This is a genomic window from Streptomyces sp. NPDC001941 (assembly GCF_040296945.1).
GTDB lineage: Bacteria > Actinomycetota > Actinomycetes > Streptomycetales > Streptomycetaceae > Streptomyces.
This window is the reverse complement of record NZ_JBEOYE010000028.1, coordinates 1-55,722: the sequence shown is the minus strand read 5'-3', so window position 1 is coordinate 55,722 and position 55,722 is coordinate 1. Positions and strand designations below refer to the sequence as shown.

Here is a 55,722-nt window from a genome sequence, read left to right as displayed (position 1 = left end):
CCGGCCTCCGTGAGCCAGTGGCCGTACTCCGCGTACGTGTAGTTGTTGCCCGACCGGGTCTCCAGCAGCATGTTGAGGCCCATCAGCGCGGCCGGCGCGGGTCCCGTCTCGTCGTCGTCCAGGACCAGTTCGCAGATGATGACGGCGCCGCCCTCGGGCAGGGCCTCCCAGCACTTCGCCAGGAGCGCGCGACCGGTCCGCTCGTCCCAGTCGTGCAGGATCATGCTGAGCAGGATGACGTCGTGCCCGGAGGGCAGTTCGGCGTCGCGCAGGAAGTCGCCGTCCGTGGCCGCGATCACCTCGCCCATGCCGAGCTCGGTGATCCTCGCCCGGGCCTTCGCCGCGATGTGCGGCAGGTCGAGCACGGTCGCCCGCAGGTGCGGGTGGCGGCGGCACAGGCCGACGGGGAACGCCCCCATCCCGCCCCCGACGTCGAGCAGTCGGCGGTGGGCCGTGAAGTCGAAGGCCTCCGCCAGGGCCGCTGCCGTGAACGACGACAGCGTGAACATCGCCTCCCAGAACCGCTCCAGGATCTCCGGGTCGGTCGTGACGAACGCCGACTCCAGGGCGTCCGGGTCCCAGGTGGTCGGCCGGTTGCGCACCAGGGCCTCCTGGAGGCGTCCCCACGCCGGGTAGCCGTGGCGGTCCGAGTACTGCACGAAGCCGCCGAAGTAGTGCTCCTTGCCGTCGACCAGGAACTCCTGCGCCAGCGGGGAGTTGCGGTAGCGGCCGTCCTCGCGCACCAGCAGGTCCATGGAGGCGCAGGAGGCCAGGAGCATCCGGGTGGGCCGGGCGTCGAGGCCGAGGGCGGCGGCCAGCTCGGGTGCCTCCGCCGAGCCCAGCCGGGCCAGGGCCGAGAAGAGCCCGAGGTCCACGGCCGCGGCGAGCGCCTTGAACCGCCAGAACCCGGTGGTGAGTTCCATCAGCGGAATCGGTGAGCGTGTGGCACCGGATGAGGCGCCCGGTACCGCGCCCGGAAGGGCTCCCGGTGCGGCCCCCGGCGCGCGGACGGTGGCGCACGCCGCCGCGGAAACGTTCCCGCCGGTCGTCGGGCCCGTGGTCCGGGCCGTCAACTCCGTGATCTCGGTCATGGGCTAACTCCTGCACGTTTGTTCGTGATCGTCCCGGCGTTGGCACTCCCGGCGAGCGCCTACAGTATGCGATCAGTTGCTCTGCGTGACGACCAAAGGAAACCCATGGCCCCGGCGTCCACCCCCGCGCCCGCTCCCGCCCCGCCCCCGGCGTCCCCCCTCGCGTCGCCCTTCAGCGCCATGGCGTCGCTGCTCCTCCCGCTGCCCGCGGAGCTGCCCGACGACGTGGCCCTGGTGGGTGCCCGGCTGGGCGACGTGCGGCGGGACTTCCCCGCCGCCTTCGCCGCCGCCACCGGCTTCGCGGCGACGCCGTCCGCCCGGGCGCTGCTCGGCTGGGCCGGCGAGCACCTGGGGCAGGGGCTTCTCGTCGATGCGGAGCCGCCCTCGGGCAGCTGTGTGCATGATCGTTTCTTCGGGGTGCGCCGTGCCACCGGTGACGGCGCGGCCCTGCTCGCCGCCGCGCTGGTCACCAGTGACGTCCTCGTGCGGGACGACCTCGACCGCAACGGCAGCACCCTGGCCGAGGACCCGGACGACCTGCTGCTCGGGGTGACCGCGTTCCTGACCCGTGAGCTGCCCGCCCCCCGCAAGCACGTGGTGTGGGAGCCGGACGACCAGGACGCGGCCGCGCAGGAACGTTGGCTCGTCGGCCACCAGCGGTTCTTCGTGATGATGCAGCTCCTGGTGGTGGCCCTCGGGCAGCTCGCCAGGCCCGCCGCGAGCGCGGAGGAGGAGGCCGACGCCGTGCGCACGTTCGGCTGGCTGTGCCGCAGCGCGGCGGTCTCCATGCGGTACGCGGCCGACTTCCCGCCCGAGTTGTACGGCGGGGTTCGGGCGACGATGACCCCGCCCGACGTCAACGCCGGTTTCAGCGGCTTGCAGACGCGCGACCACCACGCCCTGGTCACCCTCATGCGCCAGGCCGGCCGGGACGGCGTCTTCGACCGGTTGGATCCCGCCTCGGTGGCGGCGGTCCAGGCCGCGGTGCAGTCGATGTACGAGGCCCACGGCTGGGTGTGCTCGCGGTTCGGGGGAGCCGTGGAACCGAGCCTGCTCATGGCCCAGGCGGCCCAGGCGGCGGGCTCGCCGCCGCCGGAGAGCGGGCTCGCCGCGGCGGAGCGCCTGGCCCGGCAGCGGATGGGCTACCTGAAGCCGAGGGCGTCGAGTTGACCCGTACGTCCCCGCTGTAGAGGAATCGATTCAGCAACCGCTTTCCCGGCCGTACGGGTCCGATTCCAAGCCGAACGCCTCCGGCCCGCGCGGCCCGGAGAGCCGTACGCCCGGCCCGTACGGCCTGCCCGTACGCCGCCCGCCCATCCGGCGACCACCCCGAGGACACGATGACCACCCGATCCGAGGCGTCCGCGACCACGCCCCCTCCGCACCGCACCCCGCCCGAATCGGGACGCTTCCGCGCCCGCCTCCTCACCGGAGTGCTGCGGCCGCGCACCCCCGGCGAGGTCGCCGACGAGGTCAGGGCGGCGGCCGCGCACGGAGGGCCGCCGCTGCACCCCGTGAGCACCGGGCGCAACTGGGGCCTCGGCTCCCGCAGTCCGGTGCGCGACGACACCACCCTGCTCGACCTCGCCGCCCTGGACCGCGTGCGCGACGTCGACACCGAGCGGGGGTACGCGGTGATCGAGCCCGGCGTCACCCAGGGGGCGCTCGCCGCCCTCCTGCAGGGCACCGCGCGCATCCTCAACCCCACCGGCGCCTCCCAGCACACCAGCGTCATCGGAAACCTGCTGGAGCGCGGCGTCGGACTGCACCGCGGTCGCGCCGACGACCTCGCGGGACTCGAGGCGGTGCTCGCGGACGGGACGGTCGTGCGGACCGGATGGTGGCCCGACGGCGGCGGTGCCGCCGTCGTGCAGCCGCACGGCCGCGGTCCCTCGCTCAACCACCTGCTCACCCAGTCGCACCTGGCCGCCGTCACCGCCGCCGTGGTGCGCCTGCTGCCGCGCCCCGCGACGGTCCGCGTCCTGCCCCTGACCTTCGCCCCGCACCGGCTCGCGGAGGCCGTGGACGTCCTGCGCACCTGGACCGCCCAGCACCTCGTCCCGCCGAACACCAAGGTGTACGACCCGGTCGCGGCGCGTACGTACGGGGTCGAGGCCCGCTACCTCGTCCACCTCGGCCTCACCGGCGACGAGGAACTGGTCGACGCCCGGGCCCGGCTCATCGCCGGGCGCGCCGCCTCGCCCGGCTCCCCGTTCGCCGAGGCCGGGGCGGACGCGGCGGACGCGTACGTCCAGCGCGCCTACGCGGGGACGCCCGACCCGGACGACACCCTCTTCCTCCGCAAGACCGGCCACGGCGCGCACCAACTGGACGAGGCCCGGGGCCTGTTGATGTTCCTGCCGGTCGTCTCCTTCCGCGGCGACGCCGTACGCCGCGCGGCTGACCGGATCGCCGCCGCCCTGTCCGGCACCACCGCCCCGCCCGGCGTCACCCTGAACGTCCTCGACGCGGACACGGTCGACCACGTCGTCACGCTCGGCTTCGCGGCGCGGGACCCCGACGCGGTGCGCGACGCCCACCGCACGCTGGACCGCCTGCACGCGTCGTTCGCCGAGGAGGGCTGGCACCCGTACCGCCCCGACATCGATCACCCCGCTCCGCGGTCCCCCGACGACGCCCTGCGCCACCGCCTGGAACACGCGCTGGACCCGGCAGGGGTGTTCGCACGGAGCCGCTACTGAGCACCCGGGCGCGGGCGGCCCGGCAGGCTTGGCCCGTTGGCGTGCCTCACGGTGGCCGGACGGCGGAGAGGTGCCCCTCCGCCTTGGCCAGCCAGGTCAGGGCGGCCGCCTCGTCGCCCTCCGCCGCCAGGGCGTCGGCGTGCGCGCGGATGATGTCGACGTGGCGCCGGACCGCGTCCTGCCCGTAGCTGTGCAGTAGTGACCGGCTCTGCCGGGCGAGGAGGTCGTCGGCGCTGTGTGCCGCCCGGGCGCGCCACCGCCGGGCCTCGGCCGGGTCGAGCGCGTGATCCGCCAGCGCCGACGCCGCCCGTGGGTCGTCGTGCTCGGCGAGCAGGAGCAGCCAGTCCAGAGCCTCCTGCTCCCGCTCCTCCCCGCCCAACTCGACCAGGAGATGGGCGAGTTCCAGGACCACCGCGGAGACGCCGTCGTCGGAGCACTCGCCCGGCCACGGGCGGAAGGCCTGCGGATGCTCCTCCAGCATCGTCCGGGCCCGCAGCGCACCGCGCCGGGACCACTCCAGGGCCTCCGCCGTGTCCCCGCGGTCGCTGAGGAGCACGGCCAGGTTCTCCATCGCTCCGGGGTGGCCGAGCACGCCGGCGCGCCGGTTCCACTCCTCCGCTCCGTCCAGGTCGCCGCGCAGCGCGAGCTGGTAGCCCAGGTTGGCCATGGCCGTCGTCTCGCCCTCTTCGGCGGCGACGAGGTACCAGTGCTCACCCTCCTCGTGGGCGCCCCTGGCGAACAGGCGCAGCCCCAGGTCGACCATCGCCCCGATGGACCCCAGCGCCGCGGCCCGCCTCATCCAGGTCTCGCCCGCGTCCTCGTCGCCCAGTTGGTGCATGCAGTAGCCCAGGGCCCACATCGCGGAGACCGACCCCTCGTCGACGGCCCTCTGGAACCACTCCCGCGCCTCGTGACTCCGCCCGTGTCGCGACAGCCGCCACCCCAGGTGCTCCATCGCCCGGACGTCCCCGTCGGCGGCGGCCGCCTGCCACACCCGTGCGGCCAGTTCCCCCCTGCCCTGCGCGTCCGCGGCCGTGCCGATCGCGGTGCGGGCGGTGGGCTCCGCGTGCTCCAGCAGCGCCGACCAGGTGTCCTCCCGCTCCAGCAGGGAGTCGGTCGGGGCGCTCCGCGCGGCGTACGAGTGCTGGAGCAGTACGTCGGAGACGCGGAACCCGGCGACCACGCCCGGGCGCGCCATCGACCGGCTCAGTGCGCTGATGCGGCCCCTGATCGGCTCCTCGGCCCAGGCGAGCGCCGGAGCCAGCCAGTCCGCGGCGCGCGGCGCGAACCCGTGCGCGGTGAGGTGCAGCAGGGCCAGCGACTCCAGGACGCGCTCCGGGACCGGCTCCGGATGCCCGCAGTGGCGTGCGGCCAGCGCCGCGGTGATCAGTGCCCGGCCGTTGGCGTCGGGGCCGTAGGGGGCGCCCGCCTCCAGGGTCCAGCGCTCGATGAGGTCCGGCGCCCCGGCGAGCGTCGCGGTGATCCGTCCCTCCTCCGCCCCCGCCAGGGCGCTGGCGATGCGCGGGTCGATCTCGGCCAGCTCCCGGGCCCGCGCCAGTTCGAGTGCGGTGAGCCGGCTGTCGACGTGGAAGCGCACTGCCCGCTCCGAGGCCGTGCCCTGCGGTGACCAGCGGGCCAGCATCTTGACCACTTCCCTGGCGTGCTGCCGACCGGCCGTGCGGGGGCCGCCCTCGCCCTCCGGGCCGTGCTGTCCGCTCTGCAGCCGCTCCAGCTCCTCGGTCCTGATCGTCGCCACCAGCAGCACCGGGCCGTGCCGGCCGAGCATCAACTGCCGTACGGCGCTGACCGTCAGCACCTCGTCGGTGAAGTAGTCCTGCAGCTCGTCCAGCCACAGCACGCACCGCTGGAGGTCCACGCCGTCGTCCACCAAGGCGTTCAGCTGGGTGCCCGTGGTGACCTCGGGCACCCGCCAGTCCGGCACCTCGGACCGCAGCGCCTCGTACAGGCTGCGCGTCTTCCCGGCGGCGGCCGGGCCGACGAGCACGAGGAGCCCGCCGGTCCTGGTGTGTCCCTTGATCCAGCTCCGTACGTTCGCGTCGATGCCCCGCGCGATGTACTCCGGCAGGCTCCCGGACAACGCGGGGTCGGCGCCCTCGGGCAGCGGGATGGCCGCGTGGATGCTCAGGGCCATCCGGTGGCCGGAGTCCGCAACGCGCGGGGCGTCGCGCAGCAGGGCGCCGCGGGCCGCCGCGCGCCTGTTCATGCGCTCGACGGGCTCGGCCCACCGTGAGCCGAGCGACTCCACGGCCTTCTTCCCCGGCACGGCGAGCACCGCCAGCAGAGCCGCCGCGACGATCGCGGTCCACGCGGGCCCCGGCGGCGCGTACCCGGCGGCCAGCAGGGCGGTGGCCGTGACCGCGAGGGCCCCGGCGGCCACGGCCACTGCCGCCGCCCACCCGCTGCCGTGTCGTCCCCGCATGCACCGAGCATGGCGCACGGCGGCGGCCACGAGAAGGCGCGTGGACGGGCCGTGCCACCCGTGCGCGGGACGGGCTCCGCAACGGGCGGCACCCGGACAGGATGACTCCAACCATCCGCATGCGAAGGGAACTTCACATCACGCGCCGCCCGGCCCACGCCCCTTGACAAACGATCACGCCCCCACTGGAGTGGCACCGCGCCACCACGAGTTCCGTCCGCTCACCACTGCTCCACCCACCGCACCGCACTCCCGCGAAGGGGCGACCAGCCATGACCAGGCCCGAGGACGCCGCACCCGGACACGACGTCCCCTACGACGTCGTCATCAGCGGCGCCAGCCTCGCGGGCTGCGCCGCCGCGATCCTGCTCGCCCGGCGCGGCGCCCGCGTCGCCCTCCTTGAGCGCCGGGGCGACCCGGAGGCGTACAAGGTGCTGTGCACCCACTCCCTCACCGCGAACGCCTACCCGGTGCTCGACGAGCTGGGGCTGGTCCCCGCCCTTGAAGCGGCCGGGGCCGTGCGCAACGAGGCCCGCTGGTGGACCCGTTGGGGGTGGATCGAGCCCAGGGCCGCCGAGCAGGGTCCGCCGCTGCCGTACGGGTACAACGTGCGGCGCAGCACCCTCGACCCGCTGATCAGGGCCCGCGCGGCCGGCACGGCCGGCGTCGACCTGCTCCTCGGGCACCAGGTGCGCGGCCTGGTCCAGGAGGGCGGGCGGACGGTCGGGGTGCGGGCGTCCACGCCCCGCGGCGAGCGCGAGGTGCGGGCCCGGCTCGTCGTCGGCGCCGACGGCAAGGACTCTCCCGTGGCGACCCTCGCCGGGGTGCGCCGACAGGCCCACGAGAACGGCCGGTTCGGCTACCTGGCCCACTTCCGCGACCTCCGCCTCGACAGCGGGGTCGCCCAGGCCTGGTTCCTCGAACCGGACATGGCGTACGCGTTCCCCAACGACGACGGCGTGACCGTGATGGCGGTACTGCCGGACAAGAGCCGGCTGCCCGCGTTCCGAGAGGACCTGGAGGGCAGCTTCCTCGACTTCGTACGGGCCCTGCCCGAGGCACCGCCCATCGACACCGCCACGCGCGTGTCGAAGTTCATCGGCACGGTCGACTACCCGCTCCTGAGCCGGCGGCCGACCGCACCCGGTGTCGCGCTGATCGGCGACGCCGCCCTGACCTGCGACCCGCTCTGGGGCGTCGGGTGCGGCTGGGCGCTGGAGTCCGCGCGGTGGCTGAGCGACGCGGTCGCCCTCGCCGTGACCGGCCGGGGCGACCTGGACAAGGCCCTCGCCGCCTACGACCGCGGGCACCGGCGCAGGCTGCGCGGCCATCAGTTCCTCGCCGCCGACTACGCCAAGGCCCGCCCCTTCAACCCTGTGGAGCGCCTGGTCTTCTCCGCCGCGGCGCGCGACCCTTCGATGGCCCGGCACATGCACCGCTACGCGTCCCGGCTGATCGGCCCGCGCGAGTTCCTCAGCCCCCCGGCGCTCGCCAGGGCCGCGGCCGTCAACCTCCGCCACCGCGCGGCGCCCGCCCCCGCCACCACCCACTGAGCCGCACGGCGGCCCGCACCACGATCAGCGGCCCCCCTCGGGCCCGTACACCGCCTCCAGCGCCGTCGGGCGGGCCAGCGCCACCTCCACCGGGCCGTGCGGCGGCAGGTCGTCGACGGTGAGCGCCGTGGCGCCGCGCAGATGGGCCACCCGCGCCCGCGCCACCTTGCGCGCGGTGCACCCGGGGTCGCCGTGACCGCAGCCGCACGGGTCGGCCATCGCCAGGGTGAGCGGGCCGTAGGGGGCGAGGGCCAGCGTCCAGCGGTGGCCGTGGTGCGCGGTGGCCAGGACCATCGGGGCGCCGGACCCGGTGACCCGGGCGGGCAGTTCGGCGACCCGGAAGTCGCTGTCGGGGGCCCAGGCCAGGCCGAGGCGCGCCGGATCGGTGTCCAGGTGCCCGGCCAGCACGCGGCGGATGCCGGCGCGCGCGGCGGCGAACCAGGACCGCTCGTCGGGGTGCGCGATCCGTGCCGCGCGGACCTTCTCGCGCCGGTCGAGCAGGGCGAGGTCCTCCCGTCCGCCTCCCGGGTGCCCCTGCCCGTACCAGATGCGCACCACCCCCTGCGTCGTCGTACCGTGCGTGCGCATCGCTCTTCTCCCGGGGACAGGAAGGGCCGGCGGACGGGGCGTGCCCGTCAGCCCGGCACCGTCTCCACTCTCGTGTCGGTGAGGAAGCCCGCGCGGTGCGCGGCCAGGTCGACGTCCCCTCCGGCGGTCAGGACGGTCAGGCGCAGTGCGGGCTCCGGCACCGGCAGCGCCCCGGTGCCGGGCGCGTCGGCGGTGGGGCAGGAGGCGTACGAGAGGAGCAGCGACGGCTCGGTGAGGCCGCGTAGGCTCACCACCGCGTCGGCCTGGTCGGGCGCCGTCGGCTGGAGGTGGCGGGTGGGCACCGGGCGGAAGCCGAGCCGGGCCTTGAAGCCGAACAGGCCGGGTTCCGTGAGGTGCCCGTAGAGCGTCGGGTCGCTGCCCAGCGAGACCCAGCCGCGCCCGCGCCCGCGCGCCTCCGCCGTGGCCGTCGCGTACAGGGCGCGGACGACCCGGCCCTGGCGCTGCTCGGGCACCTGTGCCGTGAACGCGATCCGGGCGAGGGAGAGTTCGGGCTGGTCCCAGCAGAGGCAGGCGCCCAGCAGCGAGCCGTCGGCGTCGCGGGCCTCCACCACGAAGTACAGGTGCGGGTCGGCCTCGATCTCCTCGCGCCAGCTCTCCGCGTACGCGACCCCGTTGCGCATCGCCGCCACCTGCGGTTCGTACAGCGCGAGGAACTCCTCGAAGACGGGCCGCGTCAACGGGGCCCGGACGACGGTGCGCACGCCGCGCTGCTCGCACTCGCGCAGCGCCTTGCGGACGTTGCGGCGCTCCCCGGACGTCATCGCCGACAGGAACGCCTCGTCGTCCCCGCCCACCGGGGCCAGCCAGTTCACCCAACTCGGCGTCAGCAGGAAGCCGTTGTCCTCCAGGTCCGTGCGCAGCGCGGCGGGCGGGTCGACCACCCTCAGCACGCTGACGCCCGCCCGCTCCGCCAGGCCGTCCAGCGCGGTCCGGTCGCTCCCCAGTGCCTCCTCCGGCTCCAGGACCGCGACGCGCAGCCCGTGTTCCTCGATCACGTCGGGCGTCCTCACCTGCTCAGCCCTCCAGACCGGGGACCGCGTACGGCACGGGCTCCCCGTCGGCCACCGCCGTCAGGTTGGCCTCGGCCATCTCCGCCATCGTCCGCAGCGCCTGGTGGGTGTGGTAGGCGTTGTGCCCGGTGACCAGCAGCCGGTCCGGTACGAACGCGAGCAGCCCGAAGGGGTCGTCGTCCGGCGCCGGGGCCGGCTCGCGGTAGTAGCCGTCGATGGCGGCGCCGCCGAGGCGCCCGGCGGCCAGTGCCGCCCGCAGGGCCTCCGGGTCGACGACCGTGGCCCTGGCGGTGTTCACCAGGAAGCCGCGGCCGAGCGCGTCGAGGTGTTCGGCCCCGATCAGGCCCTCGGTGACCCCGGGGACCAGGTCGACGTGGAGCGACACCACGTCACTGCTCGCGAAGACCTCGATCAGGGTCGCCTTGCGCTCGTGGGGGAGCGCGGCCAGCTCCGGGCGGTCGGAGCGGTTCCAGTACACGACGCGGGTGCCGAACGCCGCGTGCGCCATCGCGGCCAGCCGCTGCCCCACGTGCCCCATGCCGACGACGCCGAGCGTCGCGCCGGTCAGCGAGCCCGTCGCCTCCTCGATCCACTCGCCGCGCGCCGTTCCCGCCGCGCCCCGCGTCACCCCGCGCACCAGGTCGAGCGCCTGGGCCAGGGCGAACTCGGCGACCGCCGAGGCGTTCGCGTGCGGGGTGTACGTGAAGCGGGTCGCGCCCGGCGCGGCGGGCGGCTCGATGAACGAGCGGTACCCGGTGGCCATCACGCACACGGCGGCGAGGTCCGGGTGACGCTCCCACAGCTTGGCGGTCAGGAACGACGTCCCGCCGTGCACCAGGCCCCAGGCGCCGTCCAGTTCGACCGAGACGGCCTCCTCGTCGGCGTCCCCGGGCAGGCGCGCCAGGGCGAAGCCCCGCTGCCGCAGGCGGTCCGCCGTGGCATCGGGGAAGGCCCCGGTGACGACGATCTTCCGGTCAGCCACGTGCGGGCTCCTTCGTGGTCGGTGCGGTGTAGCCGCGGCGGTGCCACAGCAGCGGCCCGGTGCCGGGGCGGGCCGCGTGGTCGGTGATCTCGCCGATCAGCAGGTGGTGGTCGCCCACCGGCACGCTGCCCGTCGTACGGCACAGGTACGCGGCGTGCGCGTCGGCGAGACGGGGTGGCCCGTCGCCGTGCCAGGACGTGAAGTCGTGGCCGGCGAAGCGGTCCACGCCCTTCCTGGCGAACGACGCGGCCACCCCGTGCTGGTGGTCCCCGAGGACGTTGACGGCGAACTCCGACGAGCCGAGGAGGGCGTCCAGGCAGCTCGAGGTGTTCCCCACCGCCACGAGCAGCAGCGGAGGGCTCTGGGAGACGGACAGGGCCGAGGTGGCGGTGAAGCCCCGGCGGGTGCCGTCGGCGTCGTGGGTGGTGACCACCGTGATCGCCGCGGCCAGGTGCGACATCGCCTCGCGGAACCGCTCGGGGGAGAGCGGGAGCCTGCCGGGGCGCGCCGCCGGGGCCCGTCGTTCCGCTTGTGTCCGGGTGCGTACGCTCATGTTCCCGCCTCCACGCGAGTCGGTGCCGGCGCTGCGTCGCGCAGCGCGATGGAGCGCTGCAGGCTGCGCGTGGTGAGCGGCACGAGCACCGCGCCGACGGCCGCCAGCAGCACGGCGAGCCCGACGACCAGCCGCTGCGGTCCCGCCCACGCCCCGACGGTGGAGATCAGCACTCCGCCGATGGGGAAGGCGAGAACGTTGATCAGGAAGAACGGCCCCATGACCTTGCCCAGGTGCTCGCCGGGTATCACCTGCACCCGCTGGGTCCTGTTGTACGTGTTGTAGTACGCGACGCCGATCTCCACGGCCACGAACCACACCACGTACACCGGGTACGAACGGGCGAGGCCGAGCAGCAGCAGGGACGCGCACACAGTGACGAACCCCGTCACCCCGATGGCCCGCGGCGACCAGCGCTTCAACAGCAGGGGCATCACTGCCAGGTTGACCAGTCCCGCGAGCCCCGCGAACACGTTCAGCGAGGCGAACGCGGTCGAGGACTGGTGGAACACCCCCGTCACGACGGCCGCGTTGGCGCCGAGCGTGGCCGCGAGGGCCAGGTTCATCGAGAAGTTGACCGCCGCGAGGAGCACGACGGGCCGGTTGCCCACCAGGAGCGTCCAGCCCAGCTTCAGCTCGGCCACCGCCGCGCGCACGTCGCCCCCCACCGGCGCGGCGGACGCGCTCTTGGGCAGGGCGAGCCAGCACAGGGCCGCCACGGCGAACATGCCCGCGGCCAGGCCGAGCAGCCACAGCTTGCCCACGACGGCCACGGCCGCCATCGCGAGCCCGGGGCCCAGGGCCAGGGACAGCAGTTCCACGTTCTGCACGGTGGCCTGCATCCGGGCGAGACGCTCACCCGAGGCGAGCTGGGGGACGACCTTCTCGATCGCCATGTGGACCGGGGCGACCAGCGTGGTGAGCAGCGCGCCGTTGACCATCAGGACCGGCACCGACCAGCCGGGCTGGAGCAGGCAGAGCACGACGGAGGAGCCGAGCACCGCGGCCCGGCCGGAGTTGGCGAGGCGGAACAGCCTCGGGCCCCCGTCCCGGTCCGCGAGCACCCCGCCGATCGGGTACGCCGCCAGGTACGGCACCCACTCCAGCGCGTACGCCAGACCGAGCATCGACACCTTGCCGGTGTCCTGGAAGATGAGCAACGGCACCGCGAACAGCACCAGTTGCTCGGCCATCAGGCCCACCAGGATGCCGATGGCGAACAGCCACACCCGAGGGGAGCGCACCGGCGACGGCTCCGCCGCCGCGCTCACGGTGCCGTCACCGCCGCGCCGGCCCGCTCCCGGGCGCGCACCCGCGGCAGCACCTGCGTGAAGAAGTGCCCCATCTCGTCGCGCGCGGGCCAGCCGGAGAAGATGAACTCGCCCACGCCGGCGGCCTTGTACGCGAGCAGGTAGTCCGCGACCTCGTCGTAGTCGCCCACGATGCAGAGGGCGGGACCGCCCCGGTAGGCGACGGCGCCGGACCACAGCACCGGGGACATCCAGCCATGCCCGGCCTCGTCGGCCAGCCGGAAGGAGTTCTTCACCGCCTGGGAGTCGGCCGCCGCCACGAACTCGGCGACCCACTCGCGGTGCTTCTCGTCCGCGCCGCCCATGACCTCCGCCAGGTCGGCCAGCGCCTCCTCGCGGGTGGGCCGGGCGAGCACCTGCATCCGCAGTCCGACGCGGCCGCCCCGGTCGAGGACCGGGCGCACCTCCTCGGCGATCCTCTCGGGGGTGTCGGCGTACCGGAACCAGCAGTCCCCGTACTCCACGGCGGTGTCCTGGGCGATCCGGGAGGCGCCGCTGACGTAGATCTCCGGACGCCCGCCGCCGTAGTGCGGAAGGCCCAACTGGCCCTCTTCGACGCGGTAGTGGGCGCCCTCGAACGTCACCGGGTCCTCGTCGCGCCACAACGCGTGCAGGACGCGCAGGAACTCACGCGCCCGCTCGTGCCTGCCGTCGTGCGCGACGAAGTCGCCGTAGTAGCCCTGCTCCACCGGGGAGATGCCCGAGATCAGGTTGAGGGCGATGCGGCCCTTCGACATCCAGGACAGGGTGTTGACGATCTGGACGAACAGGGTCGGGGAGAGCAGCCCGGGGCGGTACGCGAGGATGAACTTGACGTTCTCCGTCTCCCTCACCAGCGCGCCGAGCAGCGGCAGCGGGTCGGGCAGGTCGTAGCTCTGGGCCATCAGCAGGGACTCGACGCCCAGCTTGTCGGCCTCGCGTGCGAAGTCGATCGCCCCTTCGAGGTCGAGCACGCGGAAGTCGTAGCGCTCCGCGGACTTCTTCTGCCCGTCGTCGAGCGCGGACCCCCAGTGGAACCGCAGCTCGCCGGGGCGGGCGCCGTCACGCTCGCTCATACCGCCACCCGCTCGTCGTCGTGGGCCGGGGTCCCGGCGGGCACCACGCCCAGCCGGTAGGCGTCGACGGACCGCTCGATGGCGGCGCGGACCGCCGCCTCGTCGGCCCCGCGCAGGAGCACGCGGCCCCCGGCGTGGTCGTACCCGCCGTCGCCGTCGAAGACGTGCCCGACCTCGGGCAGCGCCTCCGCGTACACCTCGGGCACCAGCCCGGCCAGCGAGGTCCGCGACACCACCTGCGCGGGCAGCTCCGCGGGCTCGGGGAAGACCAGCCAGCCGCCCGATCCCGGCCCGGCGGGCCGGACGAGCGGGGCGCTGAGCGGGGCCAGGCCGAGCGCCGTGCGGAAGGCCTCGCAGTACAGGTCGATCCCGTACAGGTCGCGGTGCAGGAACGGCACCCCGGCGCCGCCCGGACGCAGGCCCACCTCGAGGAAGACCGGCCGGCCCTCGCCGTCGACGATGACCTCCAGGTGGAACGGACCCGTCCACAGCTCCAGCGCGTCCAGGCAGTCCGCCGCGAAGCCCGTCAGCTCGTCACGCGGGGCACCGTCGTCGAGCAGCGACGAACCGAGCGGGACGCCGTGGACGAAGTCCAGGCAGGTGTTCACGTACCGCGAGACGGTGACGCAGTGGAAGCCGCCGTCCCGGCGGATCCCGTCGACGTGCAGGATCTGGCCCTCGACGTACTCCTCCGCCTCGTAGCCGGCCGCCTCCTCGCCGATCTCCCGCAGGGCGGCCGCCAGTTCGTCCTTCGTGCGCACCAGGCGCACCCCGCGCGAGGCGGCGCCGTCGCGCGGCTTGAGGATCAGCGGCAGCGGGATCTCCCCGAGGACCTGCGAGGGCTCGCTGTGCGCGTCGAGGTGGACGAACCGCGGGGCGCGCACCCCGGCGTAGCGCAGCCACTGCTTCATCACGGTCTTGTCCCGGAAGCGGCGCACGTAGTTGGAGCTCCACCCGGGCACGCCGAGCGCCTCGCGCAGCAGGGCCGCCGTGTCCAGGTCGAACTCCGAGAGCGCGACGACGGCCGCGACGGGCCCGTGCCGCTCGGCGATCTCCCGGGCGTGCGGCAGCAGGGTCCCGGCGCTCAGGTCGGGGACCACGACGGTCGCCACGGCGTTCGCGCGGTCCAGCGGGGCGACCGCGTCGGCGGTGGCCAGGTAGGCGAGGCGGTAGCCGCCCTCGGGCAGGAAGCGGTGGTACTCGCCGAACTCGTCGTCGAAGCGGTTGACCACCAGGACCAGCGGCTCGTGGCCGGGTTCCGCGGCAGCCGCGGCCCGCGGTGCCTGCCGGTGCGGGGGCAGCGGGGGGTGTGAACTAGACAAAGGTGACTCCACGAGTGATCCGCGTGCCCAGGGCGAGCGCGTCGGGGTACGAGTCGGCGGTGTAGAGGACGTGCCCCACGCGGGAGCGGAAGTCCTGGTCGGCGGAGGGCGGGGCGTGCGGGGCGGGCGAGACCTCGGCCTCGTGCACGCCCGGGAGCGCGGCGACCTCGTCCAGGCCCTCGACGGCGCGGTGGGCGCCCGGCCCGGGCGGCACGAGGAAGCGGATGCCCGCGTACTTGGCCCGGGGCGCGCGCGGCGGTACGGCGGAGGCGTCGAGGCCCGTGTGGGCGGCGACGGCCAGTTCCGCGAGCCGTACCCCGGTGGCCGCCTCGACCAGGTCCGGGATCCGGTCGCCGCCGAGGCGCGCGCCCAGTTCGATCAGGACCGGCTCGCCGGCGACGAGCCGCAGCTCGCAGTGGAACGCCCCGACGGTGACGCGCAGCGCGGTGAGGACGTCGCGGACGTACGCCTCGACGGCCCCCAGGACCTGCGGGGCGAGGTCGGCGTTCACCACGTGGCCGACCTCCACGAAGGACGGCTCGGGGCCGAGGACCTTGTGGGTGACGGCGACGACGGTGGCCCGCCCGTCGGCCCCCACGCAGCCCTCGACCGAGAGCTCCGGGCCGTCCAGGTACTCCTCGACGAGCGCCCGGCGCTCCAGGAGCCGGCCCATGTCGGGGCGGCGGTCCCCGGCCAGCGCGGCGTACGCGGCGGCCAGGCCGGCCGCGTCGTCGGCGCGGCTCACGTGCACGCTGCCCGCCGATCCGACGGGCTTGAGCACGCAGGGGAAGCCCACGCGGGCGGCGGCCGCCGCCAGGTCGTCGGGTCCCGAGACCTCGGCGAAGCGGGGCGTGCGCAGCCCGGCCGCGGCCACGGCCGCCCGCATCAGGGCCTTGTCGCGCACCGCCTCGACGGTTTCGGGCGGCAGGCCGGGCAGCCCGAGCCGGGCGGCCAGCCGGGCGGCGGCGGGGACGTAGAACTCGAATCCCGCGAGCACGCCGGTGAACGGGTCGGCGCGGTGCGCGGCTCCCACGGCCGCGTACAACGCCTCCTCGTCGTTGGTCTCCACGACGATCACCTCGCCGGCCTCCCGGCGCACGCCGTCGGCCAGTTCGCGGTCGTCGGCGTCGAAGGACGCCACCGCCGTCCCGAACCCGAGACGGCGGGCGGCCCCCACCAGAGCGGTGCCCGACGACGTCGGCTCGATGACGAGGACGCGGCCCCGCCTGGCCTCGGATCCGGGACGGAGGCTCATGTCAGACCCCGGCCGACTGGGCCTCGCGGGCGCCCACGGTGGTCTCGTACAGCTCGGTGAAGTAGTCGCCGATGAGGCTGATGAAGGTGGTCAGGTAGCCCTCGGCGGCCTCCGGGGTGCTGAACTTCTCCACGGCGCGCGAGATGGTGCGGAACATCAGGTCGTCGTGGTCGTGCGACTCGTCGAACGCGATGTGCGCCTTGGTGCCGTGCACGAACTCCGGGCCGAACTCCGCGGACGCCTTCTCGGTGATGACCGGGTTGTAGCGGTCGGAGTACCACTCGACGAACCAGTCCCAGATCGCCGTGGGCGCCGGGCCCGAGCGGTCCGCCTCCATGCGCAGGTAGCCCATGAGCATGGCGGTGGAGGGGAAGACCGGGGTGGCGTCGAGCTGCTCGATGGTCAGCCCGAAGCGCTCCAGGTCGCGGGTGAACATGTGCTCGTGGCCGTACTCCTCGGCCAGGTAGCGGGCGAGCTTGGCGGCGAGCACGTCGTCCTTGGAGCCCACGCGGTAGAGCGCGTACGCGTCCACCTCGTTGTTGAGCCGGATGCGCAGCACCGTCTCGGTGATGTGCCGGACGTAGTAGTCGCGGTCGATCCACTCGCCCTGGTGGAGCTCGCGCAGCTTGGGCACGCGCTGGAACTGCTTCTCGAGGAGTTCCGCGGCGAGCGACTCGAACCTCTGGCGGTCAAGCTTGGACATGCGGGATCGCTTTCTTCTTGTTCTTCCGAGGTGGGTGCGGTGCCCCGGGCGGCGGCGCGCGGATACCCGTGCCGCGGACCCGGGTCAAGATCTCGTCGGATGATTTGCAATTTCTTGCACCGGGAATCCCGGCCCGGTCCGAATCAAGATCGATATGGTAGATTCCACGCGCCGTTGCGGTTCTTATTCCGGATACCGGACGGCGGCATACCGGGCGACGGGACGTCGTTCGGGTACGCCGTATTCAATTACGCCGTCTTCGGCGAGGAAAAGAAACGGGAGCGTGGGCGGAAGTGGACCTGTGCGGGTGCGCGGGATGAAGAAGTGTTCACGGTTTCGTTCGTCCGCGCGATGTCGGTGAGTCCCGCGGCCACTGCGGCCGGCCCGTCGCGGCGGGGTCAGTTGTCGCCGGGGCCGTGCCAGATGATGTCGTCCAGCGTCGCCACCGGCTGGGATCCTGCCTGGGACGTCCCGGTGGACCCGGTCGTCGTGGCGTAGCCCGTCAGGCCGAGGACGGCCGACAGGGAGAGTGCGAGCAGGAGTCCCCGGGCGATGCGGCTGCGGATCATTGTGAAGCACTCCTTCAGAATTTCTTTTCCGGAAGGCGTCCCCCTTGCCTTCCGGGATCAGCTTGCCGGAGTCGTCGAAGCGGACGCCACAATGTTCGGGTGGCGAGAAGTCGCTGACGAGTTCCAACCACCGAGAACGAGAGCCGAGACCGTGCAGAACACGACAGATCCGACACCGGAATATGAAATTCCGCAGTTTTATGAACTGCATGTGAATTTGTATCGGACGGCTCTGGAGTGCGGAGTGCTCCACTCCGACCCCGCCGCCGTCGAAATGGGCCTCCCGGTCGAGGAGGTCCGGTCCGCCGTCGCCGACCTCGTCGCCCTGTGCCTGCTGCGCCCGAGCGCCGGGGACGAGGGCGGGCGCACGGGCCCCGAGGGGTCCGTCGGCTACGTGGCGAGCAACCCCGAAGTGGCCGTCACCCACCTCGTCGGTCCCATCGAGGCCGACATCCGGCGGCTGCGGGACCGGGCCGACCGGCTCGGCGCCCAGGTCATGGCGATGAAGCCGGTCTTCGAAGAGGCCTGGCAGGGCCACTTCATGAAGTCACCGATCGAATACCTCAACACGCTCGACGCCATCCGCGTGACGCTGGAGCGCATAGCGGCCTCGGCGCGCGTGGAGATTCTCGCCGCCCACCCGCAGGTCCCGCCACCCGAAGCCCTCGAGGACGGCTACAGGCGCACCGCCGAGACCGCCGGCCGGGGCATCCTCAGCCGCACCCTCTACCCGCACTCGGTCCTCTCGCACCACTACATGCGCCAGCACATGGTCCACATGAGCGAACTCGGCGTGGAATTCCGCACCGTGAGCCACATTCCCGACCGCATGCTCCTCTTCGACGCAAGCACCGCCGTGATCTCCGACCCCGAGCAGCCGCCGGGACAGGGCGCGCTCGTCGTGCGCGACCCGTCGATGGTCCGCTACCTCTACCGCTCCTGGGAGAGCGCCTGGGAGTCCGGCCGCCCCTTCGACGACAGTCGGCCCGACACCGCGACAGCGGCTCCCCGCGACGAACAGCGGCGCTCCGTACTGCGGTTGCTCGACACGGGCATGAAGGACGAGATGGCGGCCCGCCGGCTGTCGATGTCCATCACCACCTACCGCCGGTACGTCACCGAACTGCTCGCCGAACTGGGCGCCCACAGCCGCTTCCAGGCGGGCAGCTACGCGCGCCGTGCGGGCTGGCTCGACGACTGACCCGCCAAGAGCTCGACGACTGGCCCACGAAGAGGGCGTGGGTCGCCGGTGAGGGTGGGGCCTATTGCGGGCGGACCAACTTTGATACTTTATCGCGGAGTTGGAACCGCGAGCGAGGGGTCCCCGTGACGACGTCTGCCGAGACCGTGCCGCAGGAGCTGGGACACGAGCGTGAGATGGACCTGGTCGTACGGGCGGTGCGGGCGGAGGCGGACGGTGTGCGCTCCCTCGAACTCGCCCCCGCCCACGACGGCGAACGCCTTCCGCCCTGGAGCCCCGGCGCCCACGTGGACGTGGTGCTCGGCACCGGGCCCGACGCCCCGGTCCGCCAGTACTCGCTCTGCGGCGACGCGGGCGGCACGGGTGACACGGGTGACACGGGCGCCGCCGGGGACACCTGGCGCATCGCCGTCCTCAAGACAGCCGACTCCAGGGGCGGTTCACGTCACGTGCACGAGAACGTCCGCGCGGGAGACGTGCTCACCGTGCGCGGACCCCGCAACCACTTCTCCCTGCGCGGGAGTTCCCGGTACCTCTTCATCGCGGGCGGCATCGGCATCACCCCGATCCTGCCGATGATCGCCGCGACCGAGGCCGCCGGTGCCGACTGGCGGCTCGTCTACGGCGGGCGCACCCGTGCGGCGATGGCCTTCACGGACCGCCTTGAGCCGTACGGCGACAAGGTCACCCTCGTCCCGCAGGACGAGGCCGGGACGATCGACCTGGACGCCCTGCTCGCCGCGCCCGAGCCGGACACCCTCGTCTACTGCTGCGGGCCCGCCGGCCTCCTCGACGCCGTCGAGGACAGGTGCGCCGCCTGGCCGCCGGGCACCCTGCGCGTCGAGCGCTTCGCACCCGCGGCGAAGGACCCGAAGGACCCGGAGGACCCGGCGGACTCGAAGGACCTGGGCGAGGAAAGGGAGTTCACCGTCGTCCTCCGGCGCTCCGGCCTGACCCTCACCGTCCCCGCCGGCACGTCGATCCTCCAGGTCTGCCGGGACAACGACGTCCCCGTCCTCGCCTCCTGCCAGGAAGGCATCTGCGGCACCTGCGAGACCGAGGTCCTGGACGGCGAGGTCGAGCACCGCGACGCGATCCTGGACGCCGACGAGCGCGCCGCCAACGACACCATGATGATCTGCGTGTCCCGGTGCCGGGGCGCCGCCCTCACCCTGGACCTGTGACCGGGAAGCGGCCGCTCGCCGTCCCCGGCCGGGCGGCCACGAGGGACCGGTTACGGGGGTCCGGGCGCGGGCCCGCGCTGCCATGCTCGAAGCAACCCGCGTCACGCCACGACCGCTGACGGAGGACACCGCCCCATGAGCGACTACCAGTTGACCAACCCCGCCACCGGCGAGAGCGGGGAACCGCACCCCCTCGCCGGTGCCCAGGACGTCGAGGACGCGCTCTCCTCGGCCCTCACCGCGTTCGGCACCTGGCGGCGCACCACGGTCGCCGAACGCGCGGCGCTGCTGCGGCGCGTCGCCGGCCTGCACGAGGAACGGGCCCCGGAACTGGCGTTCACGATGGCCGCCGAGATGGGCAAGCCGGTCCGCTCGGGACGTGGCGAGATCCGCTTCTGCGCCGAGATCTACCGCTACTACGCCGACCACGCCGAGGAGTTCCTCGCCGACGAGGAACTGCCGCGCGCGGACGGCTCCTCGGCCAGGCTGCGCACCTCCCCGATCGGCCCGATCCTCGGGATCATGCCGTGGAACTACCCGTACTACCAGGTGGCCCGCCTCGCCGCGCCGAACCTGCTGCTCGGCAACACGATCCTGCTCAAGCACGCCCCGCAGTGCCCGGGCTCCGCGCTCGGCCTGGAGCGGCTCTTCGCCGACGCGGGACTGCCGCACGGCGGCTACACCAACCTGTTCCTGGACAACAGCCAGGTCGCGTCCGTCATCGGCGACCCGCGCGTCCAGGGCGTGTCGCTGACCGGGTCCGAGCGCGCGGGCGCCGCCGTCGCGGAGGCGGCGGGCCGCCACCTGAAGAAGGTCGTGCTCGAACTGGGCGGCTCCGACCCGTTCATCGCCCTGGACACCGACGACCTCGACGCCCTGGTGGACGAGGCGGTCGTCGGGCGCATGGGCAACTGCGGGCAGGCGTGCAACGCCGCCAAGCGGTTCATCGTGACCGAGCCGCTCTACGACGCGTTCGTGGAGCGGTTCACCGCGGCCGTGGCCGCGATCAGGGTCGGCGACCCGTTCGACGAGGACACCACGATGGGACCCCTGTCCTCCACCGCCGCGCGCGAGACGGTGGCCGCCCAGGTCGCCGACGCGCTGGACAAGGGCGCCGTCGCGGAGACCGGCGGCGGCCCGCTCCCCGGCCCCGGGGCCTACTTCAGGCCGACCGTGCTCACCGGCGTCGTCCCGGGCATGCGGGCCTGGGACGAGGAGATCTTCGGGCCCGTCGCGGTGGTCCACCGGGTCGCCGACCGGGCGGAGGCGGTGCGGCTCGCCAACGACACCGCGTACGGCCTGTCCGCGTCCGTCCACGCCGCCGACCCGGCGGACGCCCTCGCCCTGGTCGACCTGCTCGACGTCGGGATGGTGTACGTCAACGAGTCGCCGTCGAGCGCCGCCGACCTGCCCTTCGGCGGCGTGAAGCGCAGCGGCTTCGGGCGCGAGCTGGGACGGCTCGGCCTCTTCGAGTTCGCCAACCGCAAGCTGGTGAAGGTCAAGGGGCAGGGAAGTTAGCCGGGAGCCGGGAGCCGGCCCGCTCCTCGGCTCCCGGACCGTCGCGCGCGGGCGCGTCAGCTCACGAACTCCCGCAGGAACTGGTTCCCCCGGCGGCGCCCGGCGGTGGCCGCCCCGTACAGCAGCGCACAGCCGAACAGGACGAACGGGGAGAGCGCGAGGACCCATCCGGTGGCCGACATGTGCCAGGCCGCCGTGCTCGCCCCGGCCGTACCGCTGACCAGTCCGAAGCGGCTGAGCAGCAGGTAGAGGATGCCCAGCATCGCGACCAGGCTCAGTGCGGGGGCGATGACGGTGTTCCACGGGCGCCGGTCCGTGCCGGTGCGCCGGAAGTGGACGATGACGGAGACGCTCACCAGCGCCTGTACGAAGGTCAGCGCCACGATCGCGGTGACGGCGAACCAGTAGAAGAGGTTCACCACCGGGTCCAGGCCGGCCAGGGCGAAGGCCGCGACCACCACGACGGCGATCGCGGTCTGCAGGTACGAGGCGTTCGCGGGCGCGCCCCGGTGGTTCGTACGGCTGAACGGGCGCGGCAGCAGCCCCGCGCGGCCCATGGCGAAGAAGTAGCGGGTGGCGGAGTTGTGGAAGGCCAGGACGCACGCGAAGGCGCTGCTGATCAGCAGCCACTTCATCAGCTCGGCCAGCCAGCCGCCGACGTACGCGTCGGCCACGTGGAAGAGCACCTGGGACGGGTCGGCCAGCGGCACCCCGCCGACCGTGGTCAGCCGCACGGCCTCCTCCGCCACCCGGGTGTGGCCCACCCCGCTGACCACGCCGAGGGAGACGACGGCGAAGACCGCGGTGATGACGCCGACGGAGAGGTACGTGGCCAGGGGCACCGTGCGCCGCGGGTCGCGGGACTCCTCGCCGTAGATGGCGGTCGCCTCGAAGCCGATGAACCCGGCGAAGGCGAACGCGAACGCGATGCCGGGCGCGCCGTCCATGATCGCCGCCGGGCTGAGCGAGGCACTGAGACCGATGCCGTCGGGCCCGCCGCCGTCGGCGAACACCGCGAGGGCGGTCAGCACCATCGAGCCCACCTCCAGGATGAGCAGCAGGCCGAGCAGCCTGGCGCCGAACTCGACGTGCATCAGGCCGAGCAGCTGCACCAGCGCCACCGCCGCCAGCGACCAGGCCCACCAGGGGACGGGCACCGAGGCGGGCAGCGTGGCGACCACGGTGGCGCCCAGGTACCCGTACACCGCGGCCTGGACCAGGCAGTACGCCATGACGGTCAGGTACGCGCAGGCCACGCCCCAGGTCGCGCCGAGCCCGCGGCCGACGTAGGCGAAGAAGGCGCCGGTGTGGACCACGTGGTTGCTCATCGCCGCGTACCCGACGGAGAAGAGCAGGAACACCAGGCCCGCGACGAGGAACGTGCCCGGGGCGGCGGCGCCGTTGCCGACGACGAGGATGCTGGGCAGCAGGCCCGTCATGCCCGCGATCGGCGCGGCTGCCGCGACGACGAAGAAGCAGATCCCGAGGACGCCGATGGCGTTCCTGGTGAGCGAGGAGGCGGGGGCGGCGGCCGGACCGGCGCTCTGGGGCTTCGTCCTCATGTGGTCCTCTCCACGTGCTGCTGGTGATGGGCGGACGTGCTGTTCCCCGTGCGGGTGAGGAGGAGTCCGTAGGGCGGCGGCCGTCTCGTCGGACGTGTCGGGCGACCGTCCCGTCAGGCGACGGTCAGGACGATGCGGCCCCGGGTCGCGCCGGAGCGCAGGAGTTCGTGCGCCCGGTTCGCCTCGCTGAGGGGCAGGTGTTCCACGACGTGCCGCAGGGGCTCATGGCGGGCCAGGTCGAGCAGGTCCCGCAGGTCGGCGGGGCTGCCCCAGATGCTGGTGGTCAGCGAGACCTCGCTGGGCAGCCGGCCGAGCCCGAAGGGGACGGTGCCGCCGAACATGCCCACCAGGACGACGACCCCGCCGCGCCGCACGCTGCGCACGGCCGACCGCAGCGTGTCGTCGGAGCCGACGAAGTCGATCACCGCGTCGTACCGCGCGGGGTCGGCCTCTCCGGGCAACAGGGCCTCGTGGGCGCCGAGTTCGCGCGCGGTGGCCAGCCGGGCCGGAAGCGGGTCCACCACCGACACATGGGTGCCCGGGGTCCGGCCGAGGAACTGCACGGCGTACTGGCCCAGGCCCCCGGCGCCGATCACCAGGACGCGTCCGGCGCGGCCCGGCTCCCCGAGGGCCCTCGCCCGCCGCACCGCGCGGAAGGCGGTGAGGCCGCCGCAGGCCAGTGGCGCCACCTGGAGGGGGTCGAGGCCCTCCAGCGGGATCAGGTACTCGCGCCGGGGGACCAGCATCTTCTCGGCGTAGCCGCCGTCCTCCCAGATCCCGGCCTCGTGGCTGTCCGCGCAGATCATCTCCTGGCCGGACGCGCACGGTTGGCACCCGGGGCGACGGCAGCCCCACGGGGCGTACACCATCACCGGCCCCAACTCCGCGTCCACGCCGACCACTTCGTGGCCCAGGACGATCGGCGTCCGGCCGATGGCGCCGTCGGCGACGTGGAGGTCGGAGTGGCACACCCCGCAGCCGAGGACGTCGATCACCGACTCATGGGGTCCCGAGGCCACCGGGTCGGGTGCCTCGCGCTCCAACAGCCGTTCCCCCGGGGCCTGTAGGGCCATCGTCCGCATCCGCCGGCCTTCCCGTCGCGCCTTGCAGGCTGTTCCTGGTGGCCGGTAAGGTAGCCGATCGTTGATAATTTATCTACGGGAGAGGTCATGGCGATCAAGTCCGGTAGAAACATCGAGGATTGTGCGCGACTGGCCGAAGAAGCCGGCCTGCACACCGTGATCTGCCTCTTCACCGACACCTGGGGAATCCCGCGCGGGAAGCACGTCCCGCTCCGCCAGTTCCTGCGCGGCGGACGCTTCACCACCGCCGCCGTCGCCCTGTCCTGGAACCCCCGGTCCGACGTACTGCCCACCCCCTGGGCCGAGACGGACAGCGAGTACAAGGACATGGCCGTCGTCGCCGACCTCGACACCTTCCGCGTCGCGGGCTGGACCGAGGGCGCCGCCGTCGTCATCTGCGACACCGTGGACGTGGAGACCGGCGAGCCGACCGCGATGGACGCGCGCGCCATGCTCAAGCGCACCCTGCGCGAGTACGCCGACCTCGGACTGACCGTCAACCAGGCGCCGGAGCTGGAGTTCCACCTCTTCGACGCCGACTGGCAGCGGTCATCCGACAAGTCCTTCTGCTACTCCCTGGACCGGGCCGACCAGCTCGAACCCGTACTCGGTGCCATCCGCGAGGCCCTGCTGCGCACCGGCATCGACTGCGAGGCCAGCAACGTCGAGTACGGCCCCTCGCAGGCCGAGGTCAACCTCCGCCACGCGCCCGGACTCACGGCCGTCGACGACGCCGTCCTGCTGCGCCACCTCACCCGCGCGGTCGCCCGCAGGCACGGGTACAACGCGACCTTCATGGTCAAGCCCCTCAACGGCGGCTCGGGCTCCGGAATGCACCTCCACCAGAGCCTCGCCGACGCCGAGGGGCGCAACGCCTTCGCCGTCCGCGACGCCCCCGGCGACGGACTGCCGTCCAAGGCGATGCAGGGGTACGTCGCCGGACTGCTGCGCCGCCAGCTCGACCTCCAGGTGGTGGCGATGCCCACGGTCACCGCCTACCGGCGGGCCGAGGACTACTCCTTCGCCCCCACCCAGGTCTGCTGGGGCCTGGACAACCGGCTCGTCGGGATCCGCTGCCTGACCCCCGACGAGCCCGGCACCCGCGTGGAGGTCCGCTGGGGGGCCGCCGACGCCAACCCCTACCTCCTCGCGCACGGCTGCCTCCAGGCCGGGCTCGAAGGGATGCGCGACAACGCGCCCCTGCAGCCCGTCTCCTCCGGCGACCCGCACGCCGACGGCGGCCTCCGGCGCGTCGCGCCCAGCTTGGAGCAGGCCGTCGAGACCTTCCACACCAGCGAGTTCGCGCGCCGGACGTACGGCGACGTGTTCGTCGACACGTACACCGTCATGCAGCGCAACGAGCTCGCCGCCTTCGGAGCGCACGTCACGGACTGGGAGTTCAGCCGCTATGCCGACGTCTTCTGAGCCCGGGGCCGGACGGCCGTCCGCCCCGCACCGGCACGCGGTCCTCGTCACCCACGAGTCCTGCGGCGGCCCGGACGACACCGGCGCGGTGCACGGCCTCCTGGCGGACCGGGGATTCCGCGTCACCCGCCACAGCGTCTTCCCGCACGGCGAGGCCCGCGACCCCGACCTGGCCCTGCCCGACCCCGGCGACGCCGACCTGGTCGTGCTGTTCGGCTCCTTCGCTCACGCCTGGGAGGAGCGCCACCACGCCTGGGTGGCCGCCGAGGTCGACTGGGTCCGCCGCGTCCTCGCCCACGACGTCCCCTACATAGGCATCTGCTTCGGCGGCCAGATACTCGCCGCCGCCTGGGGAGGCGGCATCGAGCCCATCGGCGCCACCGAGCTGGGCATGCTCACCTTCCCGACCCGCCCCGACTGCCCGGTCCCGGACGGACCCTGGTTCACCTGGCACAGCGACCGCGCGGTCCTCCCGCCCGACGCGGAGGTCTGGGCGCGCAACGACTACGGGCCGCAGGCCTTCGCCCGGGGCCGCGCCATCGGCGTCCAGTTCCACCCCGAGGTCACCCAGGAGCTGGTCGAGTCCTGGATCCGTACCGACGAGGCCGCGCTGGACGCCGCGTACGGCGCCGAGAAGCTGCGTACGGAGGTGGCCGCCGCCGTCGGCACCTCCCGGGCCAACCTGAGCACGTTCCTCGACCGGGTGATCGCCGCATGGGCGTGACCGACCGGCCCCGCATCGCCGTTCCCGGACGGTTCAGCGAGGGCGCCTCGGCCCTGCGCTTCCGCGCCCTGGTCAACGCGCGCGCCCTGCTCGACGCGGTGTGGGACGCGGGCGGCGACCCCGTCACGCTGCTGCCCGCCGAGACGCACGCACCCGCCGAGACGGCGGCACGCCTCAAGGGCTACGACGGCGTACTGCTCCCCGGCGGCGCCGACGTCAACCCCGCGCTGTACGGAGCCGATCCCGCACCCGGCACCGACCCGCCCGACGACCTGCAGGACGCCTTCGACCTGGCCGTCCTGCGACACGCCCTGGACCACGCCGTCCCCCTGCTGACCGTCTGCCGCGGCACCCAGCTCCTCAACGTCCTGCACGGCGGCACCCTGGAGCAGGACATGGCCGACGGGCACGTGCACCTGGTCCAGCGGATCACCCCGGTCGCGCCCGGCCTCTTCGGCCCGGAACCCGTGCGGGTCAGCTGCTACCACCGCCAGCGCATCGACGTCCTGGCCGACGCCCTCGAACCGCTCGCCCACGCGGACGACGGCACCGTCGAGGCGGTGCGCCACCCCACCGCGCCCGGCTGGGTCCTCGGCGTGCAGTGGCACCCCGAGGACACCGCCACCGACCCGCACCAGCAACTCCTCCTGAGGCGCTTCGTGGAAGCGGCCGCGGAGCACGGACGCCACGCCAAGCCAGCGAAGGAACGCCATGGAACTGCCTGAGACCGGCCCCGGCGCCACCGCCCTCACCGGGCCCGACCTTGCTGCCCCCGACGCCGCCCCCGACCCGTCCGACCTCGACCTCACCGACCTCGACCTCTTCGCACACGGCACTCCGCACGCGGCCTTCCGCGCGCTGCGCGACCGGGCGCCGGTCTTCTGGAACGAGGAGGCCGACGGCAACAAGGGCTTCTGGTCGGTCACCCGGTACGACGACGTCGCCGCGGTCGACCGGGACGCGGAGACCTGGTCCTCCGAGCAGCAGGTCACGCTGGAGGAGCTCGACGAGGAGCAGCTCCTGGTCCGCAAGTCGATGATCGACACCGACGGCGCGCGGCACTGGGCGCTGCGCAAGCTGCTCGTAAGGGAGTTCAGCCCGCGCGCGGTCGCGCGCTACGGCGACTTCCTGAAGCAGCTCACCGGGGCGACCCTCGACCGGGCCCTGGCCCTGGGCGAGTTCGACTTCGTCGAGCAGATCAGCGCCGACATCCCGATCCGCCTCCTGGCACGGATGCTGGACGTGCCCGTGGAGGACACGGACAAACTGATCGACTGGGGCAACCAGATGATCGCCAACTCCGACCCCGACTACACCGACGTGCTCGCGGGCAGCGCCGAGTCCGAGGAGTACCGGCACCTGCCGTTCCGCTCCCCGGCGGCCCTTGAGGTCTTCGAGTACGGCTTCCGCCTCGCCGCCCAGCGCAAGGGCGGAGCGGGCTCCGACCTGGTGTCCAAGCTGGTCAACACCCTGCCCGAGGACGGCGTCCCGCTCACCGACCTGGACTTCCAGAACTACTTCTCGCTGCTGATCATCGCCGGCAACGAGACGACCCGGCACACCATCTCGCACACCGTGCGGGCCCTCGCCTCCCACCCGCGGGCCTGGGCGGACCTCAAGGCGGACCCGTCGCTCGTGCAGAACGCGGTCGAGGAGTTCCTGCGCTGGTCCACCCCGATCCTGCACTTCCGGCGCACCGCGACCCGGGACGTCGAGCTGCACGGGCAGCGGATCCGGGAGGGCGACAAGGTGGTGATGTGGTTCGGCTCGGCCAACTTCGACGAGCGGAAGTTCGAGGACCCGTACGTCTTCGACGTCCGCAGGAAGAACGTCGAGCACGTCTCGTTCGGCAAGGGCAGCCCGCACTTCTGCCTCGGCAACGCGCTGGCGCGCCTGGAGATCAGGATCGTCATCACGGCGCTGCTCGAACGGCTGGAGCGGATCGAGCTGCTTGCCGAGCCGAGCATGGTGCGCTCGAACCTGGTGCACGGCATCAAGAGGATGCCGGTACGCGTGCACCTGGACCCGGCCCGCTCCGGCAGCTGAGCGCCGGGCCGCTGGCGTACGGCCCTGAGGAGCGGGCCGTGCGTCAGGGCCGTCGGGTCCCGGTCGGGCCGTCGGCCCGCCTGCCGGACCGTGCTCGTCGGCCGGGCCGTGCGTCAGCCCTTCGGGTCCTCGTCGGCGGTGGCGAAGAAGCCCGCCTCGGTGAGCGCGTCCACGGCCCGTTGTCCGTTGACGCTCAGGTGGTGCTCCATGGCCGCGCGGGCCGTCTCCGAGTTCCGTACCCGCAAGGCGGCGATGATCGCGTCGTGTTCGTTCGCCGCGTTCTTCTGCCACCCGGGGATGATCACGCCGAAGCGCACGTCCATGCCGTGCGACAGGGTCAGCAGCACCGAGCGCAGCCGGCGGGAGGCGCCGACGCGGTTGATCCGGCCGTGGATCTCGTTGTTGAGGTCCTCCTGCACCTGCGGGTCCTCGGCCGCGCGCATGCGGTCGTTGAGCGCCTGCAGCGCGTCGATGTCCTCGTCCGTCATCTCCCTGGACGCGCGCGCAGCCGCGATGCCCGAGATCTTCCCGTAGATCTCGTAGTGGTCCAGGACGTCGACCGGGTCGAGCTCCTCCACGTAGTACCCGCGGCGCGGCACCGTGCGCACCAGGCCCTCACCAGAGAGCGCGATCAGGGCTTCGCGCACGGGCAGTTGACTGACGTCGAGGTCCGCCGCGAGGCCCGAGACGTCCAGGCGGCTGCCCCGGCGGAGTTCGCCCACCATGATGCTGTTGCGGATCGCGTCGGCGACGTCCTCGCGCAGGACCCGGCGGGCCGGGCCGCGTGAGGTGGGGGAGATGTGTCCGCTCATGGCTCCGCTGTCTCGTGTCTGGTGGTCCCTGGCCGAGGGCCACGGCTCCGGGCCCCGCAGACCAGATCGTTCCGGCCAGCGCCATGTTACTCATGGACACTTGCTGATACTTTATCGTTTATCAAATATACGGACCGTCGAGGAGCCGCCATGCTCTCCGCACCACGTCTCGTGCCGCCCGTCCCGCCGGCCAGCCTGTCGACAGAAGAGCGCGAAATCATCAGCGTGGTGAGGCGGTTCGTCGATGCGGAGGTCAAGCCAGTCGTCCACGACCTGGAGGCCACCGACACCTACCCCGAGAAGCTCATCGAGGGCATGAAGGAACTGGGGATCTACGGACTCGCCGTGCCGGAACCCTGGGGCGCGGGACAAGTCAGCGCGGCCTGCTACGTGATGGTCACCGAGGAATTGTCACGGGGTTGGATGAGCCTGGCGGGCGCCATGGGCGGCCACACGGTCGTCGCCAAGCTCATCCTGGACTTCGGCACCCAGGAGCAGAAGGACGCCTACCTGCCCCGCCTGGCCACCGGCGAACTGCGCGCCACCATGGCGCTCACCGAACCCGGCGGCGGCTCCGACCTCCAGGCCATGCGCACCGTCGCCCGCCCCCACGGCGACGGCTACGTGATCAACGGGAGCAAGACCTGGATCTCCAACGCCCGCCGCGCCGGGCTCGTCGCCCTGCTGTGCAAGACCGACCCTGCCGCACGCCCCGCGCACCGGGGCGTGTCCATCCTGCTCGTCGAGAAGGGCGAGGGCCTGACGGTCTCCAAGGACCTGCACAAGCTCGGCTACAAGGGCGTGGAGACCTCGGAGCTGCTCTTCGAGGACATGCGCGTCCCCGCCACCGCCCTCCTCGGAGGCAAGGAGGGCTGCGGGTTCGCCCAGATGATGCGCGGCCTCGAAGTCGGCAGGCTCCAGGTCGCCGCACGCGCCCTGGGCGTGGGGCGGGCCGCGCTGGAGGACGCGCTGCGCTACGCCCAGGAGCGGGAGTCGTTCGGCAAACCGATCTGGAAGCACCAGGCCATCGGCCACTACCTCGCGGACATGGCCACCAGGCTGGAGGCCGCGCGCCAGCTGACCCTGTTCGCGGCCCAGCGCTACGACCAGGGGGACCGCGCGGACATGGAGGCCGGCATGGCCAAGCTGTTCGCGTCCGAGACGGCCATGGAGGTCACCCTCAACGCCGTCCGGATCCACGGGGGTTACGGGTACTCGACGGAGTTCGACGTCGAACGCTACTTCCGTGACGCGCCGTTGATGATCGTGGGGGAGGGGACCAACGAGATCCAGCGCAACGTCATCGTCAAACAGCTCGTCGAGCGCTCCCGCGCGACGCCGCGAGGATGACCCGGGCACGCCTCAGGACGGGACGGTCGACCATGTGCCCGTCCACGGCGGTGACCGCATCCCCGGCGTCCCCGGCGTGCCCGGCGTTCAGGACCGTGCGGGCCCACCGCACCTCCTCCGCCGACGGCGCGAACCCCTCGCGCACGTCGACGAGCTGCGCCGGATGGACGCACAGCTTCCCCGTGAAGCCCATCCGCCGGGCGTGGGCGACATCGGCGCGCAGCGCGTCGAAGTCCCGTACCGCCGTGGTGACCCCGTCGACCGGCGGCGCGATCCCCGCCGCTGCCGCCGCGACCACCAGCCGCGACCGCGCGTAGGCGAGGGCCGGGTGGTCGTCGGGGGCCGTACCGAGCTGCGCGGACAGGTCGACGTTGCCGAAGGCGGTCCGTACGACCCCGGGGGCGGCGCACAGTTCGGTCGCGCGCTCCACGCCGAGCGCGGTCTCCACGAGCGGGACGAGCCCGTACCGGCCCGCCGCGCGCAGGGCGGGGTCCCGCAGCACGGCCGGGTCCTCCGCCTTGGGCACCATGACCGGGCAGCCGTACCCGGCGGCCATCTCCAGATCGGCCGCGCACCACGGCGTGCCGGGGGCGTTGACCCGTACCAGCGCCTCGAACCCGCGCGAGAGCGCGGCGGCCGTCTCGCGACGGGCGCGCTCCTTGTCCGCGTCGGCGACCGCGTCCTCCAGGTCGACGATGACGACGTCCGCACCGGAGGAGGCCGCCTTGCCGAAACGGTCGGGCCGGTCGCCCGGCACGAACAGCAGGCTCGTGGCCCCCGCGATCCGCTCGCGCGACACCGTCATGCGAACACCACCTCCGCCGTGGCGTGCCGGTCGTCCCGGTGCGTGCCGACCCGCAGCGCGACCCGGCCGTCCGACGGGCTCCCGCAGGCCGCCAGGTGCTCGCCGGCGAACACCGGCGACCGCAGCCGGTACGACAGGGAGCGCACCCGTCGCTCCGGCGCCTGGCGGCGCGGCAGCTCCAGCATGAGCAGCGCGAGCAGCGGCCCGTGGACCACCAGGCCGGGATACCCCTCCTCGCCCCGGCAATAGGGGCTGTCGTAGTGGATGCGGTGCGCGTTCGCGGTGAGGGCGCTGAACCGGAACAGCAGCGCCGGGTCGGTCGTCAGCGGCAGCCGCCACGGATCGTCGCCGCGCGGGGGGCGGGCCGAGGTGTCGACCTCTCGGGGGTACGGGGCCGTGGCGCGCCCGGACCGGTAGACGATGTCCTGCTCCTCCACCATGCGGGTGCGGCCGTGCTGCCGGAACTCGCGCCGCTCGGTGACGAGGAGCAGCTCCCCGGTGCGGCCGTGCTTGACGCTCACCGAGGCCAGCGTGTCGGTGCGCTCGGCGGGCTCGCCCAGGCGCAGCGGCTCGTCGATCGTGCAGCGCCCTCCGGCGAACATCCGCTGTCTGCGGGGGAGGGGCGGCAGGAAGTGCCCCTCGCGCGGATGCCCGTCGGGCCCCAGCTCGTGGCGGGCGGGCCAGCGCGCGAAGTGCAGCCAGTGCCACAGCGGCGGCAGCGGTTCACCGACGGCCGTGACGGCGCTCGGCAGGTCCAGGACGGCGGAGAGCGCGGCGACCGGGCTCGCGTGCAGGGGGTCCTCGACCGTGACGGGCCCGGGGGCCCATGACCGTACGTACGACCCGAGCGGGTCCGGCTCGTTCACGTTCGACCCGAGCGGGTCCGGCTCGTTCGGGACGTCCGAGGCGGGGGGCATCGGCGGCTCCAGCGGTGGGCTGCGGGGTGTTCGGCAGGGCGGAGCCCTGCCCGTACGGCTGATCATCACTGCTGACGGACCCGCTTGGACAATAGAAAGTCGTGATGCGCGCATGATCCGGAGGCATGGCGGCCTTGCTAGATCCGGACTGCTTGGTCGCCGTCGCCTTCCGTGCGTGCCGCAGGCCATCTCCCCTGCGCCACCGCCGAGGTGACCTGGCGGGCCAGCTCGGCGGCCACGACCTCCACCGCCGGCGGCGTGCGGGTGAAGCGCGGCGTGGCGAGGACGATCGAGCGCAGCACCTCCGGTTCGCTCAGCGGCGCCCCGCTGAGGACGCCCCGCGCGAGGTCGTCCACGATGCCCAGGTCGGGCAGCACCGTCCAGCCGTGGCCGGCCAGGACGAGCTGCTTCTGCACCCGCATGGAGTTGGTCTGCACGGCGATGTCCAGCTCGGTGCCCGCGCGCACCGCCGCCGCGTCGATCAGCCCGCGCAGCGCGTGCCCCGGCGCGGGCATCACCAGCGGGTGCCCCGCCGCCTCGGCGAACGGCACCGGCGCGTCGCCGCGCAGGCCCGCGTCCGGCGGGCCGACCACCCACAGGCGCTCGCGCACCAGGGGCCGGGTGGCGAGCGCGGGCGTGCTCTCCCAGTCGTACAGCAGGGAGAGGTCCAAGTCGCCCTCGCTCAGCCACTGTTGGAGGTGTCCCGAGTAGGCGGTCATCACCTGGAGCACGACACCGGGGTGGGCGCGGCCGACGGCCGACACCAGGGGCTCGGCCAGCAGGTCGCTGGTGCTCTCCAGGAGTCCCACGGTGACGATGCCGCTCACCTGGCCCGGCGGCGGCTGCACCTCGGCCCGTGCGCGTTCCAGTTCGCCGAGCGCGCGCCGGGCGCGGTCGACCATGATCGTCCCGGCCCTGGTGGGCCGCATGCCCTGCCCGGTCCGCTCGAAGAGCGGGACGCCGAGCTCCTTCTCCAGGGTGCGGATCTGCCGGGTGACCGCGGGCTGGACCAGGTGCAGGAGCTCCGCCGCCCGCGTCACGCTGCCCGCCTCGGCGACCGTGACCACGGCCCTGAGTTGCCTGATGTCCAAGGGACGGCCCCGCCTTCCGCAGCTATCCGGCGCCCGCATGGGGGCATGACGAAAAGCTATTTCATGGAAGGGGTCATGCGTCAGCATGATGGAGGAGCCGGTGCAGGATCCCCGCCCCAGCAGGAGGCAGCCCATGACCCGAGGCCCCGAGCACCGCCCGCTGTCGGGCGTCACGGTGGTGAGCGTGGAGCAGGCGGTGGCCGCGCCCTTCGCCACCCGCCAACTCGCCGACCTGGGCGCCCGGGTGGTCAAGGTCGAGCGCCCTGGCGGCGGTGACTTCGCCCGTCGCTACGACACCACCGTGCACGGCGAGTCCAGCTACTTCGTCTGGCTCAACCGCTCCAAGGAGTCGGTGACGCTCGACCTGAAGACGGACGAGGGGCTGAAGGTCCTCGACCAACTCCTCGCTGGAGCCGACGTGTTCGTGCAGAACCTGGCCCCAGGGGCGGCCGCCCGGCTGGGTCTTGGGGCCGACGACCTCGCCGAGCGCTTCCCCTCCCTCATCGCGTGTGCCGTCACCGGCTACGGCTCCGACGGGCCGTGGGCCGACCGCAAGGCGTACGACCTCCTGGTGCAGTGCCAGACCGGCCTGGTGTCCCTGACCGGCAATGAGCACGGGGCCGCCCGCGTCGGGGTGTCGGTCGCCGACATCGCGGCGGGGATGTACGCGTACTCGGGCATCCTCACCGCCCTGTTCACCCGTGCCACCACCGGGGTCGCCAGGGCCGTGGAGGTCTCGCTGTTCGAGGCGCTGGCGGAGTGGATGAGCCAGCCCGCCGCGTACACCCGGCACGGCGGCACCCAGCCCCCGCGTCTCGGCACCGAGCACGCCACCATCGCGCCCTACGGCGCCTACCGCGCGGCCGACGGCAAGGAGGTGTTGTTCACCGTGCAGAACGAACGTGAATGGGCGGCCCTGTGCGAGGAGTTCCTCCAGCGCCCCGAACTGACCGCGGACGAGCGGTTCGCCACCACGTCGGACCGGGTCGCGCACCGCGACGAGCTGAACGCGATCGTGGCGGCCCGCTTCGAGGCCCTCGACAGCGAGGAGGCGACGCGGCTGCTCGACGGCATCGGCGTGGCCGCCGCCGGGGTCAACGACGTCGAGGGCTTCCTGGCCCACCCCGTGCTCAGGGCCCGCGACCGGTGGCGGGAGGTCGGCCTCCCCGGCGGCGCGACCGTGCCCGCGCTCGTGCCCCCGGTGGACCTGGCAGGCACCACCCCGCGCATGGGTGACGTCCCGGCCGCGGGCCGGCACACCGACAGCGTCCTGGCCGAACTGGGCTACGGGGCAGCCGAGATCGACGACCTGCGCGCTCGCCGCGTCATCTGACCGGGGGCGCGTCCGCGAAGGACCGAGGGAACGGGCGGGACACCTGATGCAGCGCTACGACATGTTCATCGACGGCGAGGACCGCCCGGCGTCCGGGGGCGAGTGGTTCCCCACGGACAACCCCTACCTGGGCACCCCGTGGGCGGAGATCCCGCTGGGCACGGAGGCGGACGTCGACGACGCCGTACGCGCCGCGGACCGGGCCCTGCGCGGCGGCCGCTGGGCCGAGCTGACCGCCACCGCGCGCGGCGCCCTGGTGCGCCGGCTCGGCGACGCGATCACCGAGCACGCCCGCCACCTGGCGGAGGTCGAAGTACGCGACAACGGGAAGCTGTTCAGCGAGATGTACGGCCAAGTCACTTACGTACCGCAGTGGTTCTACTACTACGGGGGCCTCGCCGACAAGATCGAGGGCACCGTCCTGCCGCTCGACAAGAAGGGCTACTTCGCCTACACGAAGAAGGAGCCCGTCGGGGTCGTCGCCGTCATCACCCCCTGGAACTCGCCGCTGCTGCTGCTCGCGTGGAAGGTCGCCGCGGCGCTGGCCGCGGGCTGCACGGTGGTGGTGAAGCCCTCGGAGTACACCTCGGCCTCCACCCTGGAACTGGCCCGCGTCCTCCACGACGCGGGACTGCCGCCCGGCGTCTTCAACGTGGTGACCGGCCACGGCCAGGACGTCGGCGCGGCCCTGGTCGGGCACCCGCTGGTGAGGAAGGTCAGCTTCACCGGATCGGACGCCACCGGGCGCCACATCAACCGGGCGGCGGCCGACGACTTCAAGCACGTCAGCCTCGAACTCGGCGGCAAGTCGCCCAACATCGTCTTCTCCGACGCCGACGTGGAGTCCGCCGTCAACGGCGCGGTCTCCGGCATCTTCGCCGCCACCGGCCAGACCTGCATCGCGGGCTCCCGCCTCCTGGTCCAGGCCGACGTCCACGACGAGGTGGTGGCCCGGCTCGTGGAGCTGGCGGGCACGGCACGGATGGGCGACCCGATGGACGAGGGCACCCAGGTCGGACCGATCACCACCCCGGCGCAGTACGCGAAGGTGCTCGACTACATCGACATCGCCCGCAAGGAGGGCGCCCACCTGGCGCTCGGCGGCGGACCCGCCGAGCGCGGCGGCCTGTTCGTCGAGCCGACGGTCTTCACCGGCGTGCGCAACAGCATGCGCATCGCCCAGGAGGAGGTCTTCGGCCCGGTGCTCGCGGTGATCGCCTTCGAGGACGAGGACGAGGCGGTCGCCCTCGCCAACGACAGCCGCTACGGCCTCGGCGCGGGCGTCTGGACCCGTGACATGGGCCGCGCCTTCCGGATGGCCGACCGGATCCGCTCGGGCACGGTCTGGATCAACACCTACCGCGCCGTGAGCTTCCTCGCACCCTTCGGCGGCTTCAAGGACTCCGGCCTCGGCCGCGAGAACGGGATCGCCGCGATCAACGCCTACCTGGACGACAAGACGGTCTGGATCAACACGGGCGCGGCGACGGGCAATCCGTTCGTGATGCGCTGATCCCGGGTCCGGACAGGTCCTAGACCGCGCCGGTGCCGGCGGCGAGGCGCTCGTCCCTGCGGCGCCGGCGGATGGAGGCCGCGTAACCGAACAGGCAGAGCGCCACGACGGTGACGCTGAAGGCGAACAGGAGCTGGTCGGTGTCGGCGACGCGGGTGAGACCGTAGGCGAGGCCCGCCAGGAGGGCGATGACGCCCAGGCCCTTGAGGGAGTTCATGGAGTTCCTTGTGGTGCTGGTGCTGGTGCTGGTGCTGTTTGTGAAAGTGGTGGTGTCGGTGAGGTTTGGGTTACTTCCACGCGGATACACGCGTGAGGTACGACTTCACGATGGAGGACAGGAGCCAGTAGGTGCGCACGACCGTGAAGACGAGCTCAGGGATCAGCAACGCCTCGACGAGCATCGCCTTCCAGCCGAGGTTGCGCACCCGTAGCGCCGGATACACGATCCAGAACGCGAACAGGACGAAGAAGACCGGGTGCGTGGCGAAGCCCTGCTGGGTGGCGCGCCACAGCTGGGTGGAGCCCCAACCCATGATGTAGAAGGCGCCCAGGAGTCCCAGGATCATCGTGGTGATGGAGTGCCAGGTGAACTTGGTCCAGCCGCGTCCGCGCAGTGCGTCGACGGTGCCGCGGCTCCACCGCTCGCGCTGCTGGATGAGCTCGCGCAGGGTGGGCATCAGGTCGGTGTACGCGATGCAGAGCTGGTTGGCCGTGACCTTCCAGCCCGATTCCTTGAGCGCGAGGGTGGTCTCGTAGTCCTCGACCAGGTTGCGGTGGTCCTCCCAGAAGACCTGGCCCCGCCAGTCGAGGAGGCTCTGCAGGGCCTCGCTGCGGTAGAACGACCCGGCACCGGACATGGTGTGGACGTCCCGGCGGTAGCGGGCGTTGGCCGCCCGGCCGTACTCGATGATCTGCATGCCGAGCAGGTAGCGCTGCCAGGGGTTGCGCCACAGGCCGGTACGGCCCAGACAGGCGGCGCTGACGCCGCCGATGTCGGGGTCGGAGGCGATGACGTTGCGGGCCCGCTCGACGAACTGGGGGTGCAGTTCGGTGTCCGCGTCCATCACCAGGACGTGCCGGACGGAGTCGGTGAGCCGTCCGCCGACCGCCTCGCGGACCCAGTTGAGGCCGTAGTTGAGCGCGCCGGCCTTCTTGTGCGGGTTGTCCGGGAGGTTGAGCACCACCGTGGCGGGCGTGCTCTCGTCGTCGGCGAACCGGCGGGCGAACTCCTCCGTGCGGTCCGTGGAGTTGTTGACCACGACGACGATCAGGTCGGGCCGCCGGGTCTGCTTGGCGAGCGAGTCGAGCGACGTGAGGACGCCGACCTCCTCGTTGCGCGCCGGGACGAGGATGACGGTGTCGTACAGCGTCGTCCTCTTCACGTTCGCGTGTGCGGTCGAGCCGCGGCCGCGGCGATGGCGGCTGCGTACGACGGTCGGCGCGGCAGCACGGCGTCCGCGACCGTGACGGGCACGGGTCGCGACAGTCCTGGACAATCCCTGGTCCCCCGAGAGCGAAAACTGTGGGGGCTTTGGTCAGGAAGCACCCCGTGAGCACTTACCGAGAATTTACCTGCGCTCGGTGCTCGATCGGCCACGGATTACTCCTAGCCCGTTTAGTAGAAACCCTCTTTGACCAGGACTTACTGCCGGTTACGGAATTCCAATGATGAGGAAAACCGGCCAAAACGGACACGATTTCCGCTCACGCCGCGTGACGAAGAGCACTTCACAGGTCCAGACCAATGGCGCCGCGTGGAGGGCCTTCAGGAGTCCGACATCGATGTCACAGGTGCCGCTTCCCGGTCGTCCGGCGGTTGTCGGGGCCGCTTGCCGCTGCCCGTCCCAGGCCTGGAAGGCGGACAAGCCGATCATGAAGCGGTCATTTGCCCATAGCGGTCCATGGTTACGATGACCGCCGCAAATGACCTGATGAACGACCGATGCGAACCGGGCGTGCCCGGAGCACCCCGTTGCACATGACTCCTGGGGGAGCTTCTGTGAGCCGCCGCCGTAATCCGCGCCGAGGCACCTGGACCCTGCTCAAGCCACTGCTCTTCGTCGTGGTGCTCGCCGTCATCGCCACGGCCCTCTTCACTTGGTGGCGTTCCACCCGGCCCGAGTCCACGGAGCTGACCGTGCGTTACCGCACTGCGGCTCCCGCGGTCACCGGTGTGGCGAAGCCGTGGATCGAAGTCATCAATTCCTCGGAGAAGACCGTGGAATTGGAAGACGTGACCGTGCGCTATTACTTCACCGCGGGCGATTCGGCGCCCTACGGATCGAACTGCGTCCAGACGTCGCTCGGTTGCTCGCGCGTGACGCAGGAGATCGCCGCCGTCGACCGGCCGGCCCCCCACGCCGACCACTACCTTCAGGTGGGCTTCGCCAAGGGCTCCGGCCGCCTGGAGCCGGGTGGCTCGACCGAGGCCATCGGACTCCAGCTGTACCGGCTCGACCGCAAGGAACTCGACCAGGCCGACGACCACTCCTTCGACGCCGCGATCACCTCCTACGCCGAGTCCAAGAAGCTGACCGCCTACCTGGGAGGCACCCGCGTCTGGGGTGACGAGCCTGGCGGCGACGCGGCCTCCGGGCAGCACTCCAGGGCCGCCGCACCCGTGGCCCCCTCGGGCGTCATGTTCGACGACTTCCACTACAGCGGTTCCGGCGACCCCGCCCTCGCGGCCAACGGCTGGCAGGTCCGCACCGGTGAGGGCGGCCCGGGCATCCGCGGCAGCTGGTCCTCATCCGCCGTCAGCTTCCCCGCGCTCAAGGGGGCCGGCGGAGAGCAGGGCCTGCAGCTCCAGGTGTCCACGGACGGCACCGCGCGCGGCACCCGGCAGGCCGAGGTGCAGAACACCAAGGCGGGCTTCTTCACCGGCACCGTGGCCGCCCGCGTCCACTTCACCGACTCCCCGGACGAGGGTCGCGACGGCGACCACATCAACCAGTCCTTCTTCGCGATCTCCCCCGACCACACGTCGCCGCGCTACAGCGAACTCGACTTCGAGTACATGCCCAACGGCGGCTGGGGCGCGAAGGGACCCCGTCTGGACACGACGAGCTGGCGCACCAACGAGAAGAAGGGCGACCGGGTCACCCACGTCACCCACGAGCGCCTCGCCGGCTGGCACACGCTGGCCATGACGGCCGTGGACGGCAAGGTCGCCTACTCCCTTGACGGCCGTACGGTGTTCAGCACCAGCCAGAAGTACTTCCCCCGCGAGCGCATGGGCATCCACTTCAGCTCCTGGCTCGTCGACCTCCCCTTCAAAGGCGCCCGCAACTGGAAGACCCAGGTCGACTGGATGTACTACCAGGACGGCCGGGCGGTGCCCGTGGCGGAGGTGGAGAAGCAGGTGACCGGTCTCCGCAAGAGCGGCACCCCGTACGTCAACACCCTGCCCAAGAGCTGAACCGCCGGGGCTTCCGAGCCATCCGAGAGCTCGCGGCGTCCTTCAAGCGCGCTCGCGCTCGGTGATCGCCGCGGCGATCCGCGTGATCAGGGCGAACGGGACCTCGGGGTCGTAGGGGAAGCGGACCCCGCCCTTCCCCGAGCGGTACGCCCTCACCGCGTCCTCCAGCGGGCCGTCGAGGACCGGCACCGGGTACAGGCCCACGTGCCGCTTCCAGCCGGCGAAGTGCAGGCCGTACCGGTCGTCGAGCATGACGGCGGGCATCCCGTACCGCACGGTCTCGGTCGAGCCGGGCATTCCGTTCCGCACGGCCGCCCGGACCTGCTCCAGGACCGCCCGCACCGGCGGCTCGAACCCATTGATGTACGCGTCGACCTCGGCGGAACCACTCATACGGGCACGCTAGCGCGGGGCGCGGCGCGCGGCACGCCGTCGGCGGGATCCAGGGTGGTCGGGGATGCGGCCTGCCCGTGCGGGTAGGCGCAGGGGAGGAGAGGGGACCCTGCGGAGCGTTCCGTCCGGCCGACTCGTTGTGCTCGCCGCGCTCGTCGCGCGAGGGAGGCGGTCCTGGGTGGATTGACGGGTTCCCGCTGGTCAGCTGAGGGGAGTGGTGGCGTACGGTGCGGAGACGGGGCCATCCGGCGGTGTCCGCGCCGCCTGCCCGGCAGCAGGTCGTGCCGGGCGGCCCGAAGGAGTACGGGGGAGGAACGAGGGGCGGCAGGGATGAGTGATCCCGCGAGAGACGGCGAATTCCCCACAGGCGGCCCGCCGGGCGCGTCCTCGTCCGGGGTGGCCCTGGGCGAGATGCGGCTGCACAACCGGGCGCGGGCCCGTGAACGCGTCGCCCTGGCCCAGGGCGTGCTGTGGGAGCGTTACCGGCTGGCGTCGGCCGAGGAGGCGTTCGAGCTCCTGAGGACCGCCTCCCAGGCGCGCAACGTCAAGCTGAACCTGCTGGCCGAGGCCGTCATCGCGACCCCCGGCCCGGCCACGGGCGCCGCGCGCTGGTTCCCCGGCCGCGCCAGCCTGCCCGCACCCGCCCTGTCCGGCCTCGGCCTGCCGCCGGGCGACGCCGACGCCCCGCTGCGCACCGTGCTCGGCTCGGTCCTGGCCCGCGTCACCGACATCGCCGACACGGCCATGGGCAACGTCCAGCTGGTCCAGGGGCCCTGGCTCCGCCTGGAGGCGCACACCGGGCTCGACGAGGAGTTCACCGAGTACTTCGCGTTCGTCGCCCAGGGCACCACGGCCTGCGCCGAGGCCGCCACCAGCCGCGCACCCGTCACCATTCACGACGTCGTCACCGCAGGCGTCTTCAGCGACCAGGCCCGCCGGGTGATCCTCGACGCGGGCAGCCGGGCGTGCCACAGCATCCCCGTGCTCTCGCCCACCGGTCACCTGCTCGCGGTCATGTCCACGCACCACCGCACGGCCCTGGGGGAGTTCACCGAGGGCCAGGCCGGCGGGCTCGGCGCGACGGCGGAAGCGGCCGGTGCCTGGCTCTCCTGGTACCGGCGCACGCACGTCCTGAACGCCCTGGAGCACCTCCACCGGCAGGCGCGCCCCAGGGTCGTGGCGCCCCGCCGTTCGCCGGAGGACCGTCCGGGGCACGAGTGAGGGCGGAGAGGGGGAGCGGGGCTCAGCGTCCTACGGCCCGCGCCAGCTGCGCCTTGTTCATGCGGGAGCGCCCCTTGACGTTCTTGCGCTGCGCCTCCGCGTACAACTGGTCCCTGGTCGGCCCCTGGGCCCCCTGGTGCGAACGTGAACCGCCCCGCTCCGAGGCCGACTTGGGGTCCTGCGTCGACACCCGGCTCGCGGTCCGCGACTCGCCGGCCCGGGCCCGTTCCTTGTTCACCGTACGCGCGGCGATCTCCTCCGCCCGCTTCGTGGGCTCTCCGCGCTTCTTCGCGCTCTCCTTGATGTGCTCGTACTGACGCTCGCGCTTGCTGCTGGATCCGGCAGGCATGTCAGCCTCTCTTCCCCACGTATTCACGACCCCACCAGGGTGCGCACAGCAAGCCGTGACGCACCACGCGGAGGGGTCCTCGCGGGCAGGGGTACCCCTCGGCACGCGGACCTATCACGACCAGCGTCGCGCGGCCGCGTCGCGCGTACGTGTGTACGCGTGTATGTGTGAAAGCCCCGGCCGGGGGCAACCGGAGCAGCGTGCCGTACGCCTGCTCCGCTGGTCGGAGCACCGATCCACGGTGCCGAGACCCGTCTGCCCCCACGACAGGAGTGAAGCGACCCATGCCGCCGCGCACGGAGGGCGAACGCACCGCGAGCCCGCCCCCGCCACCCGACACCGACGCCGTGACGCGCATCGTGCTCCGTCCCGTCGCCAGCCCCCTTCCCCTGGGCTTCTTCGCGCTCGGCATGGGCAGCACCGTCCTGTCGACCCTCCAGATCGGCTGGGTGCCCGCCGAGCAGAGCGTCGTCCTGCTGCTCCTGATCCTCATCTTCGTGGTGCCGCTCCAGCTCACCGCCGGGATCTTCGCCTTCCTGGCGCGCGACGCGGGCGCCGCGACGGCGCTGCTCCTGCTCGGGGCCTCCTGGGCGGGGACGAGCGTGACCGGTCTGGTGGCGCCCTCGGAGGGCCCGGTGGTGGCCCAGGCGGTGTTCCTCCTCGCCCTCGTCCCCTTCGTGCTCGCGCTCGCGGGCGCGGCGCTCCGCTCCAAGCCCCTGTTCGCCGTACTGCTCACGCTCGCCGCGGTGCGGTTCTGCCTGACCGGCCTGTACGAGGCGGGGGCGGGGGCCGTCTGGCAGCACGCCGCCGGCTGGGCGGGGCTCGGCATCGGGGTGTTCGCGCTCTACGGCGGTCTCGCGCTGCTGGTGGAGGACGGCGAACAGCGGACCGTACTGCCGCTCTTCCGCAGGGGAGCCGCCCGCCGGTCCATCGAGGGAGAGCTGCGCGAACAGCTCGCCTCCGCCCAGCAGGAGGCCGGAGTGCGCCACCAGCTGTGAGCAGACCGCCGACGGTCGTCCCCGCGCGCCCGCGTGCCCTGATCCCGGGTTCGCGCGGTACGCGAGGTGTGCATGGGTTCGAAAGGGGTACCGGGGGGCCTACCTGCAGTTTTGCCGGTCCGGCCCTCACTGGGCCGGTGCTTTCTCACCTTGATCGTCGGATTTTTTGGAGGGGATCGGCCATGACGACCACGAGCGCGACGGCTACGCGCCTGTCGAGTGATGTGATGCCGCCGCTGCCCGAGGTCTCCGACCCGTCCCGGATCGCTCCCCGGGACGCGCGGGCCCTGTCGAGGCTGTTCTTCGAGCGGCTCACCGTGCTGGAGGAGGGCACGGCGGAGTACGCCTACGCCCGGAACACGCTCATCGAGATGAACATGTCCCTCGTGCGGTACGCGGCGGGCCGCTTCCGCAACCGGGGCACGGGCGAGATGGAGGACATCGTCCAGGTCGGCATGATCGGCCTGATCAAGGCGATCGACCGGTTCGAGCTGACCCGGGAGGTGGAGTTCACCTCCTTCGCGATCCCCTGCATCGTCGGCGAGATCAAGCGGTTCTTCCGCGACACCACCTGGGCCGTGCACGTGCCGCGCCGCCTCCAGGAGGCGCGCGTGGAGCTGGTCAAGGCGACCGAGGAACTGCGCAGCCGACTGGACCGAAGCCCGACGGTCGCGGAACTGTCGGAGCTGATGAGCCTTCCCGAGGAGGAGGTACGGGAGGCACAGCTGGCCTCCAACGGCTACAACTCCCACTCGCTGGACGCCACCCTGAGCGTCGGCACGGAGGGCGAGACCGCGCTGGCCGACTTCATAGGGGTGGACGACCACGGCCTGGAGCTCGTCGAGGACTTCCACGCCCTGGCACCGCTGCTCGCCGAACTCGACGAGCGCACCCGGAAGATCATCCACTGGCGCTTCGTCGAGGAACTGACCCAGGCGCAGATCGGTGAACGCCTCGGCGTCTCCCAGATGCAGGTCTCCCGCCTCCTCTCGCGCACGCTGTCCCGCCTGCGCGAGGCGCTGCTCACCACCCGCTGACCCGCGGAAGCGGCCGCCCGCCCCGATGGGGACGGGCGGCCGCTTTCCCGGGTCCGGCGGCTGGGGCACGCCATGGCCGCGGATGCCTGCGTCACGTACGCCCGAAGCGCGCCACGTGCGCCGGCCGCGCGCCACGTACGCCCGACCCTCACCCCGCGCGCACCTTCTCCACCGCGTCGAGCAGGGCGTTCTCGACCACCTCCGTGAGCGCGGGGTGCACCCACATCGGCGTACGGGCCAGGTCCTCGGCGGTCATGCGGGTCGCCATGGCGAGCACCAGCGGCTGGATCAGTGTGGCCGCCTGGGGACCGAGCACGTGGGCGCCGACGAGCAGGCCCGAAGCGGGGTCGACGAGGACCTTGCAGAAGCCCTCCTCGTCCTCCAGCGCCCAGCCGTACGCCACGTCCTGGTAGCGGCGCCATCCGACGACGTACGCCAGGCCGCGCTCGCGCGCCCGCTGCTCGGTCAGGCCCACCTGCGCGATCTGCGGACGCGTGAACACGGCGGCGGGCACGGCCGTGTAGTCCATGGTCCGCGGCCGGTCCGGGTCGAGGAGGTTGTGGGCCACCACGGCGGCCTGCCGGTTGGCCACGTGCTTGAGCTGCGGCCCGCCGTCGGTGATGTCGCCCAGTGCCCAGACGCCGGGCGCGCTGGTGCGCAGCTGCCCGTCGACCTCCACCAGGCCCGAGTCGTCGCAGCGGATGCCCGCCGCGCCGAGGTCAAGCCGGTCGCTGTTGGGCCTGCGCCCGGCGGCGACGAGCAGGGTGTCGCCCCGTACGACCGATCCGTCGTCGAGCGTGACCACCAGGTCCCCAGGGGCGCCGCCCACGTCCGTCACCGACCGGCCGAGGCGCAGGTCCCACTGGCCGCGCACACTGCTGGTGAAGGCCTCCGCGACCGACTCGTCCTGCTGGGCGAGCAGCCGGTCCTCCTGCTCCACGACGGTGATCCGGGCGCCCGCGCTGTGGAACACGCGCGCCAGTTCGGCGGCGATGTACCCGCCCCCGAGGACCACCAGGTGCGCGGGCACCCGTTCCAGGCGCATCACGGTGTCGGACGTCTCGTACGGCACCCCCGAGTCCGCCACCGGCGGGGGCACCACGGGGCGCCCGCCCGCCGCCACGACGATCCTGTCCGCCGTGAGTTCCACCTCGCTCCGCTCCGACTCCACGACGAGGCGCCGCTCCCCGGTGAACCGGGCCCGGCCCCGGTGGACCGTGAGCCACGGAGTCTCCCGCCTGCCCCGCTCCCCGTCCCGCGCCTGGTCGTCCAGCCGCCCGAACACCCTGCGCCGCACCTCGGGCCACGCGGTCCCTTCCAGCTCGGCCCGGACGTCGTGGCGCCCGCTGTCCCTGACGGTGTCGGCGACCTCGGCGGTGGCGGCGAGCATCTTGCTGGGGATGCACCCGGCGTTGAGGCAGGTCCCGCCGAACGGCCCTTCGGAGACGATCGCGACGCGCTGGTCACGGAAGCGGTCGTCGACGACCGCGTTCCCGGAACCGGCACCGATGACGACAAGATCGAAGTGTGGCATGCGGCATAGGTAACCGCCCTGCGTCCCCTTACACCCCGTTTCGTCCGCCGATCACGCGCCGTCGACGTCGGCCGGGTCCCGCTCCATCGCACCGTCCCCGTCCTCGTGCCCATCTCCTTCCCTGTCCTCGCACCCATCTCCGTCCCCGTCCCCGGACGACAGGCAGGCCCGCGTCTCGTATCGCGCAAGCCGCTCGGCCAGTTGGGCGGGGTGGTCCCGTACCAGCGGGCGCACGTCCACCACTTCCCCGCGCACGTCGAACAGCAGACGCAGGACGGCTTCCAGGGTCACGGCTTCAGGAGCGTCTTGACCATGCCGTCCTCCTTGGCCTGGAACATGGCGTACGCCTTCGGCGCGTCCTCCAGGGGCATGGCATGGGTCTTGAACGAGTCGACGCCCAGCGGGTCCTCGTCCGTGAGGAACGGCAGGATGTCGTCGACCCAGCGCCACACGTTCGCCTGGCCCATGCGCAGCTGGAGTTGCTTGTCGAACATGGTCAGCAGTGGCATCGGGCTCGCCGCGCCGCCGTACACCCCGGACACGGACAGCGTGCCGCCGCGGCGCACCAGGTCGATGCCCGTGTGCAGCGCCCCGAGCCGGTCCACGCCCGCGTGCTCCATCAGCGGCTGCGCCACCCCGTCGGGCAGCAGCCCGGTGAGCCACTGCGCGGCCTTGGCGAAGGGGGCGCCGTGGGCCTCCGTACCGACCGCGTCGATCACCGCGTCGGTCCCGCGCCCGTCCGTGAGCTCGCGCACCGCCTCGCCCAGTGCCTTTCCGCCGAGGCGGGCGTCGAGGCAGGTCACCCCGTGGGCGTGGGCGCGCGAGAGGCGATCCTTGACCAGGTCCACCCCGATGACCAGGCCGGCCCCGCGCAGCTGGGCGATCCGGGTGGCCATGTCGCCGATGGGACCCAGGCCGAGCACGGTGACGCTGCCGCCCTGGGGCACGGCCGCGTACTCCACCGCCTGCCACGCCGTCGGCAGCACGTCCGAGAGGTAGACGTACCGGTCGTCCGGCGGTCCGTGGGGCACCTTGATGGGCAGCCGGTTGCCGAACGGCACGCGCATCAACTCGGCTTGCCCGCCCGGTACCTGGCCGTACAGCTTCGTGTAGCCGAACAGTGCGGCGCCGTTGCCGCGCTCGCGCACCTGCGTGGTCTCGCACTGCGAGTGCAGCCCCTGGCCGCACATGTGGCAGTCGCGGCAGGAGACGTTGAAGGGGATGACGACCCGGTCGCCGACGGCGAGTTCCGTGACGTGGGGGCCCACCTCCTCGACGATGCCCATGGGCTCGTGCCCCAGGACGTCCCCGGGATCCAGGTACGGGCCGAACAGCTCGTACAGGTGCAGGTCGGAACCGCAGATGCCGGACGAGGTGATCCGTACGACGACGTCGTCGGGCCGCTCGATCCGGGGGTCGGGCACGGTGTCCACCCGTACGTCCCGCCTGCCGTGCCACGTGAGTGCGCGCATCGGACTCGCTCCCCCTCCGGGGTCCGGGCGGCCGGCCGTCCCGGGCCGCCGGGGCCTCCCGGGTGCCCTGCGCCCGCGTCCTCACACGGCCCGGCGGCGCACGGCCCGACCGTCCGTCACGACGGGCTCCGCTCGCGGGCTCTGGGTCCCGTGCGTGTGTCGTATTGTCTTTTCTGCTGAGATGCTTCTACTTCTGGTGGGGAAACTGTGGTGACGGAGAGCGGTAAGGCGCGTCTGCTCGTCGAGACACTGACCGCGCAGCGCGAGGAGTTCCTCACGCGGTGGACCGACACGGTGGCCGCCAGCCTGCAGGGCCGGCTGAGCGTGGACGAACTCCGGCGCGAACTGGGCGAGCTGTACGAGGCCGTCCTGCAGGGCCTGGCCAATGGCGGGCTCGACGGCAGGGGCGAGGCGTTCGGCGAGGCGCGCAGCCTGCTGATCGAGCTCTCCCGCAACCGGGCGCGCCAGGGCTTCACGCCCACCGAGACCGCCGGCTGCGTCTTTGCCCTCAAGCAGGTCCTGGAACCGGCCCTGGCCGAGGACGCGGACGGCATGCGCGTCTACCTCCAGTTCGCCCGGCTCCTGGACGACCTGGGCCTGCTGACGACCGAGGCGTACGTCCGCACCCGCGAGGAGATCATCTCCTCGCAGGCCGACCAGCTGCTCGAACTGTCCACGCCCGTGGTCAAGTTGTGGAAGGGCGTCGTGGGCGTCCCGCTGGTGGGCACCCTGGACTCCGCGCGCACCCAGGTCGTCATGGAGAAGCTCCTCCAGACCCTCGTCGACACCGACTCCACGCACGCGATCATCGACATCACCGGCGTCCCGACCGTGGACACCCAGGTCGCACAGCACCTGCTCAAGACGGTGCTGGCCGCGCGGATGATGGGCGCGCAGTGCATCATCTCCGGGATCAGGCCGCAGATCGCCCAGACGATCGTGGCGCTCGGCATCGAGTTCGGCGACATCCCCACCAACGCCTCGCTCGCCGACGCGCTGCGCCAGGCCCTGAAGGAAGTCGCCCAGGACGCGGAAGAAGAAGTGCGGGGCATCCTGTGACCGACCGGATCCCCGTACTGAAGATCGGTGAACTCCTGCTGGTCTCCATCCAGACCGACCTGGAGGACCAGACGGTCCTGGACCTCCAGGAGGACCTGTCCCAGCGGATCGTCGCCACCGGCGCCAAGGGCGTCGTGATCGACATCTCGGCGCTGGAGATCGTCGACTCGTTCGTCGGGCGGATGCTCGCCACCAACGCGTCGATCTCCCGCATGCTCGGCGCGGAGACCATCGTCGTCGGCATGCGCCCGGCGGTCGCCATGACCCTGGTCGAGCTGGGTCTCTCGCTCCCCGGTGTCCGCACCGCGATGAACCTCGAGCGCGGGCTCAAGCTGCTGCGGCGCATCGGCGCGGACCGCGCATGAGGGACTACCGGGCCGGGGGCGCCGCCCTTGAGGCGGTGCCGGTGGCCACCAGCGGGGACGTGGTGACGGCCCGGCAGCTGGTGCGCACCCTCGCCCAGCGCGGCGGCCTGTCCCTGGTCAACCAGACGAAGCTGGTGACGGCGGCCAGCGAACTGGGCCGCAACATGCTCGTGTACGGCGGTGGGGGAGTGGTCCGCGCCGCGACGGTCGCCGAGGGTGCCCGCGCGGGCGTCTACGCCGAGTTCGAGGACGAGGGCCCCGGCATCGCCGACCTGGATCTCGCCCTCACCGACGGCTGGACCTCCGGCACCGGCATGGGCCTGGGGCTGAGCGGGGCCAAGCGGCTCGTCGACGAGTTCGACATCACCTCCGGGACGCGGGGCACGACGGTACGGATCGTGATGTGGGGACGATGAACAGTACGTACACGGCCGAGGCGGGCGACGTGCACTGGCTGCGCGTCGACGTCGCGCTGCCGGTGGCGGCCCGCCGCCGCGCGGCCCAGCTGGCCCGCGACATCGGCCTGGCCGAGGACCGGGTGGCGCGCGTGGAGCTGTGCGTCACCGAACTCGCCACCAACCTCCTCAAGCACGCCGACGACGGCTCGCTCGCCCTGCGCGTGGTGCGCCAGGGCGGACGCGCGGCCGTGGAGTGCCTCTCCCTCGACAGCGGCCCCGGCATCGCCGACGTCACGCACGCCCTGCGCGACGGCACGTCGAGCGCCGGGAGCCTGGGCGTCGGCCTGGGCGCCGTCCAGCGGCTCGCCGACGTCAGCGGCGTCCACTCGCTGCGCGAACGCGGCACCGTGATCTGGACGCGCTTCTGGGCCGACGAGGCCGCCCGCGCCGAAGGACCCGTGCAGACCAGCGGCCTGACGCGGCCGATCGGCGGCGAGGAGGCGTGCGGCGACACCTGGGCGGTGCGCCCGGCCGGCCCGGACCACGGCGACGCGCTCCTCCTGATGATGTGCGACGGCCTCGGGCACGGGCCCCTCGCCGCGCTGGTCGCCGACCACGCCCGGCAGGCCTTCCGCGACAGCACGGCCACCGACCCGGCCGCCGTGCTCGAAGACGTCCACCGCGGCCTGCGCAGGACCCGCGGCGCGGCCGTCGCCGTCGCGCTGGCCGACCCGGCCGCCCAGCGGGTCACGCTGTGCGGGGCCGGGAACATCTCGGCGCTGGTGACCGACGGCGAGAGCCGTACGACCCTGCTCTCCATGCCCGGCATCGTCGGGGCCCAGCTGCCCCGCCCGCGCACATTCGAAGCGGCCTTCCCGCCCGGGTCCGCGCTCGTCATGCACTCCGACGGCCTCAGCGACCGCTGGAAGCCGGCCGACTTCCCGGGCCTGCTCACCCGGCCCGCCGCGCTGGTGTCCGCCCAGATCTTCAACCAGGCCGCGGTGCGCAGGGACGACGCCGGGATCCTCGTGGCCGTGCACGGACCGTCGTGAACGCCGGGGGGACCGGCCACGAACTGACCGCCGTCACCCTGCGGGAGGGCCGTGACGTCCTCGCCCTGCGCCGCGCCACGCAGAGCGCGTGCCGGACCGCCGGAGTGGCGGACGGCTCCCTCGTACGCCTGACCACCGTCGTCAGCGAGGCCGGCGAACAGCTGCTCGGCGCGGACGCGCTCACCGCCCGGCTGCTGCTCGAAGGGTCCGTGACGCCCGTCATCGCCGTGCACCTGCGCTGGCGCGGCGCCCGCCGCCCGCCCGCGTCCCTCCTGACGGCCGCCACCCGGCTCCTCGACGACAGCACCCTGACGGTCACCGAGGACGGCGACCGCAGCCTCGCGCTCGCCCAGCGCGTCCCCGCGCCGGAACAGCCCGTCGCCGACCTCGCCGACGAGATCCGCCGGGCCCTGGCGCCCACCCGGTCCACCGCCGACCTGATCGACGCCCTGCGCACCCAGAACCACGAACTCCTGGCCTCCCTGGAGGAGTCGCAGGCCCAGAAGGAGGAACTGCAGCGCCTCAACGCCGAGCTGGAGGAGACCAACGCCGGGGTCATGGCGCTCTACACCGAGCTCACGGGCGAACTCCAGGCCACCAACAGCGGCGTGGTGGCGCTCTACGCCGAACTGGAGGACAAGACCCGGCAGTTGGTGCTCGCCAACGAGTACAAGACCCGGTTCTGGGCGAACGTCAGCCATGAACTGCGCTCGCCGGTCAACTCCGTCATCGCGCTCGCCCGCCTGCTCCTCGACCCGCACGCCGAGCCGCTGTCCGAGGAGCAGAAGCAGCAGATCTCCCTCGTCCACGCGTCGGGGAACACCCTGCTCGCCCTGGTCGACGAACTCCTCGACGTCGCCAAGGCCGAGTCGGGCCGCCTGGAGCCGCAGGCGGCCGACACCGACCTGCGGGCCCTGCTGCACCAGCTGCGCGGCATGCTCCGCGGCACCGCGCAGCCCGGCGTGGAACTGCTGATACCCGACCACACGTCGGCGGGAGCGCTGGTCACGGACGAGGTGATGCTGACCCGGGTGCTGCGCAACGTCCTGTCCAACGCCCTGAAGTTCACCTCCAGCGGCACGGTGGCACTGGAGGTCGAAGAAGTCGTACGGGACGGGAAGGCGTCCTTCGTCTTCCGCGTCGTCGACTCGGGCGTGGGCATACCGCCCGGGGAGCTGGAGCGGGTCTTCGAGGAGTTCTACCAGGTGCGCGGACCGCACCAGCGGGGCCGTTCGGGCACCGGCCTGGGACTCCCGTACGCCAGGAGCCTGACCAAGCTGCTCGGCGGCAGCATCGCCCTGGACAGCGAGGTCGGGCGCGGCACCCGCGTCACGGTCGAGATCCCCGCACTGCTCACCCTGGCGGAGCGCGAGGCCGCGCCGGACGGGCCGGCCGCCCCGGACGCGCTCGCCCCGGACACGGCCCCGGAGGCCGAAGGCGCTCCGCGGGCCGCCGATTCGCCCCGGGTCCTCGTGGTCGACGACGACGAGGCGTTCCTGGCCACCCTGCGCCCCCTGCTCGCCGGACTCACCCGGGAGGTCACCGTACTGACGGACAGCGCCCGCGCGCTGGACACCGCCGTACGGGAACGGCCCGACGCCGTCCTCCTTGACCTCACCATGCCCGACCCCGACGGCTACCGGGTCCGGCACCTGCTGGCCGCGCACCAGGCGACCGCCCGCATCCCGGTCATCGTGCTGACCGCACTGGACGGGACCGAGGTGGACCACTCCCGCCTCGAAGGGGTACACGCGATCCTGAACAAGTCCCGCCTCACCGAGGCGGGGCTCGCCACCGCCCTGCGCGGCGCGGCCCCCGCGGCGGCCGGCCGCCCCGCCCCGTCGCCGTCCACGACCGAGAGGCCGGACCCGACCGCCGCGCCGCCGTCCACGGCCGAGGAACGCGCATGACCCGCCCCCGCGACACCGACCACAGCCCGGCCCACATCCTGGTGGTCGACGACACCCCCACCAACCGCTACGTCCTCGCCACCACCCTGCGCCGCGCCGGCCACCGGGTCACCGAGGCCGAGGACGGCACCAGCGCGCTCGAACTCCTCGACGGGCGCGCCCCGTTGCCGGAGATCGCCATCGTCGACGTACGACTGCCGGACATGACGGGCTTCGACGTGTGCGAGCACATCAAGGGCGACCCGGCGACCGCTACCGTCCCCGTGATCAACATCTCGGCGTCGGCGATCACCGTCAACGACCGCGCCCAGGGCCTCAACCGGGGCGCCGACGCCTACCTGGTCGAGCCCGTCGCACCCGACGAGCTCCTGGCCACCGTCACCGCGACCCTCCGCTACGCCCGCGCCCGCCGCCGCGCCGAACACCTCGCCAACCGGCTCCACCTGCTCAACCGCTACACCCTGGCGATGTACAGCGCCTCCGACGCCCATGAACTGGTCACCGTCATCGCCTCGGCCGCCACCGCCATCTTCGGCAGCGACGTCGCCGCGCTCCTGACCACTCCGCAGGGCGACCCGCTGGTCGCCCACACCTGGCACGACGACAGCGGCCCCGCGGACACCGCGAGCAGCGGCGTACGGGTCCACCCCCACACCGCCCCGGCCTCGCGGAGCGCTTCCGCGACGCCCCCCACCCCGCCCGACATCGCCTGCCTGCCCATCCGCCTCAAGGACCCCTCGGCCCTCCACACCTCCGTCGCCCGGGCCAAGAGCGACCGCGCTCCCGTCGTGCTCGTCACCGAGAGCGCGGCCGTCGCGACGGCCGACGACGAGGACCTCCTCGCACAGCTGACCCAGGCGGGCGCCCTGGCCCTGGAGGCGCTGCGCAGCTACACGGAGGAGCACGCGCTCGCCCTCACCCTGCAGCGCGGCTTCCTCCCCGAGTCGCTGCCCCAGACGCCGCGCGCCGCCCTGGCCGTGCGCTACCTGCCCGCCAACGAGCGCACCGAGATCGGCGGGGACTTCTACGAGGCCATCAACACCCCCGCCGGCCTGGTCGTCGCCATCGGGGACGTCGCCGGGCACTCCCTGGACGCCGCGATGGTGATGGGCCAGGTCCGCCACGCGCTGCGCGCGTACGCGGTCGAAGGACATCCGCCGGACGCCATCCTCAACCGCCTCGACTACCTGCTCACCTGCGTCGAACCCGGCTCCACCGTCACCCTGTGCGTGGCGCTGGTCGAGTCGGGTTCGGACACCGTCCACATCGCCAACGCGGGCCACCTGCCACCCCTGCTGCGCACCCCCGACGGCACGACGAGCTACCTGCGCAGGCACGGTCCGCTGCTCGGCCTGGGGCTGGCCCACCCGCCCGCGGAGCGGATCGAGGCGCCCCCGGGCTCGCTGCTCCTGCTGGTCACCGACGGCCTGATCGAACGCCGCCGCGAGGACCTGGAGGACTCGCTGCGCACGCTCGCCGAGGTCGCCGCACAGTCCTCGTACGACCCCGAGGAGGTCTGCTCGCACCTCCTGGACCGGCTGCCGCCGGACGGCAGCGACGACGTGGCCCTGATGGCCGTGCGCCTCAACGCGCCGGCATGAGGCGCCCTCGGTGGTGGCCGGACCGGGGCGCCCACCGTCCCTTCGTTCTTCCGTTCGGCCTGTGTGAGAGGCGCCGTACGGGGAACACGGAGAGCGGCGACATGGACGACGGGGGAATCGTGGGAGTGCGAGTGAACCAGTGGGAACAGCAGGCGGAGCAGGACGACACGGCCCTTCCGGCCGGCGGTGAGCTGACGGCCGCGGCCGCCTTCGACGACGACGCCGGGATCGCCGAGGCGCGGGACCTGGCGCGCGACTTCCTCGCCCGGGCCCAGGCGGAGCACGGCCTGCCGGTCTCGGCGCGGGCCATGGGCGTGGTCCAGCTGCTGGTCAGCGAGCTGGTCACGAACGCCCGCAAGTACGCTCCGGGCCCCTGTCTGCTGACCCTGGAGACCGTCGAGGGCACGGTCCAGGTCAGCGTGTGGGACAGCGGTACGGCCCTGCCGGTGATCCTGGCACCGGACCCGTCCCGGGTGGGCCAGCACGGCCTGGAGATCGTGATGGCGCTCTGCGTGAGCTTCGCCGTCCACCGCGAGCCGGTGGGCAAGCGGATCGTGGCCCGCGTGATGCTCGCGGACGACCCGGACGGCGCACCGACGGGCCGCCAGACCCTGTGACGGGGGTCCGAGGGGCGACGCCTGCCTGAGGCGACGCCCAACAACCCCTGGTGCAGTCGGCGCACCTCGCCGACCAGTTCCCCGGGCAGGGGACCAGTTCCCCCTGGCAGGCAGTGACCCGCGCACGCGTGGAGCGTCGCGCACGGGCCCGTGCCGCCCGGCGGACATTGATCGATTTTCGCGCCGCTGCCCATTCTCTTTCCCTGCGATGTGATCCCATTCTCCGCAATGTGATCCCGGAAATGGCCCGGGGTGGGCTGAGCACGCCTCTTATGCGTGCTCAGCCCACCCCGGGCCGAATTCATTTCTCTACCAGCGGTACCAGCGCGCGCTGCCTCCCTTGGGCCGCGCCACGAAACCGACCAGCCACACGACCAGCACGATCACGGCGATCCACCACAGTGCCTTGAGCGCGAAACCCGCACCGAAGAGAATCAGGGCGAGCAGAAGAACCAGTAGCAGGGGAACCATTCTCAACACCTCCGGAACTCCGAATGCCCTTCCTGTTCGACTTCACACAGTCTGGTCCGTACTAATTTCCGGTCCCGGTTCTCCGGACCTCCGACGGGTCGGCGGAACCCCGGTCAGGCGTGCGTCCGGCGCAGCACCAGCGTGACGAACCCCCAGCAGTCCCGGTAGAGCCGCAGCCACTCGCCCCGGCGGATCGCCGAGGTCTCCAGTGCCTCCGCGCTGTCGGGGTGGTCCGGGTGGTCCAGCGCCCACGCGGCCAGCGAGCCCCAGCAGGACCACTCGTAGCCGTCCAGTTCGCGGCGCGTGCTCACGTGCCCGTGCACGGGGGTCCAGCCGTCGGCCGCGACGCGGTCCAGGGTGGTCGCCAGGTCGGTGAGGTCGTCGCCGAACAACTCCAACGCCCCCGGCGACGGTTCACCCACCCAGAAGCCCTCCCCGATCAGCACCCGCCCGCCCGGCGCCAGGCGCTCACGGGCCGCCGCGAGCGTGGGCAGCAGACCGCCGAAGGCGTGCGTGGCCCCGACGCTCAGCACCAGGTCGAAGGGGTGCGGCGAGCGGAAGTCCGCCGCCGTGCCGTGGTGCAGGGAGAGCCGGTCCCCGACGCCCAGCCGGTCCGCCGCCTCCCGCGCCTGCTCCAGGGCGTCCAGGGACACGTCGACGCCCTCGGCGCGCAGCCCCGGGGACGCGGCCAGCGCCCGCACCAGCCACTCACCCCCGCCGCACCCCAGGTCGAGCACGCGGGCGCCCTCGTGCGGGACGCCCTGCTCCAGGAGTTCGCGTACCGAGTCGTCGTCGAGCGGGGACTTGACCGGATGGCGGGCATGGGCGATCCGGGACATCACTTCGCGGTCCATCGGCGCAGCCTCGCAGCCCGTGCGGCGTGCCGCACTCCGTTTTCCGCCCGGGGCCCCTGCGGGGCGGCCGCCCGCCGGAGCCGCCCGGGCGTCCGCGTAAGGTGCTGGCGAGCGATGCGGACGACATGATCGGGAGGGACGCCATGGTGGGTGTCGAGGAGTTGGAGAACGCGGCGGTACGGATCGCCGGACACGTGGTGCACACCCCCACCTTGCCCAGCCCCGGCCTGAGCGCCCTGCTCGGCGTGCCGGTCACGGTCAAGCTGGAACTCCTCCAGCGCACCGGTTCGTTCAAGGCGCGGGGCGCCGTGTCACGGCTCCTCACGATGACCGACGAGCAGCGCGCGGCCGGCGTGGTCGCCATGTCCGGCGGCAACCACGGCGTCGCCGTCGCGGAGATGTCGGCCGCCCTCGGGGTGCGGGCCACGGTCGTGATGCCCCGCACCGCCCCGGCCCGCTCGGTGGCGGCCGCCCGCTCCTTCGGCGCGGACGTGCGGCTGACCCCCACCATGGCCGAGGCCTTCGCCCTGGTGGAGCGGCTCGGCACCGAGGGCCTGACGCTGCTCCACCCCTTCGCGGACCCGGTCGTGATCGCGGGCCAGGGCACCGTCGGTCTGGAACTCGCCGAGGACGCGGGCGAGTTGACGGACGTCCTGGTCTCCGTCGGCGGCGGCGGTCTGATCGCGGGCGTCGCGGTGGCCCTGCGCGCGAAGCGGCCGGGCGTACGGGTGTGGGGCGTCGAGACCAGCGGCGCGGACGCGATGTCGCAGGCGCTCGCCCACGGCGGCCCGGTCGAGATCACCCCGGATTCGCGGATCACCACCCTCAGCGCGCCGACCGTGTCCCCGCTGACCTACACCATGGTCCGCGACCTGGTCGACGAGGTGCTGGTCGTCCCCGAGGCCGAGGCCTACACCGGGGTACGGGAGTTGGCCGAGCACGCCAAGGTGTGGGCCGAGCCCGCGGCCGGCTGCCTCCTCCCGGCCGCCCGCCGCGTCCTCGCCAAGACGGGCGACCAGGCGCGAATCGGGCTGGTCGTCTGCGGCGGCAACGCGACGCTGGAGGACGTGACGGGCTACGCGGGCTAGCCCCGCCGCCCCGTCGTCATCATGGGCCCGCGCCCGTCAGGTGCGGGCCCACGGTGGTGGTGGGGTCTCAGTCCCGTGCGTCCCAGGTGGCGAGGACGGTGTCGTGCTTGTCCTGGTCCAGGCCGACGGGGATCTTGCCCTGGAGGTACTTCGGCGCCGGGTAGTCCC

At 72.9% G+C, this 55,722-nt stretch carries 52 protein-coding genes (1 of these 52 only partly in view); 25 read left to right on the top strand and 27 right to left on the bottom strand.

From position 1 onward, the window contains the following. Window positions 1-923: the 5' portion of a methyltransferase gene (locus tag ABT160_RS20135; protein ID WP_351649035.1), read on the bottom strand. Its footprint begins 79 nt before the window's first position; 923 of the gene's 1,002 nt are visible here — the first part of the coding sequence; its start codon is at window positions 921-923; its stop codon lies off the left edge, out of view. Between the two features lie 273 nt (window positions 924-1,196). Between ABT160_RS20135 and ABT160_RS20130 the strand changes: the two genes are divergently transcribed. Both ABT160_RS20130 and ABT160_RS20125 read left to right on the top strand, forming a co-directional pair. Next, window positions 1,197-2,261 (top strand): 3-methyl-L-tyrosine peroxygenase-related protein, encoded by a 1,065-nt coding sequence (locus tag ABT160_RS20130; RefSeq protein WP_351649034.1) that lies wholly within the window; start codon window positions 1,197-1,199, stop codon window positions 2,259-2,261. A gap of 170 nt (window positions 2,262-2,431) precedes the next feature. After that, window positions 2,432-3,793, top strand: a complete 1,362-nt coding sequence (locus ABT160_RS20125) for an FAD-binding oxidoreductase (protein WP_351649033.1) — start codon at window positions 2,432-2,434, stop codon at window positions 3,791-3,793. Between the two features lie 46 nt (window positions 3,794-3,839). On the opposite strand, the gene ABT160_RS20120 is transcribed toward ABT160_RS20125, so the two are convergent. Beyond that, window positions 3,840-6,233: a tetratricopeptide repeat protein gene (locus ABT160_RS20120; protein ID WP_351649031.1), complete on the bottom strand. Its 2,394-nt coding sequence runs from the start codon at window positions 6,231-6,233 to the stop codon at window positions 3,840-3,842. Window positions 6,234-6,505: 272 nt separating this feature from the next. Between ABT160_RS20120 and ABT160_RS20115 the strand changes: the two genes are divergently transcribed. Then, window positions 6,506-7,786 (top strand): NAD(P)/FAD-dependent oxidoreductase, encoded by a 1,281-nt coding sequence (locus tag ABT160_RS20115; protein ID WP_351649030.1) that lies wholly within the window; start codon window positions 6,506-6,508, stop codon window positions 7,784-7,786. 24 nt (window positions 7,787-7,810) lie between these two features. On the opposite strand, the gene ABT160_RS20110 is transcribed toward ABT160_RS20115, so the two are convergent. From ABT160_RS20110 to ABT160_RS20065, 10 genes are all read right to left on the bottom strand, one after another. Beyond that, window positions 7,811-8,374, bottom strand: coding sequence for a hypothetical protein (locus tag ABT160_RS20110; RefSeq protein ID WP_351649029.1), 564 nt, complete (start codon window positions 8,372-8,374; stop codon window positions 7,811-7,813). A 47-nt stretch (window positions 8,375-8,421) separates the two neighbouring features. Then, window positions 8,422-9,390, bottom strand: coding sequence for a GNAT family N-acetyltransferase (locus ABT160_RS20105; RefSeq protein ID WP_351649028.1), 969 nt, complete (start codon window positions 9,388-9,390; stop codon window positions 8,422-8,424). 19 nt (window positions 9,391-9,409) lie between these two features. Then, a complete protein-coding gene (locus ABT160_RS20100; protein WP_351649027.1) occupies window positions 9,410-10,387 on the bottom strand; it encodes a 2-hydroxyacid dehydrogenase in 978 nt (325 codons plus the stop codon). Continuing rightward, window positions 10,380-10,940: a flavin reductase family protein gene (locus tag ABT160_RS20095; protein WP_351649026.1), complete on the bottom strand. Its 561-nt coding sequence runs from the start codon at window positions 10,938-10,940 to the stop codon at window positions 10,380-10,382. The genes ABT160_RS20100 and ABT160_RS20095 overlap by 8 nt, the downstream gene beginning before the upstream one ends. Continuing rightward, window positions 10,937-12,211, bottom strand: coding sequence for an MFS transporter (locus ABT160_RS20090; RefSeq protein WP_351649025.1), 1,275 nt, complete (start codon window positions 12,209-12,211; stop codon window positions 10,937-10,939). Before ABT160_RS20090 ends, ABT160_RS20095 begins: the two co-directional genes overlap by 4 nt. After that, window positions 12,208-13,305 carry an LLM class flavin-dependent oxidoreductase gene (locus ABT160_RS20085; protein ID WP_351649024.1) on the bottom strand — a complete coding sequence of 366 codons (1,098 nt, stop codon included), beginning with the start codon at window positions 13,303-13,305 and terminating at the stop codon, window positions 12,208-12,210. The genes ABT160_RS20090 and ABT160_RS20085 overlap by 4 nt, the downstream gene beginning before the upstream one ends. Continuing rightward, the gene (locus ABT160_RS20080) at window positions 13,302-14,627 is read right to left on the bottom strand and encodes an ATP-grasp domain-containing protein (RefSeq protein WP_351649023.1); all 1,326 of its coding nucleotides are present in this window, start codon (window positions 14,625-14,627) and stop codon (window positions 13,302-13,304) included. The genes ABT160_RS20085 and ABT160_RS20080 overlap by 4 nt, the downstream gene beginning before the upstream one ends. Beyond that, the gene (locus ABT160_RS20075) at window positions 14,620-15,882 is read right to left on the bottom strand and encodes an ATP-grasp domain-containing protein (RefSeq protein ID WP_351649022.1); all 1,263 of its coding nucleotides are present in this window, start codon (window positions 15,880-15,882) and stop codon (window positions 14,620-14,622) included. The genes ABT160_RS20080 and ABT160_RS20075 overlap by 8 nt, the downstream gene beginning before the upstream one ends. A 1-nt stretch (window position 15,883) precedes the next feature. Continuing rightward, window positions 15,884-16,585, bottom strand: coding sequence for an iron-containing redox enzyme family protein (locus tag ABT160_RS20070; protein WP_351649021.1), 702 nt, complete (start codon window positions 16,583-16,585; stop codon window positions 15,884-15,886). Window positions 16,586-16,983: 398 nt separating this feature from the next. Continuing rightward, the gene (locus ABT160_RS20065) at window positions 16,984-17,154 is read right to left on the bottom strand and encodes a hypothetical protein (RefSeq protein WP_351649019.1); all 171 of its coding nucleotides are present in this window, start codon (window positions 17,152-17,154) and stop codon (window positions 16,984-16,986) included. Window positions 17,155-17,398: 244 nt separating this feature from the next. On the opposite strand from ABT160_RS20065, the gene ABT160_RS20060 reads away from it, so the two are divergent. The 3 genes from ABT160_RS20060 (at window position 17,399) to ABT160_RS20050 (ending at window position 21,057) form a co-directional block, all read left to right on the top strand. Then, a complete protein-coding gene (locus ABT160_RS20060) occupies window positions 17,399-18,355 on the top strand; it encodes a helix-turn-helix transcriptional regulator (RefSeq protein WP_351649018.1) in 957 nt (318 codons plus the stop codon). 176 nt (window positions 18,356-18,531) lie between these two features. Continuing rightward, a complete protein-coding gene (locus ABT160_RS20055; RefSeq protein WP_351649081.1) occupies window positions 18,532-19,539 on the top strand; it encodes a PDR/VanB family oxidoreductase in 1,008 nt (335 codons plus the stop codon). 135 nt (window positions 19,540-19,674) lie between these two features. Next, complete coding sequence (locus ABT160_RS20050) at window positions 19,675-21,057, top strand: NAD-dependent succinate-semialdehyde dehydrogenase (protein WP_351649017.1); 1,383 nt, start codon at window positions 19,675-19,677, stop codon at window positions 21,055-21,057. 56 nt (window positions 21,058-21,113) lie between these two features. On the opposite strand, the gene ABT160_RS20045 is transcribed toward ABT160_RS20050, so the two are convergent. Next, window positions 21,114-22,619: an APC family permease gene (locus ABT160_RS20045; protein ID WP_351649016.1), complete on the bottom strand. Its 1,506-nt coding sequence runs from the start codon at window positions 22,617-22,619 to the stop codon at window positions 21,114-21,116. A gap of 113 nt (window positions 22,620-22,732) precedes the next feature. Beyond that, a complete protein-coding gene (locus ABT160_RS20040; protein ID WP_351649015.1) occupies window positions 22,733-23,692 on the bottom strand; it encodes an alcohol dehydrogenase catalytic domain-containing protein in 960 nt (319 codons plus the stop codon). A 96-nt stretch (window positions 23,693-23,788) separates the two neighbouring features. Between ABT160_RS20040 and ABT160_RS20035 the strand changes: the two genes are divergently transcribed. Genes ABT160_RS20035 through ABT160_RS20020 form a run of 4 tightly spaced genes read left to right on the top strand, consistent with a single transcriptional unit; the run spans window position 23,789 to window position 27,896 of the window. After that, on the top strand, window positions 23,789-25,126 hold the full coding sequence (locus tag ABT160_RS20035; RefSeq protein ID WP_351649014.1) for a glutamine synthetase family protein: 1,338 nt from the start codon (window positions 23,789-23,791) through the stop codon (window positions 25,124-25,126). Next, on the top strand, window positions 25,110-25,850 hold the full coding sequence (locus ABT160_RS20030) for a type 1 glutamine amidotransferase (RefSeq protein ID WP_351649013.1): 741 nt from the start codon (window positions 25,110-25,112) through the stop codon (window positions 25,848-25,850). Before ABT160_RS20035 ends, ABT160_RS20030 begins: the two co-directional genes overlap by 17 nt. Further along, on the top strand, window positions 25,841-26,575 hold the full coding sequence (locus tag ABT160_RS20025) for a gamma-glutamyl-gamma-aminobutyrate hydrolase family protein (protein ID WP_351649012.1): 735 nt from the start codon (window positions 25,841-25,843) through the stop codon (window positions 26,573-26,575). The genes ABT160_RS20030 and ABT160_RS20025 overlap by 10 nt, the downstream gene beginning before the upstream one ends. Continuing rightward, window positions 26,562-27,896, top strand: a complete 1,335-nt coding sequence (locus tag ABT160_RS20020; protein WP_351649011.1) for a cytochrome P450 — start codon at window positions 26,562-26,564, stop codon at window positions 27,894-27,896. Before ABT160_RS20025 ends, ABT160_RS20020 begins: the two co-directional genes overlap by 14 nt. A gap of 113 nt (window positions 27,897-28,009) precedes the next feature. Here ABT160_RS20020 and ABT160_RS20015 read toward each other — a convergent pair whose 3' ends face one another. Then, a complete protein-coding gene (locus ABT160_RS20015; RefSeq protein ID WP_351649010.1) occupies window positions 28,010-28,708 on the bottom strand; it encodes a GntR family transcriptional regulator in 699 nt (232 codons plus the stop codon). Window positions 28,709-28,858: 150 nt separating this feature from the next. Between ABT160_RS20015 and ABT160_RS20010 the strand changes: the two genes are divergently transcribed. Next, window positions 28,859-30,058 carry an acyl-CoA dehydrogenase family protein gene (locus tag ABT160_RS20010; protein ID WP_351649008.1) on the top strand — a complete coding sequence of 400 codons (1,200 nt, stop codon included), beginning with the start codon at window positions 28,859-28,861 and terminating at the stop codon, window positions 30,056-30,058. Here ABT160_RS20010 and ABT160_RS20005 read toward each other — a convergent pair. The 3 genes from ABT160_RS20005 to ABT160_RS19995 all read right to left on the bottom strand — a co-directional run bounded on the left by ABT160_RS20005 (window position 30,015) and on the right by ABT160_RS19995 (window position 32,871). Then, window positions 30,015-30,863 (bottom strand): HpcH/HpaI aldolase/citrate lyase family protein, encoded by an 849-nt coding sequence (locus ABT160_RS20005; protein WP_351649007.1) that lies wholly within the window; start codon window positions 30,861-30,863, stop codon window positions 30,015-30,017. The two genes, ABT160_RS20010 and ABT160_RS20005, sit on opposite strands and share 44 nt — an antisense overlap. After that, window positions 30,860-31,780: an HTD2 family dehydratase gene (locus ABT160_RS20000; protein ID WP_351649006.1), complete on the bottom strand. Its 921-nt coding sequence runs from the start codon at window positions 31,778-31,780 to the stop codon at window positions 30,860-30,862. Before ABT160_RS20000 ends, ABT160_RS20005 begins: the two co-directional genes overlap by 4 nt. A 137-nt stretch (window positions 31,781-31,917) precedes the next feature. Then, complete coding sequence (locus tag ABT160_RS19995; RefSeq protein ID WP_351649005.1) at window positions 31,918-32,871, bottom strand: LysR family transcriptional regulator; 954 nt, start codon at window positions 32,869-32,871, stop codon at window positions 31,918-31,920. A 133-nt stretch (window positions 32,872-33,004) separates the two neighbouring features. Here ABT160_RS19995 and ABT160_RS19990 point away from each other — a divergent pair, with 133 nt between their 5' ends. Both ABT160_RS19990 and ABT160_RS19985 read left to right on the top strand, forming a co-directional pair. Further along, complete coding sequence (locus tag ABT160_RS19990; protein ID WP_351649004.1) at window positions 33,005-34,204, top strand: CaiB/BaiF CoA transferase family protein; 1,200 nt, start codon at window positions 33,005-33,007, stop codon at window positions 34,202-34,204. 46 nt (window positions 34,205-34,250) lie between these two features. Continuing rightward, window positions 34,251-35,717: an aldehyde dehydrogenase gene (locus tag ABT160_RS19985; protein ID WP_351649003.1), complete on the top strand. Its 1,467-nt coding sequence runs from the start codon at window positions 34,251-34,253 to the stop codon at window positions 35,715-35,717. Between the two features lie 19 nt (window positions 35,718-35,736). On the opposite strand, the gene ABT160_RS19980 is transcribed toward ABT160_RS19985, so the two are convergent. Together ABT160_RS19980 and ABT160_RS19975 are read right to left on the bottom strand one after the other, a co-directional pair. After that, window positions 35,737-35,934 (bottom strand): hypothetical protein, encoded by a 198-nt coding sequence (locus ABT160_RS19980; RefSeq protein WP_351649002.1) that lies wholly within the window; start codon window positions 35,932-35,934, stop codon window positions 35,737-35,739. A 70-nt stretch (window positions 35,935-36,004) separates the two neighbouring features. Continuing rightward, complete coding sequence (locus ABT160_RS19975) at window positions 36,005-37,099, bottom strand: glycosyltransferase family 2 protein (RefSeq protein WP_351649001.1); 1,095 nt, start codon at window positions 37,097-37,099, stop codon at window positions 36,005-36,007. 617 nt (window positions 37,100-37,716) lie between these two features. Here ABT160_RS19975 and ABT160_RS19970 point away from each other — a divergent pair. After that, a complete protein-coding gene (locus ABT160_RS19970) occupies window positions 37,717-39,135 on the top strand; it encodes a cellulose binding domain-containing protein (protein ID WP_351649000.1) in 1,419 nt (472 codons plus the stop codon). Window positions 39,136-39,177: 42 nt separating this feature from the next. On the opposite strand, the gene ABT160_RS19965 is transcribed toward ABT160_RS19970, so the two are convergent. Then, window positions 39,178-39,528, bottom strand: a complete 351-nt coding sequence (locus ABT160_RS19965; protein ID WP_351648999.1) for an iron chaperone — start codon at window positions 39,526-39,528, stop codon at window positions 39,178-39,180. A gap of 330 nt (window positions 39,529-39,858) precedes the next feature. Between ABT160_RS19965 and ABT160_RS19960 the strand changes: the two genes are divergently transcribed. Continuing rightward, window positions 39,859-40,749, top strand: a complete 891-nt coding sequence (locus ABT160_RS19960; RefSeq protein WP_351648998.1) for an ANTAR domain-containing protein — start codon at window positions 39,859-39,861, stop codon at window positions 40,747-40,749. A 22-nt stretch (window positions 40,750-40,771) separates the two neighbouring features. Here the strand turns inward: ABT160_RS19960 and ABT160_RS19955 are convergent, their stop codons facing one another. After that, window positions 40,772-41,098 (bottom strand): plasmid stabilization protein, encoded by a 327-nt coding sequence (locus ABT160_RS19955; RefSeq protein WP_351648997.1) that lies wholly within the window; start codon window positions 41,096-41,098, stop codon window positions 40,772-40,774. A 284-nt stretch (window positions 41,099-41,382) separates the two neighbouring features. Here ABT160_RS19955 and ABT160_RS19950 point away from each other — a divergent pair, with 284 nt between their 5' ends. Both ABT160_RS19950 and ABT160_RS19945 read left to right on the top strand, forming a co-directional pair. Next, window positions 41,383-42,096, top strand: coding sequence for a GPR1/FUN34/YaaH family transporter (locus tag ABT160_RS19950; RefSeq protein ID WP_351648996.1), 714 nt, complete (start codon window positions 41,383-41,385; stop codon window positions 42,094-42,096). A gap of 182 nt (window positions 42,097-42,278) precedes the next feature. Further along, the gene (locus ABT160_RS19945; protein WP_351648995.1) at window positions 42,279-43,133 is read left to right on the top strand and encodes an RNA polymerase sigma factor SigF; all 855 of its coding nucleotides are present in this window, start codon (window positions 42,279-42,281) and stop codon (window positions 43,131-43,133) included. Window positions 43,134-43,281: 148 nt separating this feature from the next. Here the strand turns inward: ABT160_RS19945 and ABT160_RS19940 are convergent, their stop codons facing one another. From ABT160_RS19940 to ABT160_RS19930, 3 genes are read right to left on the bottom strand one after another with little or no spacing between them, the layout of a single operon-like run. Next, window positions 43,282-44,667, bottom strand: coding sequence for a mycothione reductase (locus tag ABT160_RS19940; protein ID WP_351648994.1), 1,386 nt, complete (start codon window positions 44,665-44,667; stop codon window positions 43,282-43,284). Between the two features lie 51 nt (window positions 44,668-44,718). Next, a complete protein-coding gene (locus ABT160_RS19935) occupies window positions 44,719-44,958 on the bottom strand; it encodes a hypothetical protein (RefSeq protein WP_351648993.1) in 240 nt (79 codons plus the stop codon). Then, the gene (locus tag ABT160_RS19930) at window positions 44,955-46,139 is read right to left on the bottom strand and encodes an alcohol dehydrogenase catalytic domain-containing protein (protein WP_351648992.1); all 1,185 of its coding nucleotides are present in this window, start codon (window positions 46,137-46,139) and stop codon (window positions 44,955-44,957) included. Before ABT160_RS19930 ends, ABT160_RS19935 begins: the two co-directional genes overlap by 4 nt. A 210-nt stretch (window positions 46,140-46,349) precedes the next feature. Between ABT160_RS19930 and ABT160_RS19925 the strand changes: the two genes are divergently transcribed. The 7 genes from ABT160_RS19925 (at window position 46,350) to ABT160_RS19895 (ending at window position 53,141) form a co-directional block, all read left to right on the top strand. Further along, on the top strand, window positions 46,350-47,198 hold the full coding sequence (locus ABT160_RS19925; protein ID WP_351648991.1) for an STAS domain-containing protein: 849 nt from the start codon (window positions 46,350-46,352) through the stop codon (window positions 47,196-47,198). After that, the gene (locus tag ABT160_RS19920; protein ID WP_351648990.1) at window positions 47,195-47,563 is read left to right on the top strand and encodes an STAS domain-containing protein; all 369 of its coding nucleotides are present in this window, start codon (window positions 47,195-47,197) and stop codon (window positions 47,561-47,563) included. Before ABT160_RS19925 ends, ABT160_RS19920 begins: the two co-directional genes overlap by 4 nt. Continuing rightward, window positions 47,560-47,979 (top strand): anti-sigma regulatory factor, encoded by a 420-nt coding sequence (locus tag ABT160_RS19915; protein WP_351648989.1) that lies wholly within the window; start codon window positions 47,560-47,562, stop codon window positions 47,977-47,979. The genes ABT160_RS19920 and ABT160_RS19915 overlap by 4 nt, the downstream gene beginning before the upstream one ends. Next, window positions 47,976-49,013, top strand: a complete 1,038-nt coding sequence (locus ABT160_RS19910) for a SpoIIE family protein phosphatase (protein WP_351648988.1) — start codon at window positions 47,976-47,978, stop codon at window positions 49,011-49,013. The genes ABT160_RS19915 and ABT160_RS19910 overlap by 4 nt, the downstream gene beginning before the upstream one ends. Next, the gene (locus tag ABT160_RS19905) at window positions 49,010-50,923 is read left to right on the top strand and encodes a hybrid sensor histidine kinase/response regulator (protein ID WP_351648987.1); all 1,914 of its coding nucleotides are present in this window, start codon (window positions 49,010-49,012) and stop codon (window positions 50,921-50,923) included. The genes ABT160_RS19910 and ABT160_RS19905 overlap by 4 nt, the downstream gene beginning before the upstream one ends. After that, entirely contained in the window at window positions 50,920-52,524 is a 1,605-nt protein-coding gene (locus ABT160_RS19900) for a SpoIIE family protein phosphatase (RefSeq protein ID WP_351648986.1), read from the top strand. Before ABT160_RS19905 ends, ABT160_RS19900 begins: the two co-directional genes overlap by 4 nt. A 131-nt stretch (window positions 52,525-52,655) precedes the next feature. Continuing rightward, window positions 52,656-53,141 (top strand): ATP-binding protein, encoded by a 486-nt coding sequence (locus ABT160_RS19895; RefSeq protein WP_502984267.1) that lies wholly within the window; start codon window positions 52,656-52,658, stop codon window positions 53,139-53,141. Between the two features lie 309 nt (window positions 53,142-53,450). Here ABT160_RS19895 and ABT160_RS19890 read toward each other — a convergent pair whose 3' ends face one another. Both ABT160_RS19890 and ABT160_RS19885 read right to left on the bottom strand, forming a co-directional pair. Continuing rightward, window positions 53,451-53,612 carry a DUF5670 family protein gene (locus ABT160_RS19890; protein ID WP_093680146.1) on the bottom strand — a complete coding sequence of 54 codons (162 nt, stop codon included), beginning with the start codon at window positions 53,610-53,612 and terminating at the stop codon, window positions 53,451-53,453. 113 nt (window positions 53,613-53,725) lie between these two features. Next, window positions 53,726-54,466, bottom strand: a complete 741-nt coding sequence (locus ABT160_RS19885; RefSeq protein WP_351648985.1) for an SAM-dependent methyltransferase — start codon at window positions 54,464-54,466, stop codon at window positions 53,726-53,728. Window positions 54,467-54,609: 143 nt separating this feature from the next. Here ABT160_RS19885 and ABT160_RS19880 point away from each other — a divergent pair, with 143 nt between their 5' ends. Beyond that, window positions 54,610-55,554, top strand: a complete 945-nt coding sequence (locus ABT160_RS19880) for a threonine/serine dehydratase family protein (RefSeq protein WP_351649079.1) — start codon at window positions 54,610-54,612, stop codon at window positions 55,552-55,554. Window positions 55,555-55,722: the final 168 nt, after the last annotated feature.

Excerpts from the sequence above, each read along its gene's own strand:
- ABT160_RS20005 (WP_351649007.1), bottom strand. The coding sequence starts at position 30,863 with ATGACGGTGTCGCGCGAGCGGATCGCGGGGGCCACGAGCCTGCTGTTC.
- ABT160_RS20120 (WP_351649031.1), bottom strand. The coding sequence starts at position 6,233 with ATGCGGGGACGACACGGCAGCGGGTGGGCGGCGGCAGTGGCCGTGGCC.
- ABT160_RS20015 (WP_351649010.1), bottom strand. The coding sequence starts at position 28,708 with ATGAGCGGACACATCTCCCCCACCTCACGCGGCCCGGCCCGCCGGGTC.
- ABT160_RS20130 (WP_351649034.1), top strand. The coding sequence starts at position 1,197 with ATGGCCCCGGCGTCCACCCCCGCGCCCGCTCCCGCCCCGCCCCCGGCG.
- ABT160_RS20065 (WP_351649019.1), bottom strand. The coding sequence starts at position 17,154 with ATGATCCGCAGCCGCATCGCCCGGGGACTCCTGCTCGCACTCTCCCTG.
- ABT160_RS19900 (WP_351648986.1), top strand. The coding sequence starts at position 50,920 with ATGACCCGCCCCCGCGACACCGACCACAGCCCGGCCCACATCCTGGTG.
- ABT160_RS19955 (WP_351648997.1), bottom strand. The coding sequence starts at position 41,098 with ATGCCTGCCGGATCCAGCAGCAAGCGCGAGCGTCAGTACGAGCACATC.
- ABT160_RS20115 (WP_351649030.1), top strand. The coding sequence starts at position 6,506 with ATGACCAGGCCCGAGGACGCCGCACCCGGACACGACGTCCCCTACGAC.
- ABT160_RS19940 (WP_351648994.1), bottom strand. The coding sequence starts at position 44,667 with ATGCCACACTTCGATCTTGTCGTCATCGGTGCCGGTTCCGGGAACGCG.
- ABT160_RS20095 (WP_351649026.1), bottom strand. The coding sequence starts at position 10,940 with ATGAGCGTACGCACCCGGACACAAGCGGAACGACGGGCCCCGGCGGCG.
- ABT160_RS19910 (WP_351648988.1), top strand. The coding sequence starts at position 47,976 with ATGAACAGTACGTACACGGCCGAGGCGGGCGACGTGCACTGGCTGCGC.
- ABT160_RS20125 (WP_351649033.1), top strand. The coding sequence starts at position 2,432 with ATGACCACCCGATCCGAGGCGTCCGCGACCACGCCCCCTCCGCACCGC.
- ABT160_RS20045 (WP_351649016.1), bottom strand. The coding sequence starts at position 22,619 with ATGAGGACGAAGCCCCAGAGCGCCGGTCCGGCCGCCGCCCCCGCCTCC.
- ABT160_RS19985 (WP_351649003.1), top strand. The coding sequence starts at position 34,251 with ATGCAGCGCTACGACATGTTCATCGACGGCGAGGACCGCCCGGCGTCC.
- ABT160_RS19965 (WP_351648999.1), bottom strand. The coding sequence starts at position 39,528 with ATGAGTGGTTCCGCCGAGGTCGACGCGTACATCAATGGGTTCGAGCCG.
- ABT160_RS19990 (WP_351649004.1), top strand. The coding sequence starts at position 33,005 with ATGACCCGAGGCCCCGAGCACCGCCCGCTGTCGGGCGTCACGGTGGTG.
- ABT160_RS19890 (WP_093680146.1), bottom strand. The coding sequence starts at position 53,612 with ATGGTTCCCCTGCTACTGGTTCTTCTGCTCGCCCTGATTCTCTTCGGT.
- ABT160_RS20050 (WP_351649017.1), top strand. The coding sequence starts at position 19,675 with ATGAGCGACTACCAGTTGACCAACCCCGCCACCGGCGAGAGCGGGGAA.
- ABT160_RS20110 (WP_351649029.1), bottom strand. The coding sequence starts at position 8,374 with ATGCGCACGCACGGTACGACGACGCAGGGGGTGGTGCGCATCTGGTAC.
- ABT160_RS20000 (WP_351649006.1), bottom strand. The coding sequence starts at position 31,780 with ATGCCCCCCGCCTCGGACGTCCCGAACGAGCCGGACCCGCTCGGGTCG.
- ABT160_RS20040 (WP_351649015.1), bottom strand. The coding sequence starts at position 23,692 with ATGGCCCTACAGGCCCCGGGGGAACGGCTGTTGGAGCGCGAGGCACCC.
- ABT160_RS19885 (WP_351648985.1), bottom strand. The coding sequence starts at position 54,466 with ATGGACCGCGAAGTGATGTCCCGGATCGCCCATGCCCGCCATCCGGTC.
- ABT160_RS20010 (WP_351649008.1), top strand. The coding sequence starts at position 28,859 with ATGCTCTCCGCACCACGTCTCGTGCCGCCCGTCCCGCCGGCCAGCCTG.
- ABT160_RS19930 (WP_351648992.1), bottom strand. The coding sequence starts at position 46,139 with ATGCGCGCACTCACGTGGCACGGCAGGCGGGACGTACGGGTGGACACC.
- ABT160_RS20025 (WP_351649012.1), top strand. The coding sequence starts at position 25,841 with ATGGGCGTGACCGACCGGCCCCGCATCGCCGTTCCCGGACGGTTCAGC.
- ABT160_RS19915 (WP_351648989.1), top strand. The coding sequence starts at position 47,560 with ATGAGGGACTACCGGGCCGGGGGCGCCGCCCTTGAGGCGGTGCCGGTG.
- ABT160_RS20030 (WP_351649013.1), top strand. The coding sequence starts at position 25,110 with ATGCCGACGTCTTCTGAGCCCGGGGCCGGACGGCCGTCCGCCCCGCAC.
- ABT160_RS19950 (WP_351648996.1), top strand. The coding sequence starts at position 41,383 with ATGCCGCCGCGCACGGAGGGCGAACGCACCGCGAGCCCGCCCCCGCCA.
- ABT160_RS19880 (WP_351649079.1), top strand. The coding sequence starts at position 54,610 with ATGGTGGGTGTCGAGGAGTTGGAGAACGCGGCGGTACGGATCGCCGGA.
- ABT160_RS20075 (WP_351649022.1), bottom strand. The coding sequence starts at position 15,882 with ATGAGCCTCCGTCCCGGATCCGAGGCCAGGCGGGGCCGCGTCCTCGTC.
- ABT160_RS20055 (WP_351649081.1), top strand. The coding sequence starts at position 18,532 with ATGGACCTGGTCGTACGGGCGGTGCGGGCGGAGGCGGACGGTGTGCGC.
- ABT160_RS20020 (WP_351649011.1), top strand. The coding sequence starts at position 26,562 with ATGGAACTGCCTGAGACCGGCCCCGGCGCCACCGCCCTCACCGGGCCC.
- ABT160_RS19945 (WP_351648995.1), top strand. The coding sequence starts at position 42,279 with ATGACGACCACGAGCGCGACGGCTACGCGCCTGTCGAGTGATGTGATG.
- ABT160_RS20035 (WP_351649014.1), top strand. The coding sequence starts at position 23,789 with ATGGCGATCAAGTCCGGTAGAAACATCGAGGATTGTGCGCGACTGGCC.
- ABT160_RS19960 (WP_351648998.1), top strand. The coding sequence starts at position 39,859 with ATGAGTGATCCCGCGAGAGACGGCGAATTCCCCACAGGCGGCCCGCCG.
- ABT160_RS20085 (WP_351649024.1), bottom strand. The coding sequence starts at position 13,305 with ATGAGCGAGCGTGACGGCGCCCGCCCCGGCGAGCTGCGGTTCCACTGG.
- ABT160_RS20070 (WP_351649021.1), bottom strand. The coding sequence starts at position 16,585 with ATGTCCAAGCTTGACCGCCAGAGGTTCGAGTCGCTCGCCGCGGAACTC.
- ABT160_RS19980 (WP_351649002.1), bottom strand. The coding sequence starts at position 35,934 with ATGAACTCCCTCAAGGGCCTGGGCGTCATCGCCCTCCTGGCGGGCCTC.